A 56,464-nucleotide genomic window follows, 5' to 3' on the forward strand; every position below is an offset into this window, starting at 1 on the left:
GCCCTCGTACTGGGCGTACGAGGGCGATCCCGACAACGCGGCGAGCGCGCGTGCCAGGCGTCGCGAGCCAGACGGGACTTTCGAAACACGCCCTAAGGGGCCGCCTCCGCAGCCCACTGCTCAGGGAATCACAGCGGTCGTCCCGCGTTGAACAAAGGGTGAGCTCTGTGATCGAAGGCGCCCGATTCTCCGTGCTGGACCGCTCCCGCATCCGGGAGGGGCATTCCGCGGGCGCGGCCCTGCGGGACACCGTGGCCCTGGCCCGGGAGGCGGAAGCGCTCGGCTTCCACCGGTTCTGGGTGTCCGAGCACCACGGCGTGCCCGGCGTCGCCGGTTCCGCGCCGACCGTCCTCGCCTCAGCCGTGGCCGCCGCGACGACCACGATCCGCGTCGGCACCGGCGGGGTGATGCTGCCCAACCACCGGCCGCTGGTGGTGGCCGAGCAGTTCGGCGTGCTGGAGTCCCTGTTCCCCGGCCGGATCGACATGGGACTCGGCCGCTCCGTCGGCTTCACCGACGGCGTGCGCAGGGCATTGGGGCACGGCAAGGAGGACGCCGACGACTTCGCGGCCCAACTGCGGGAGCTGCTCGGCTGGTTCAGGGGAACGTCCCCGACGGGTGTGCACGCGCGGCCGTCCGAGGGGCTGTCCGTGCCGCCGTTCGTGCTGGCGATGGGCGAGGGCGCGCGGATCGCGGCGGAGGCGGGGTTGCCGATGGTCGTCGGCGACCTGCGCGACCGCGACCGGATGCGGCGCGCCACGGACCTGTACCGCGCCCGCTTTCGCCCCTCCCCATGGGCGACGCAGCCCTACGTCGTCGTCTCGGGCACGGTCGCCGTCGCCGGCACGCCCGAGGAGGCCCGGCGGCTGCTGGTGCCCGAGGCCTGGTCCATGGCGCACTCCCGCACCCACGGCGCCTTCCCGCCGCTGCCGCCGGCCGAGCGAGTGGAGGCGCTGACGATGACCGCCAAGGAGCGCGGTCTGTACGAGGCCGGCCTCACCGGACACATCGCGGGCACCGAGGAGCAGGTCGCCGAGGAGCTGGAGACGGTGCTGAAGGAAACGCAGGCGCAGGAGGTCCTCGTCACCACCAGCACGTACGACCGGCCCGCGCTGCTCGACTCCTACCGTCGGCTGGCCCGCGTCGTGCGCCCCTGAGGGGGAGGATTCACCCGTCCGAGTCGTCGCCCGCATCGCCGCGGGAGCTCCGGCGGCCGCCCCCGGCCATGCTCACCAGCTGTCCCAGGCCCACGGTGACGGCGGCCACCCCACGCACCCAGCGCGGCCCGCCCCGTGCCGCCCACACCACGCAGACGCACCCTCCGACGACGAGCACGAGCACACACGACAAGACGAACACGGCCACGCCGTTCCCCCCGGTTCTCTCACGATCCGCGTCATCCTCTCAGACGCCCCGCCCGGGTCTGCGTCCGGCTCCGCCGCTGCTCGCGCCACGCCCGGTGATGGTCGAGCAGCGTCTCCTCGAAGGGCCGGTACACCACGCCCAGTTCCTCGACGCTGCGCCGGTTGTCGACGCGGAAGCGGATGCCGAGGTGGGTGCGGATGTAGTCCTGGCTGAGGCCGAACGCGGGGCCCAGCACACGGACCGGCCAGTGCGGCAGGGCCGTACGGGGAAGGCGGAGGTCGCCCGGGTGGTGTGCGCGCAGGATCGACGCCATCCGGTGGAACGAGGTCATCTCCTCGGCCGCGAGGAGGTACCGGCCGTGCGCCTCGGGCCGTTCCGCCGCCGCGATGTGGGCCGCCGCCACGTCCCGCACGTCGACCGTGGTGAAGCTGAAGTCGGGGGCGCCATAGAAGAAGTAGCCCTTGAACAGCTCGTCCAGGAGGAACAGGCTGCCGGAGTCGGAGGCGGGGGTGAGGGAGGGGCCGAGGATCAGGCCGGGATTGACCGAGACCATGTCCCAGCGGTCCTGGGCCTCCGCCGCGTCCCAGGCCGCGCGCTCGGCCACCGTCTTGGCGTAGTGGTACGGGTTCCTGGTCACCGTGCTCGTGGTGTTGACGTACTTCTCCGACAGGATCCGACCGTCCATCGTCAGCACGTCGGCGTAGTCGCCGAAGACCGCGCCCACCGTGGAGGTGAACACCAGCCGCCGGACCGACTCGGTGCGCTCGACGCCCGCCAGCACGTTGCGGGTGCCGGTGAGGGCCGGTTCCACCACGTCCCGCCGGCCGTCCTTGATCTTCTCCGGCATCAGGAAGGGCGAGGCCACGTGGAAGACCACGGCGCAGCCCCGCATCGCCTCGTCGAAGGAGCCCTTCACGAGCAGGTCGGCCTCGAAGAGGTCGAGCCGGCCCGGATGGGCCTCGCCCAGCGCGCGCAGGGGGCGCGTCTTCGCCGCGTTCGCCGTGGAGCGGACGGTGGCCCGCACCCGGTACCCGCGCTCCAGCAACTGCCGTACCAGATGGGCGGCGACGAAGCCGCTGCCGCCGGTCACGAGAACGGTCTCGCCCTCGGGTGTTCCGCTCACGCGCTCTCCTCGGGAGATGGGATCGACGACCGTCATGATCCCACCGGGGAGGGTCAACTCACCTGCGGACAGCGCGATTTCCTCGGCGAGGCGATCAGGCTCGGGGTCGGGGGCGGGCTCGGGGTCGGGAGCGGGGTCGGGGTCGCCCCGTCGTGGGCGCCCGGCGTCCGTGCGTGGGCCTCGCCGTGCTCTCCGCCCGCACCGCGCACCCGCGCCGCCGCCTCGGCGGCCAGTCGCCTGCGGTCGGGGCGGGCGCCCGGCTCGACCGCCGCCAGCACGTCCACCTCGGCCACCAGCCCGCGGGCCGTCGCCACCCGCCACAGCGAGGCGAGCAGCGGGTCGTCGCCGACGAAGGCGGGCGTCGTGCTGGCCGCGCCGCCGCCTGCCCGGTAGCGGATGCGCACCGGCTGGACCGGCGCCCCGGCGTCCAGCGCGGCCTGGAAGACGGCCCGTCTGAAGCGCCCGTGGTCCCGGCCGCACCAGGTGCTGCCCTCGGGGAACACCGCGACGGCCCGACCGGCGCGCAGCTCCCCGGCGATCCGGCCGACCGTGCCGGGCAGGGCGCGCAGCCGGTCGCGGTCGATGAACAGGACGCCGCCGCGCGCGGCGATCGCCCCCGCGACCGGCCATCGCCGGATCTCGGCCTTGGCCAGCATGCGGGCCGGGCGGACGGCGGCCAGCAGCGGGACGTCCAGCCAGGAGATGTGGTTGGCGACCAGGAGCAGCCCGCCGGCGGGCGCGGCGGCGCCGCGGGTACGGACGCGGACGCCGGCCGCTCGTACGATCGCCCGGCTCCACGCCCGTACCGCGCCGGCCGGGAGCCGGGGCCCGAGCGGAGACAGCAGGACCCCGGCGAGCACGAGCAGCGCCACCCCCGTGAGCCGCACCGCCGCCCGCGGCACGGCGGCGAGCAGCGCCACGTCGTGGGCGGCCTCGACGCACGCCCCCGGGGTGCAGGGCGCGCTCGGCAGCCAGACGCTCATCAGGCCGGTACGAGGGAGAGGAAGTGCCGCAAGTAGCGCGGGTCGACCCGGCGCATCGACAGCAGCACGTAGAGGTCGGCGACGCCGAAGTCGGGGTCGTGGGCGGGCTCGCCGCACACCCGGGCGCCCAGGCGCAGATAGCCGCGCAGCAGGGCGGGCAGTTCGGTGCGGGCGGGTGGCGTGACGCCGACCGGCGGCGTCCACGGCAGCAGCGGCCGGACCCGGAACTCGCTCGGCGCGAGGTGCCTTTCCCGCACCCGGTCCCAGACGCCCGCGGCGAGGGCGCCGCCGTCGGCGAGCGGGACGGAGCAGCAGCCGGCGAGCCATTCGTGGCCGCGGTCCACCATGTACCGGGCTATCCCGGCCCAGATGAGCCCGATGACGGCGCCGTCGCGGTGGTCGGGGTGCACACAGGAGCGGCCGACCTCGACGAGGGCTGGGCGGATGCCGTCCAGGCGGGTCAGGTCGAACTCGCCCTCGGAGTAGAGCCGTCCGGCGACCGCGGCGCGCTCCGGCGGCAGCAGCCGGTAGGTGCCGACGACCTGGCCGGTGTCCGTGTCGCGCACCAGCAGGTGGTCGCAGACGGCGTCGAACGGGTCGACGTCCAGGCCGGGGCGGGGAGAGGAGAGCAGGGCGCCCATCTCCCCGGCGAACACCTCGTGCCGCAGTCGCTGCGCGGCCCGCACGTCGGCCTCGTCACGGGCGAGGGCGACGGTGTAGCGGGCGGGGGCCTCGGGTCGAGGGGGACGGGGGAGGGTGGTAACGCCGGTCATGGCACGCTCCTGGACACGGGCCACCGCGGGGGCGGTGGCGCTCCCCTCGTTTCTCCCGACCCTGGTTGGCGTGTACGTGACCGGCGCCGGGAGAACGGATGTGGGAATGCTGAATGCCAGGCGGCTCGGGAAGAGCCGGCCGGCCGCCGTGCACCCGCGCCTGCCGGCGCCTCGCGCCTCCTCGCCGCGCTACCGCCTGGTCTTCCGCACGGCCCGCAGCCACTCCCTGTTCATCCCGGTGATCGACGTCAACGGAATCCCCTTGGGGCAAGCCACCGCGCACTCACCGGCGAGAGTGCAGCCGCCGAACCCCTCCTCGTCCATCTGCGCCACCATGTCCAGCACCCGCGTCTCGCGTTCGGGAGCCCCCTGCGGCAGCACGTTGAGGTGGTTGACCTTGGCGGAGGTGAACAGCATGGCCGCACCGTTGGGGCAGGCCGCGACGCACGCCCCGCATCCGATGCACTCCGCGTGCTCGAAGGCGAAGTCGGCGTCCGGCTTGGGCACCGGTGTGGCGTGGGCCTCCGGCGCGGAGCCGGTCGGCGCGGTGACGTACCCGCCCGCCTGGACGATCCGGTCGAGGGCGGACCGGTCGACGACCAGGTCCTTGACGACGGGGAAGGCCGACGCCCGCCAGGGCTCGACGTCGATGGTGTCGCCGTCGGCGAAGGAGCGCAGGTGCAGCTGGCAGGTGGTGGTCCGCTCCGGGCCGTGTGCTTCGCCGTCGATGACGAGCGAGCAGGCCCCGCAGATGCCCTCGCGGCAGTCGTGGTCGAAGGCGACCGGGTCCTCGCCGCGCAGGATGAGGTCCTCGTTGAGCATGTCGAGCAGTTCGAGGAAGGACATGTCGGGCGAGACGCCGTCCACCTCGTACGTGGACATCGCGCCGTCGGCGTCGGCGTTCTTCTGCCGCCAGACGCGCAGGGTGAGCTTCATGCGTAGCTCCGCTGGGTGGGGTGGACGTACTCGAACACCAGGTCTTCCTTGTGCAGGACGGGGGCCTCGCCCGGGCCGGTGAACTCCCAGGCGGCCGCGTAGGCGAACTCGTCGTCCCTGCGGGCGGCTTCGCCGTCCGAGGTCTGGGACTCCTCGCGGAAGTGGCCGCCGCAGGACTCGGCGCGGTGCAGCGCGTCGAGGCACATCAGCTCGGCGAGTTCGAAGTAGTCGACGAGGCGGTTGGCCTTCTCCAGCGACTGGTTGAACTCCTCACCGGTACCGGGAATCTTGACGCGCCGCCAGAACTCGTCGCGGATCCGGGGAATGCGTTCGAGGGCCTTGCGCAGCCCGGGTGCGGAGCGGGCCATACCGCAGAACTCCCACATGAGTTCTCCGAGTTCACGGTGGAAGGAGTCGGGGGTGCGGTCGCCGTCGACGGCGAGCAGCAGGTTCAGCCGGTCCTGTGTGTCGGCCAAGGCCTCCTGTACGGCCGGGTGTTCGTCGGTCACCTCGTCCTGGGAGGGGACGCGGGCAAGGTAGTCGTTGAGGGTCGCCGGCAGCACGAAGTAACCGTCGGCCAGGCCCTGCATGAGGGCGGAGGCGCCGAGACGGTTGGCGCCGTGGTCGGAGAAGTTGGCCTCGCCGATCGCGAACAGGCCGGGGACGGTGGTCTGGAGGTCGTAGTCGACCCACAGGCCGCCCATCGTGTAGTGCACGGCGGGGTAGATCCGCATCGGCACCTCGTACGGATCCTCGTCGGTGATCCGCTGGTACATGTCGAACAGGTTGCCGTACCTGGCCTCGACCGCCGCGCGGCCCATGCGCTCGACGGCGTCGGCGAAGTCGAGGTAGACGCCCTGCCCGCCGGGGCCCACTCCCCTGCCCTCGTCGCAGACGTTCTTCGCGGCGCGGGAGGCGATGTCGCGCGGGACCAGGTTGCCGAAGGAGGGGTAGACGCGCTCCAGGTAGTAGTCGCGCTCGTCCTCGGGGATCTGCTGCGGCGGACGCGTGTCGCCCTTCGCCTTCGGCACCCAGATCCGGCCGTCGTTGCGCAGCGACTCGCTCATCAGGGTCAGCTTCGACTGGTGGTCGCCGGTGCGCGGGATGCAGGTGGGGTGGATCTGGGTGAAACAGGGGTTGGCGAAGTACGCGCCGCGCCGGTGCGCCCGCCAGATCGCGGTGGCGTTGGAGTTCATGGCGTTGGTCGACAGATGGAAGACGTTGCCGTAACCGCCGCTGGCGAGGACGACGGCGTCCGCGAAGTAGGTGTCGATCCTCCCCGTGACCAGGTCCCGGGCCACGATCCCGCGGGCGCGCCCGTCGACGACGATCAGGTCGAGCATCTCGGTGCGGGGGTGCAACTGCACGTTCCCCGCGGCGATCTGACGGGACAGCGCCTGGTACGCGCCGAGCAGCAGTTGCTGTCCCGTCTGGCCGCGGGCGTAGAAGGTCCGCGAGACCTGGACGCCGCCGAAGGAGCGGGTGTCGAGCAGACCGCCGTACTCGCGGGCGAAGGGCACGCCCTGCGCCACGCACTGGTCGATGATCTCGACCGAGATCTGCGCCAGCCGGTGCACGTTGGACTCGCGCGCCCTGAAGTCGCCGCCCTTGACGGTGTCGTAGAACAGCCGGTGCACGGAGTCGCCGTCGTTGCGGTAGTTCTTCGCCGCGTTGATGCCGCCCTGCGCGGCGATGGAGTGGGCGCGGCGCGGGGAGTCCTGGTAGCAGAACTGGACGACGTGGTAGCCCTGTTCGGCGAGGGTCGCGCCGGCGGATCCGCCGGCGAGGCCGGTGCCGACGACGATCACGGTGTGCTTGCGGCGGTTGGCGGGGTTGACCAGCCTGGCCTCGAACCGGCGCTTGTCCCAGCGTTCGGCGACGGGGCCGGAGGGGGCCTTGGCATCGACGAGGGGCTCGCCGGTGCGGTAGTCGGCGTAGTCGGTCATGTTCAGCTCACCACTTCGGTCATGACGGCCACGGGTACGGCGATGAAGCCGGCCGTGAGCAGCAGCGCGAGGACGTTCGCGGCGGTCTTCAGCGCGCGGTCTCGGCGGCGGCTGCCGACGCCGAGGGTCTGGGCCGCGCTCCAGAAGCCGTGCCGGACGTGCAGGCCGAGCGCGAGCATCGCCGTGATGTAGACGGCGTTGCCGTACCAGGTGGAGAAGGTGTCCACCACGTTCTGGTAGGGGCGGCCCTCCTGGAAGCCGCCCGAGTGCACGGTCCCGGTGGTCAGGTCCAGGATGTGCCAGACGATGAACAGGGCGAGGATGACGCCGCCCCAGCGCATGGTGCGGGTGGCGTAGCTCGTGCGCGCCTTGCGGTGCGCGTAACCGGTGGGGCGCGCCTTGATATCGCGGCGGCTGAGCTGGTACGCCGCCAGGGCGTGCGCGACGACCGCGAGCACCAGGACGATCCGGACCAGCCAGAGCGTCCACTCGTAGTGCATGAACGGTTCGCCGACCGTGCGCAGCCAGTGTGCGTAGTGGTTGAACTCGGCCGCGCCGAAGAAGATCTTCAGGTTGCCGATCATATGGACGACCAGGTACAGCAGCATGATCACGCCGCTGACGGCCATCACCGCCTTCTTGCCGACGGAGGAGTCCCACACGGTGCGTGCCATGGACGGCCGTCGGTCCGAGCGCGTTGCCAGAGCCATGGGTCAAGACGCTAGAGCGCGCTCTCCCGATCGGTCCAAGACATGGTCCGGCTCGTTTCGATAGGGCGTGCCTATCATGGCGGGGTGCAGTTCCAGCAGCTCCAGTACTTCGTGGCGGTCGCCGAGACCCGGCACTTCACCCGGGCCGCCGCGCTCGTCCATGTCGCGCAGCCGTCGCTCTCCCAGCAGATCCGGGCGCTGGAAAGGGAGTTGGGGGCTGATCTGTTCCTGCGGGCGCGTGGCGCCATCACGCTCACCGACGCCGGCGAGGCGCTGCTGCCGCTGGCCCGCCGCATCCTCGCGGACGCGGAGACGGCACGCCACGAGGTGCGGGAACTGGTGGAGCTGCGCGGCGGCCGGGTGCGCCTGGGCGCCACGCCCAGTCTGTGCACGGGTCTGCTGCCGGACGTGCTGCGCGCCTTCCACGACCGCTATCCCGGCGTCCGGCTGCTGATCGAGGAGGGCGGCTCCCACGACCTGGTGCGCCTGCTGGCCCGCGGGGCGCTCGATCTCGCGCTGGTGGTGCTGCCGCTGCCGTCGCCGTCCCCGGCGCTGACGACGGTGGAGCTGCTGCGGGAGGACCTCGTCGTGGTGTCCTCCCCCGACGCCCCCAAGCCGGGGGACGGCGGCCGGCGCCCGGTGCGCATCGCCGACCTGGAGGGGGAACGCCTGGTGATGTTCCGGCACGGCTACGACCTGCGGGAGCTCACCGTCGCCGCGTGTCGCTCCGCTGGGTTCGAGCCGGATTTCGCCGTGGAGGGCGGGGAGATGGACGCGGTGCTGGGTTTCGTGCGGGCGGGGCTGGGGGTGGCCGTCGTGCCGCGGATGGTCGCCGCGCGGTCGGGGCGGGGCCTGCGGGTCACTCCGTTGGCTCGGCCGGGGCTTCACCGCACCATCGCGCTGGCGCACCGGAGCGATGTGGCTCCGCCTCGGGCTGCTCGGGAGTTGCAGCGGATGCTGTTCGAGCGGTGAGGGCGTGCGGGGGCGCGGTGCGCCGTGCGCGGTGCGCCGCGCGCCGTCGTGGTGCTCGCGGTTCGCCGGGTGCGGGTCGTTCGTGGCTGGTCGCGCAGTTCCCCGCGCCCCTGAGGGGGTTGCCGTCCCGTCGGTCGAGTCCGGCCGCGCCCCGGGGTTGCAGTCCCGCCGGTCGGGTCCGGTCGGGTCTGCTGTTGCTCAGGGGGTGTCCGGCGGGACCGGGGTGCCCTGGTGGTAGTACATGCGCCAGCCTGATTCCTCGTCGCGTTTGCGCCAGATGGAGCTCCGGCGGGAGCGGCGGCCCTCGAAGTTCGTCTCGAACGTGAGGTGTACCAGGCCGGGGGCCAGGACGACGCCCGTGATGGCCGACGGTTCGTAGGTCGGGCCGTCCGTCGAACTCCCCGCGTGGTCGGGCAGCCAGGCCACCATCTCGTCGTAGGTGTAGCGCCGGCCGGAGGAGCCGACCTCGACGAACTCCGGGTCGAACAGCCGCTGGTAGTGGTCCCTGGAGGAGCGCACGGCCGGGTCCAACAGGCTGAGTTCGCCCCGGATCGCCTCGTTCACGTCATCGGATTCCTGGGTCATCCACACATGATCGCCTGCGACCGGGGCGCCCCTCAACCGAGTTGTGCGCTCACCCCGTCGCGTCCACCAGGGTCAGTTCGTGCAGGCGGTCCGGCGGGCCGGGGCGGGCGTAGTACCAGCCCTGCGCCGTGTCGCAGCCCAGTATGCGGAGCTGGTCGGCCTGAGCGCCGGTCTCCACGCCCTCCACCGTGACCGTGAGGTCCAGACTGTGGGCGAGGGAGACGATCCCGTCGACGATCTTCAGGTCGACGGGATCGGCCGGGAACCGCTGCATGCTCTGGGTGAAGGACCGGTCCAGCTTGAGGACGCTGACCGGCAGCCGGCGCAGGTTGGCCAGGTTGGAGTAGCCGGTGCCGAAGTCGTCCAGCGCGATGTCGACGCCCATCTCGGCGAGCCGGCGCAGCGGTTTGAGCAGGTCGTCGTCGGCGCCGATCAGGGCGGACTCGGTGACCTCCAGGCACAGCGCCTGCGGTTCGACGCCCGCGCGTTCCAGGATGTCGACGGTGTCCTGCACCAGCCCCGGATGGGTGAGCTGACAGGGCGAGAGGTTGACGTTGACGCGGAGCGGGCCCGTCCTGCCGTCGCGCTCCCGCCAGTCACGGGCCTGGCGCACCGACTGCTCCAGCACCCAGCGGCCCAGCGGGACGATCAGACCCGTGTGCTCGGCGAGCGGGATGAAACGGTCGGGGCCGAGGACGCCGTGCTGCGGGTGCAGCCAGCGCACCAGGGCCTCGGCCCCGCGTACGCTGCCGTCGCCGAGGTGGACCAGCGGCTGGTACTCGATGAAGAACTCGCCCCGCTCCAGCGCGGCCGGCAGGGCGGTGGTCAGTCCGTGCCGGGTGATGGCGCGGGCGTCGGCCTCGGGGTCGGCCAGCTCGAAGCGGTTGCCGCCCGCCGACTTGGCCCGGTACATCGTGATGTCGGCGCTGCGCAGCACCTCCGCCGGGCTGCGCTCCCCCGCGCAGCCCTCGACGATGCCGATGCTGCCGCGCACGGTCAGCTCCCGGCCCTCGATGCGCACGGGCGCGACCAGGGCGTTCTGGATGCGCGCGGCGAGGTCGTCGACCTCGCGGTGGGTCTCGGGGCCGGTGGTGAGCGCCACGAACTCGTCGCCGCCGAGCCGGGCCACCATCTCGCCCGGCGCGGTCGCGCAGCCCTGGAGACGGTCGGCGACCTCGACGAGCAGCCGGTCGCCGGCCGCGTGGCCGAGGCTGTCGTTGATGGTCTTGAAACCGTCCAGGTCCAGGTAGCACAGGCCGAAGCGCTGCTCCTCGCCGGCGGCCAGCACCTTCTCCAGGCGCTCGAAGAACAGGGTGCGGTTGGGCAGCCCGGTGAGGGCGTCGTGGGTGGCCTCGTAGCGCAGCCGCAGGTTGAGCAGGCGGCGCTCGGTGGTGTCCTCCATCAGCGCCAGCTGGTACTGCGGCTCTCCGTCCGCGTCCCGCAGCAGGGAGACCGTCAGATTGGTCCACAGCGCGGTTCCGTCGGGGCGGTAGAACGCCTTCTCCACGTGGTAGTGCTCGCGTTCGCCGCGCACCAGCTCCTCGTAGAGCCGCCACACCTGCGGGGCGTCCTCCGGGTGGGTCCATTCCCGCACGTTGCGTCCGCGCATCGACTGCTCGCCGCCGCCGAACATCCGCAGCATCGCCCCGTTGACCTGGAGGACGTTGCCTTCGAGGTCGGCGATGCCGATCCCTATCGCCGCGCCCTCGAACACGGCGCGGAAGCGGGCCTCGCTGGTGTGCAGGGCCTGCGCCACCACGCCCTGCGCCCGCAGCGCGGCCTGGGCGATGGCCTCCTGCTCGGCGAGCGTCCGCTCGCGCAGCGCCTGGGCGAAGCCCGCCGCCATGGCGTGCTGGAGCCGGGAGCAACGGCTGCGCAGGTCCTCCGGCGGGCCGTCCTCGCCGCAGTACAGCACCAGGTAGGCGTCGACGCAGTCCAGGCTGTGACTGAGGGCGTCGGGGTCGGTGCAGTGCGCGTCGACCAGCGCGGCGCCGACCGCCCGGCCGGTCCCCGCGTCGAAGGTCCTGGCGTGCAGCGCCCCGCTCAGCCGCCGGGCCAGCGGCAGGAGCCGCTCCTCGAACTCCGCCCTGGTCAGCGACGTCGAGGTCACCGGGTACACCGCCCGGCTCCAGATCGTCGCGAACCGCCTCAGTCTGTCCTCCGGCCCGTCCGGCTCGGCCGTCACGAGGCGCGCCCCACGCCGGCGAACCCGGAGTAGGCGTAGGGGTCCTCGTCCTCCGGTGCTGTCTCCGGCCGCCAGAGCGGCGGCGGCACCAGTCCCGGTTCCACCATGTCGTACCCCTCGAAGAACCGCGCGATCTCATCGCGCGAGCGCATGATCAGCGGGTTGCGGATGTCCTTGTACACGTCCACCGCACCCTCGGCCCGCTGCTGCGGCAGCGGGATCCCCTCGTAGGAGGCGTGGGTGAGGACGAGCAGGCTGCCCGGCGCGAGCGCGCCGGCCAGCTCGGCCACCGCCGTGTACGGGTCGTCCTCGTCCTGGACGAAGTGCAGTACGGCGACGAGCAGCAGCGCTACCGGCCGTTCCAGGTCGAGGAGGTGGCCCACCTGCGGGTCGGCCAGGATCTCCCGCGGCTTGCGCAGGTCGGCGGCGACGACGCCGGTGTTCTCGTCCCCGTCCAGGACCGCCTGGCTGTGCGCGACGGCGACCGGATCGTGGTCGACGTAGACGACTCGGGCGCCGGGGTCGGCGGCCCGGGCCACCTCGTGGACGTTGCCGTGGGTCGGTATGCCCGAACCGACGTCCAGGAACTGGGTGACGCCCTCGCCTATCGCGTGGCGCACCGCGCGGCGCAGGAACGCCCGGTTCGCCTGCATGATCTTCGGCAGTCCCGGCATGAACTCCATGGCCCTGCGGGCCGCTTCCCGGTCGACCTCGAAGTTGTGCGAACCGCCCAGGTAGTAGTCGTAGATCCGCGAGACACTGGGCACGGAGACGTCGATGCTCCGGGGGGCCCAGGCGGGACGGTCCATCTATCTCTCCAAGGCGTAGGCGATCCGGTGTTCGAGCAGAGGCTACTGATCGCCTGCCAAACGGGCGAGTGGAAACGGAAATTGACCGTCCGTTCCCGGTCACTGCCTGCGGCACGTGCCGGAACGACACGTGCTGCCGGAGCCCCGCGCACGCCCGTCGCAAAGTACCCCAAGCGCGGCGGGCCGGACAGCACAAGGGTCCGCCCCCTCCGTGCGGCGCGGAGGGGGCGGACCGGGGGCCGGACGTGCCGGGCGCAGTATGCGGGGATCAGCCCTGGGGAGGCGATCCCTACTGCTGGGGCGCGCCGACCAGCTTTCCGTCGGGGGCCACGGCGTACCACGTGCCGCCCACGCCCTGACCGTTGATGTCGCCGGGGGCCTTGTCACCGGAGAAGGTGTAGATCGGCGAGCAGTTGACCGTCATCTGCCGGGTGCCGTCGCCCCGGGTGAAGTTCATCAGGCCCTTCTTCTGCACGCCCTGGGTGTCGTTGGCGTCGACCGGGGCGACGACCGGCCACTTCTCCAGGCAAGCGCCGTTGCAGTTGGAGACCGGCTTGGGCCACGCCTTGTCCTTGAGGAAGCGGTAGACCGTCATGCCGTTCTTGTCGACGACGATCTCGCCGAGGTTGGGGTCCTTGCGGACGGACAGGCCCGGCAGTGCGGAGTCGGCCTTGGCCTTCTTGCCGTCGGGGGCCAGCGCGAACCACTTGCCGCCCACGCCCTGGCCGTTGGTGTCACCGGCGTTGGCGTCCTTGGCGTAGCGGTAGACCGGCCAGCCGTCGACGGTGAGCTGCTTGCTGCCGTCGGAGCGGGTGACCTCGCCGAGGAGCGACTTGTCGATGCCGTCGCCGGCGCTCGCGTCGTCGGCGGAGACGGGCGGCCACTTCTTCGCGCAGTCGCCGTCGCAGTTCGACTTCGGCGGCTCGGCGAGGTCGGCGTCGAAGCGGTAGAGCGTCATGCCGTTGCCGTCGATCAGCACCTTGCCGAGCTCGGCGTTGGCGGAGACGGCCAGCTCACCGGCCGAACCCTGCGCGTTCGCGCCGCTCCCGGCGCCGGCACCCGTTCCGGTGCCCACGCCTCCGGCGACGGCCGGGGCGCTGGCGCTCGGGTTGACGCCCGTGCCCACTCCGCCGATACCGGCGCCCACACCCGCGATACCGCCCGCCGGTGCCGTGACGCCCACGTTCTGACTCGACGCAGACGTGCCGCTTTCCTGACCGCACGCCGTCGTCAGCGCCAGGACGGTCACGGCGCTCGCCACGAGTGAGGCGCTCCGCCAGGAGGTCTTCATCGTCAACAACTCCCCGATCATCACAAGGGTGTTGCAGCGCCCTGCTGCGCCGCCGCACGGCCATGGGTACGCACGGGGGTGGTCGTTGTGTTCAAAGGCAGCGCAAATTTCTTTTCGCCGCCTGTGGCGGGCCCCCTTCAGGCCGGTGTCCGGAGCGCCGGCACGACCGCGGCTTCGTACGCGCGTGCGGTGATCCAAACGGGCGAGCGCCCCGGACGAATGCGCAGGAAGCGGAACTTCCCTCGTTCGGGGCAATCACCGTCGCACGCGCGCGTGCGCCTGTGCGGAAGGCCTCATGATCTCCGTCGTGCATGGACCCCAAACGCCCCGCTCCGCGCTCGCCGCCCGGATTCTCGCCCTGGTGACCTCGGTGTGGATCCTCGTGGGCGTGCCGGCCGGGGTCGCCGCGGCCGACGCGTGCGCGTACGCCTCGACCGGACCGGACGGCGCCGTGGCGGTGGCGGTCGCGGGAAGCCACTCGTGGCCCGCTCCGCCGGGGTGCCCGGCACCGCCCCCGCCGGAGCCCGCGCCCCCGCCGCCGGAGCCGGAACCGGAGCCGTCCTGCTCGCCGACGCCGCCTCCCGAACCGGCGCCGGAGCCCACCGCCGCGCCCGAGCCGGTCCCGCTCCCGAAGCCGCCCCCTCCCCCGAGGGCCCGTCCGGCGCCCCCGCCCGCGCCGCCGGCGCCGAGACGCCCGGCGCCACCGCCTCCCGCCCCCGCACCGCCCGCACCACGGCCCGCGCCGACTCCGCCGCCGCCGAAGCCGGCGCCCCGACCCCCCGCTCCCCCGGTGACCCCGGTGCACTACCCCGCGTACCACGCCCCGTCACACCGGCGGGCCGCCCGCGGCGGCCGGTCACCGGTCACCTATCTCCTGCTCGTCGCCCTGCCCGCGGTGATCGCCGTCGCCGCGCTGCGGCCCCGCTGACGCCCGCCCTGGAGGCTTCCCTTGCCGGAATGGCTTGTTCTCACCCTCGCGATGCTCGCCGCCTGCGCGGTGGTGGTCGTCATCACCCTCGTCCGGCACCGCAGGGCGGCCGAGGACGAGGACCCCTCGGAGACCCCGGACGTCATCGAGTACATGACGATGTGGATCGGCGTCGTCTACGCCATCGTCCTGGGTCTGGCCATCGCGGGCGTGTGGGAGGCCCGCAGCGCCGCCCAGGACCATGTCCAGGCGGAGGCGCAGGCGCTGCACGAGATCTCGGAGCGGGTACGGGTGTACCCGGCGGACGTCCGTGACCGGATTCGAGCGGATGTCAACGCCTATGTCGGACACGTCGTCACCACCGAGTGGCGGAGCATGGCCGACGAGGGCCAGGTGACCGCGCGCGGTGACGCGCTCCTGCGGCAGGTCCGCGTGGACGTCACCGACTACCGGCCCGCGTCCGACTTCGAGGCGCAGGCCTACCAGCCGCTGCTGGACCAGATGGCCGCGGCGGACCAGGCGCGCAACTCCCGCGCCGACTCCACCGGGCCGACCATGCCGGGCGTGGTGTGGTTCGGGCTGATCGCCGGCGCTGTGATCACCATCGGGATGATCTTCGCCCTCCAGATTCGGCGCACCGCCCGGGAACTGGTCCTGGCGGGGCTGTTCTCCGCCCTGATCGCCTTTCTGCTCTTCCTGATCTGGGACTTCGACGCCCCTTACAGCCGGGGCGTCACCGCCTCGGCCGAGCCCTTCCTGTACCTCTTCCCGGGCGTAGGGAACTGATCTGACGTCCGGCCGGGGCGGCGGCGGACTCCGCGCCGCCGCCCCGGCCGGCCGCGGGACGGCGCGCGGACCTCAGGCCCGGCGCTCGGCGCGACGGCGCATCCAGAACAGTCCGCCGCCCACGACGGCCGCGGTGACGAGTCCGCCACCGATGGCCACGTCGGTCGGGGTGGCGCCGTCGGAGGTGCTGCCGCCGAGGCCGCCGCGGACGCCGCCGATGACGGAGAACGCGGCCGGGTTGCTCAGGGTGCGTCCGTTGCAGTTGATGGTGATGCCGTGCGTTCCCGGGCTCGCGTTGATGTCGACGGCCACCACGCCCTTGGAGGACCCCCTGACGCCGGGGAACGGCGTCAGGTTGGCGATCCGGAACGCGCTGGAGCTCATGGTGCCGCCGGTGGGGCAGCCGTCCACCGTGATGGTCAGCTGACCGCCCCGGGCGATGACGCTGGGCAGGGCGAGGATGTTGCTGGGACTGATGGACATGCCGTCCCGCGCGACGGCCGCCGGGGCGGCCGTCGAGAGAGCGGCGGCCACGGCGGCCGAGACCGCCGAGGCCCGCAGAAGACGAGTCGTACGCATGTGCTCCTCCGCGGAAGGCGCCCCGGGACCCGTCCCCGGTCTGTCGGCGAGTGAACGCCTCCCGAATAGACCCTCAGATGCCGTGCGGGCAGCCGCATTTCGGCGATGGTCCGTCCCGGTGAGAGGACACGCCGGGCGAAAAGCACACAATCGGATATCGCCGCAGGTCACGGACCGTCAGAAATTTCCTCCCGGTCGGCCCCCGGATGGCGCACGCGAAATCCGCCCGCCACCCGTTCGCTCCCCGCCCCGTCGCCGGTTTGCCGGGGGGCGCTTAGCGTTGCCGTACACGCGCTGTCGTGTGCGCGAAGGGACGTGGCGACGGCCGCGCCGGAAGGGGATGGCGAATGTACGGGTACGGGCTGTCCACGGAGGAAGAGGAGGAGCGGCCCAGGAAGCGCGCGCCCTGGGGGGTGATAGCGCTGGTGCTGCTGACCGGCCTCGCGCTCATCCGCAACGGTTCGGGCGAGTTCGACATGGGCCCGCCGCAGCCCGCTTCGGCGGCCGCCGCCGACACCAGCGCCCAGAGCTCCCTCGGCGGCGCTCCCCGGGCGCTGCCGTACGCCGAGCCCGACCGGGTGCGGATCCCCGCCATCAGCGTCGACGCCCCCCTCATGGCGGTCGGCCTGGACCCGGACGGCTGGGTGGGCGCGCCGCCGCCCGAGGACGCGAACCTGGCCGGCTGGTTCACCGGCGCCGTCTCGCCGGGCGAGAAGGGGACCGCCGTCGTCGTCGGCCATGTCGACAACCAGCAGGGGCCGGCCGTGTTCTACGGGCTGGGCGCCCTGAAGCAGGGCAACCGGGTGGAGATCCCGCGCCGGGACGGGAAGACCGCGGTGTTCGAGATCTACGGCGTGGAGGTGTTCGCGAAGAACGACTTCCCCGGCGACCGGGTCTACGCCTCCAAGGGCGCGCCCGAACTGCGGGTGATCACCTGCGGCGGCGGTTTCTCCAAGGCGAACGGGTACGACGGCAACGTGGTCGCCTTCGCCCGCCTGGCCGAGGTCCGCTGAGCGGGTCCCCGGCCGGGCGGGCGCGCCCTGAGGGGTCCTCGCGCTACGCCCAGGTGCGGCGGGGCACGGTGAGGTGGTAACCGGAGTCGAGGAGTCGCGGGAGGTAGTCGCGCAGGGCATGGACGCTCGCGGTGCGGTCGCCCCCGGCGTCGTGCGAGAGCACCACGACGCCGGGGGCGGCGCCGTCCTCGACGCGGTCCACGATGGTGTGGGCGCCGGGACCGGCCCAGTCGAGGGTGTCGAGCGTCCAGGCGAGGGGCTCCATGCCGAGTTCGGAGCCGAGTTGGAAGGCGGCGCGGTTCCAGGCGCCGTAGGGGGCGCGGAACCAGCGGGGGCGCGCGCCGTAGGCGTCCTCGATGACGTCGCAGGTACGGGACATCTCGGAGCGGATGCGGCGGCGGCTGAGCCGGGTGAGGAGGGGGTGGGACCAGGTGTGGTTGCCGACGACGTGGCCCTCGTCGGCCATCCGGGCCAGCAGGCCCGGGTTGGCGGCGGCCATCTCCCCGCACACGAAGAACGTCGCCGGGACGCCGTACTCGGCGAGGGTGTCCAGAATGCCGGGGGTGTAGCGCGGGTCGGGGCCGTCGTCGAAGGTCAGCACCATGGTCCGGCCGCGGGCGGGGACGCTCAGCAGCGGGGCGTGCCGCACGGGCGGGCGGCGGGGCGCGACGGGCGGCGGGCCGTCTCCGGTGAGCGGCTGGAGGCGGTGGACGGAGGGCTTCGCCGGCGGTCGGCGGGCGGGGGCGCCGGCGGCGGGAGGGGCGGGGCGGCGCGGTGCGTCGCCGGAGTCCCCCGGGAACAGGCCGGCCGCGCCGGCCGCGCCGACGGCGGCGACCCCGGCGAACAGCAGCCGGCGCCGTGTGAACAACTGATCCTTCTGCATGCCCCATCAGTCGCCCGTCCGGCCCCCGACGCTCTCCAACGACACCGCGCCGCCCGCCGATTCCACCCGCCCGGCCCAGCACGGGGCGGGGTCGTGGGCGCGGGCCGCCGCCGCGGTGGGCGGCCCCGGCGGGTCCGGCGCGGGCACGGCTTGGATAGCCTCGGGGTGTGACGGAGCAGCGGGAACAGGGATTCGAACGGGGCACGGACGGGCCGAAGGTGATCGTGGCCGGCGTGGACGGCTCCGACTCCTCCCTGCGGGCCGCCGCCTACGCGGGGGTCTGGCCCGGCGTCAGCACGCGCTGCTCGCCGTGGTGTACGTGCAGCCGGTGACGGCGGCGGGCGCGGTGCTCGGGGCGCCGGTCGCGGAGGTCTCCGAGGAGATCGCCGAGGACATCGTGGCGCAGATCAGGGAGGCCGCCGAGCGGCACCGGGGGCTGTTCGAGGTGCGCTGGGAGTTCCACACGTTCCGCGGCGACCCCTACTCGGGCCTGGTGCGGGCCGCGGACGAACTGAAGGCCGACGCGGTGGTGGTGGGAGCCTCGGAGCAGGCGGGCCACCGGTTGGTGGGCTCGGTGGCGGTACGCCTGGTGAGGGCGGGGCGCTGGCCGGTGACGGTGGTGCCGTAGAGACGCTTCGTGGCGGCCGCCCCTGCGCGGCGGCCGCTCACCACGCGCTGGACAGCCCTCAGCCGGCTGTCAGGCCCTGCCCGGCCGCTCCCCGGCTGAGGACGACGGTGCGGATGTGGTCGCGGACGCTCTGGACGTCGGCGCCCCGGGCGAGGGCCTCGTCGAGGTCGACGGTGCGGCCGGCGTCGAGGTCGTAGGCGTACGGGACGAACGCGGCCTTCGTCACCTCCCAGCGGCCGCCGGGCCGGGCGGGCCGGGTGAAGGTGAAGCGGGCCACGCTGGACTGGCCGGCACGCGGGTCGGGCACGCCGTTGCGGACCGTCTGGCCGGCGATCTGGTCCCCCATGCCGTACACGACCCAGGTGCCGTTGACCTTCTCGTAGGGCTGCGGGACATGGGCGTGGGTGCCGAGGATGAGGTCGATGTCGGGGCGGCCGCCCGTGCGGGAGGCGGTGAGCGCCTTGGCGAGGGCGATCTGCTGCCGGTCCGGCGTCTCCTGCCATTCGGTGCCCCAGTGCAGGGAGACCACGACCACGTCGGCGCCCGCCCGGCGGGCGGCTCTGGCGTCGGCGACGATCCGGTTCTGGTCGACGCGGCTGACGGTCCAGGGGCGGTCCGGCGGCACGGGGTTGCCGCCGGTGTCGTGGGTGTAGGCGAGGTGGGCGACCCGCGCGGGCCCGGCGGGCAGGAGCGTGACGCCGTTCGCCTCCGCCTCGGTGCGGGCGGTCCCCGCGTGCCGTACGCCGACGCCGTCGAGGGCGTCCAGGGTGCGGCGGACGCCGTCGGGGCCGTCGTCGAGGCTGTGTTCGGAGGCGGTGGAGCAGCCGTCGTAGCCCGTGGCCGCGAGGGCTTCGGCGATCTCGGGCGGGGACCGGAAGACGGGCTGGCCGCTGTAGGCGCCGTTCGCGCCGTACACGGTCTCCATGTGGCACAGGGCCAGGTCGGCGCCGGAGACGAGGGTGCGCACGCCTTCGAACATGGGGCGGAAGTCGTGGCCGGTCCCGCCGGCGTCGGCGTGGGCCCGTTCGATGACCGAGGTGTGCGGGACGACCTCCCCGGACGCGACGAGGGTGAAGGTGCGGGCGGTGGCGGCGGGGGCGGGCCGGCCGGCGCGCGCGGCGGGCCGGCGGGCGTCTGCCTGGCAGGCGGCCGCCGCGGTGAGGACCCCGGTCAGGACCAGGGCCACCAGATGTCTGCGGCCGATCACCGGATCACCCCGTTTCCCATGAATTGTCATATGTGAGCACGTATTACTAGTAATTCATGTACGGGATGCGTAGGGCCCGGCACTCCCGGGCGTCCGGCGCGATGCGCGCGATCGGCGTAGCCCGGACCGTTCGTCGAACCGTTCGTCGACGCGATCGACCGTCCGTCGCAGACCCGTGTGCGTGGCCTGTTCCTTCCGGCCGCCCTGCGGTGCCATACGGCCATGACGGCACCGGCCACCCTCCCCGCCCGGACGACGACCGCCGAGCACGAGCTCGCCGCGCTCCAGCGCGAGCACGGCAGGCCGCTGTTCGCGCTGCTGCTGAGGCTGTGCGACGGCGACCGCCAGCGCGCCGAGGACCTCGTGCAGGAGACCCTGGTGCGCGCCTGGCAGCACCCCGAGGCACTGCGCGCCGACGCGTTCGACTCCGTCCGGCCCTGGCTCCTCACCGTGGGGCGGCGGCTCGCGATCGACGCGCGGCGGGCCCGGCAGGCCCGGCCGGCGGAGGTCGGGGACGCGGTGCTGGAGAACGCGCCGGTGTGCGCCGACCACGCCGAGCGGGCCGTCGCGACCCTCGATGTACGCGAGGCTGTGAAGACACTCACTCCGGAGCACCGTGAAGTCCTGGTGCTGGTGTATTTCCAGGGGGCCAGTGTGGCGGAGGCCGCCGAAGCCCTCGGCATTCCGCCGGGTACCGTGAAGTCCCGCGCGTACTACGCGCTGCGCGCCCTGCGCCGGGTGCTACCGGGATACGCGGCCGACCTGCGCTGAAACCCACGGACGGGTCAAGCCTCCGTAAAGCGCCTTGCCGAGGACCCCTGTTGAGTAATCGGGTGTCCTTATCCGTGTTCCCGAGGGGGCCCGTCGCCCCGGGCCCCGGCATCGGGTGACGCGCTCGCACCGGAGGAAGGCAGGAAGGGATGCAGCACAGAGGTCATCAGAGCACGGACGGCGCCGACGGCGAACTGACCGTCCCCATGGCCTGGTTGTACGCCGAGTACATCGCCGACGAACTGCTGCGGACCGGCGATCTCATGCCGCCGACGTCCTTCGAGTTCCGCGCCGGGCGCGACGCTCTGGCGCTCACCATCTTCCTGTCCGACACAGACGGCGAACTCTCCGGCATCCGGGTCGTCACCCAGCTGGAGACCTGGCTCTCACTGACCGCCTACGACCAGCCGTGGCAGGACTGGGTGGCCGAACGGATGGATCAACTCACCCTGCTGGCAGCCGAGTCGGACGCTCCCGCACCCGATCTGGAACTGGCGGCGGCTGCCTGGCGCTGGCTGGAGGAGACCGAGCTGCTCGCTCCCGACCTGAACGCCGTGCCGGGCGGCTCGCCGGGGGGCGGCGAGGACGAGGGACCCAAGGTGTGGACCCCGGCCTGGCAGCTCGGGCTGCCCCTCGGTCATCTCGCCATCCATCTTTTTTAGATTCCGACCAATCCGCGGGCCCGGCCGCTCCGAACGCCTGGGTCACGATTTGGTACGGGCCTTGAGTGATTCGGCTGCCGGGTGCGTACCGGTGGGAGCAAGGAGTAACCCCACTGGCACCCAACGGCACGAGGTTTCGGCATGAGGTCCCTGGAGAGGCATCGCGACGTCGCCGCGTACGCGCTCGGCGTGCTGGACGAGGCGGAGGCCTTCCGTTTCGAGGACCACCTCATGGAGTGTCCTCAATGCGCGGCACAGGTCACTGAGTTCGGTCCCACCACCCGGCAGATGATGCTGTACCGGCGGGCGACGCCCCGCACGGTGCACCCCTTCGCCGGGCCCGGCCCCCGGATGCTCGACAAGCTCCTGGCCGAGGTGGCCACCCGGCACCGGGCCGTCCGCCGCCGGCTGCTGTACGCCGTCGCCGCCTCGGTGGTGATCGCGCTCGCCGCACCCACGCTGGCCATGACGGCGGGCGACGGCGGGGACGACGCGGTCCGGGTCACCGCGACCGACGAGAAGACCGGCGTGTGGGCCGAGGTCACCATCGAGGACGAGGTCTACGGCAGCCACGTCGAGCTGAAGGTCAAGGACGCGGCCGGCCCGCGCGCCTGCCATCTGGTCGCCATCGGCCACGACGGCACCGAGGAGACCATCACCAGCTGGACCGTCCCCCGGCAGGACGCCCGCCCCAACACGATGCAGGGCGGCGGCGCCCGCCACCCCGACGAGGTCGCCTGGTACGAGGTCCGCACCATGTCCGGCGAGCCCCTGGTCCGCCTGAACGCCAAGTAGCCCCCGAACAGGGCGAGTCAAAGCCCCGGACGCAATTTGCGACCGTCCGGGTGACGGCGGAGACTGGTGTGAGGGGCGCGGAGCCGTCGTCACGCCGCACCGCCACCGATCCGGCCCTGCGCCGCCGCCCGCGAGCACCTCGTCGAGAAGGGGCTGTCCGGTGGAGAACACCCTGCGGATCCTCCTGACCGAGGAAGGCGCCGAGGCCGAGGACGTCGACTACCTGACCGGCTGTCTGCGCGAGGAACTCCTGCGGCTCGACGTGGACGACGTGCGAGCCGTCCCCGGCGGCGAGCCCCCGCCCGGCACACGCGCCATGGGCATCGAGACCATCGGGGCGCTCCTGGTGAGCCTGGGCAGCAGCGCCGGCGCGCTGACGCAGGTGCTGAGCGCCGTCCGCGCATGGCGCGCCCGCTGCGGCGAGTCCCGCCCCTCCCTGAGGCTGACCATGGACGACGACGTCCTGGAGATCTCCGAGGCGACGGCGGACCAGGTGACGGAGGCCTTCGACCTGTTCGTCCGCCGCCATTCCACCGTCGGGACGTGAACACCCCATGGACCGGCCCCGGCATGCGCTGATCATCGCCAACGACCGCTACGAGGACGGGGGGCTGCGACAGCTGAAGGCGCCGGCGCAGGACGCCGTCGCGCTCGCGGAGGTCCTCGGCGATCCCCAGATCGGCGACTTCGACGTGGACGTGCTGAGGAACGAGCCCGCGCACGCCATCCGGCGGACGGTCGAACGCTTCTTCTCCGACGGCCGGCGCGACGACACGCTGATGCTGCACTTCTCCTGCCACGGCCTGAAGAGCGAGTCCGGCCACCTGTACTTCGCCGCCCGCGACACCGAACCGCGGCTGCTGGAGGCCACGGCGGTCTCGGCCACGTTCGTCCGCCACTGCATGACCCGAACGAGGGCCCGCCGCACCGTGCTCTTCCTGGACTGCTGCTACGGCGGCGCGTTCTCGCGGGGCTCCTCCGGCGTGCGGGCCGGGGGCGACCTGAACGTCCTGGACTCCTTCGCCGGCGAGAAGCTGGGCGGCGGCCGGGGCTGGGCGGTGATCACCGCCTCGGACGCCATGGAGTACGCCTTCGAGGGCTCCGAACTGGCCGAGGGCGCCGCGCCGCGCCCCTCGCTGTTCACCCACGCGGTCGTCGAGGGCCTCACCAGCGGTGAGGCCGACCTCGACGCGGACGGCGAGATCTCCCTCGACGAGCTGTACGAGTACGTCTTCGACCACGTGCGACAGCGCAACCCCCACCAGACCCCGGGCCGCACCGTCGACATGCAGGGCGACATGTACCTGGCGCACAGCCGGCGGCGGCGCGTCGTGCCCCGCAAGATCCCGCCGGCCCTGCGCGCCGCGATGGAGGACCAGAACTTCTACGCCCGTCTGGGGGCCGTCGCCGAGCTGCACACATGCGTGGAGAGCCCCGACCTCTCCCTGGCGCTGGGGGCGCGCCTGGCCCTGGAGGAGATCGAGCACAACGACATCCGGGTGGTCGCGGACGAGGCGCGGCGGGCCCTGGCCAGGACCGAGCTGCGGCCCGATCCGGTACGGCTGGACTTCGGCCGGTTGCGGCAGGGCTCGGCGGCGCCGCACCGCGGCGTCCGTCTGCTCGGCCCACCGCTGGCCCGCAGCTGCACCGCGCATCCCGCGGGTGACTGGATGCGGACCGAAGAGACCCGCGAGGGGCTGGACGTGAGCATCGACACGTCCACGCCGGGTCGTCTCGTCGGCGACCTCTTGCTGAAGGGGGCCGCCGGCGAGGCGGTACTGCGCGTCGAGGCGGAGGTCCAGCCGACGCAGGCGCCGCCGCCCGCACCTCCCCCGCCTCCCCCGCCTCCGCGGTGGCCGCCGTCGTCGTCATCACCGCCGGAGCAGACTTCGCCGGCGACGCCCCACTCGTCGCCGCCGACCGTGTCGATCTCACCGGCCTCGACGGCGTCACCGGCCTCGGCCGCGACGCCCGGACGGCCGCCCCCGCCCGCGACGCCCACCCCGTCGGCGCCGCGCCCCTCCGCGCGCGCCCCGCTGCTCGCGGGCGCGGCGCTGGCGCTGGCCCTGGTCTGCGTGGGCGCGGTGGTGCGGGCCGGAGTGAAGGCCAAGGCCGCCGCCGATCTCAGACGCCACAGCGGCGACCTCGGAGAGCACCTCGGCGCGTTCGGCGTCGCGACGACGCTCGCCGTCGCCCTGGCCACGGCGACGGGCGCCCTGATCCTCGGCGCGCTCGCCCGGCACGACCTGACCGCGCGCCCCACCCGGCGCCGGCCGTCGGCGCCGGGCACGACGAGGTCGCTGGCGTGGGCAGCCAGACTGCTGGCGATCCCGGCGCTGGTCCTGGCGCTGCTGGCGGCGATCGCGTATCCCATCGCGAACAAATGGGTGTGAGCCGGGCGGCTACTTGAGCAGACGGGACATCCTGCGGTCCGCCAGGGGCTTTCCGCCTGTCTGGCAGGTGGGGCAGTACTGCAGCGAGGAGTCGCTGAAAGAGACCTCGCGGATCGTGTCGCCGCAGACCGGGCACGGCTCGCCGGTGCGGCCGTGGACGCGCAGACCGCTCTTCTTCTCCGACTTGAGCCGCCCGGCCGCCACGCCCCGTGAGCGTTCGACCGCCTCGGTGAGCGTGGTGCGCAGCGCCTCGTAGAGGACGTGGACCTCCTGCGGGGTGAGGGAGGCGGCCAGTTTGAAGGGGGACATCCGCGCGGCGTGCAGGATCTCGTCGCTGTAGGCGTTGCCGACGCCGGCGATCAGGCTCTGGTCGCGCAGGGCGCCCTTGAGCTGCCGGCGTTCGCCCGCGAGGAGGGCGGCGAAGCGCTGTTCGTCGAAGCCGGCGGCGAGCGGGTCGGGGCCCAGGCGGGCCACGCCGGGCACCTCGCGCGGGTCCCGGACGAGGTGGACGGCGAGGCGCTTCTGAGTTCCGGCCTCGGTGAGGTCGAAGCCCTCGCCGGTCTCCAGGGCGACCCTGAGGGCGAGCGGGCCCTTGCCCGGCCGGGGCGGGCCGTCGGGGAGGCGGTCCCTCCAGTGCAGCCAGCCGGCGCGGGCCAGGTGGGTGACGAGGTGCAGGCCGTCGTCGGTCTGGAGGTCGAGGAACTTGCCGTGCCGGCGCACAGCGGTGACCCGGTGGCCCTCGACGGCCGTCAGCGGCGGGTCGTAGGTCTTCAGGACGCTGATCGCGACGGGCAGGACGCGTACGATCTCGTGGCCGACCAGGTGCTCGGTGAGGAAGTCCCTGAGCGCCTCGACCTCGGGCAGTTCCGGCATAGGTCCAGAGTGCCACCGGAAAGCCGGGTCCTCAGGTCCGCTCCGGGCCCGGCAGGACCTCGAACTCGCACCACACGCACTTGCCGCCGCCGCGCGCCTCCACGCCCCAGGCGTCCGCGAGCAGGTCGACCAGGAGCAGGCCGCGCCCGGAGACGCCCGACACGCCCGCCTCGCGGCGGCGCGGCAGGGCGCTGGAGGAGTCCTCGACCTCGACCCGCAGCCGGCGGCCCTCGCCGACGAGGACCCGCAGGGTGACGATCGCGGCGCCCTCGGTGTGCATGAGGGCGTTGGTGACGAGTTCATCGGCGACCAGCTCGATCTCGTCGGAGCGCTCGCGGCCGCCCCAGGCGCGCACGGCGGCGCGGATCATGTGCCGGGCCCCGGCGAGGGCCTCGGGATCGCCGGGCGCGACGTGCTGCTGGAGCCGGCCGCCGCCGGGCGGGGTGTCCGCGCCCCGCCTGCGCAGCAGCAGGAGGGCCACGTCGTCGTCCCCGCCGCGCTCCTCGGCGACCTCGATGAGCCGGTCGGCGAGTCCGCGTACGTCGTCGGGGCCCTCGACGATCAGCTCGATGAGCGCCCGCATGCCGTCGTCGAGGTCGGCGCCGGGCTGTTCGATCAGCCCGTCGGTGCACAGCAGCAGGGTGTGCCCGGGGTCGAGTTCGAGGGTGGCGACCGGGTACTCCAGGCTGCGGAACTCGGCGGACAGGCCGAGCGGCATCCCGCCGGGCACGGAGATCCGCCGGCAGACGCCGTCGGCGCCGCGGACCAGCGGGTCGATGTGGCCGGCCCGCACCACCTGGACCACGCCGGTGGACAGGTCGGCCTCGGCGTAGAGGCAGGTGGCGAAGCGGTCGGTGTCGAGTTCGTGCAGGAAGACGGAGGCGCGGGCCATCACGGTGGCCGGGGTGTGGCCCTCGGCGGCGTAGGCGCGCAGCACGATGCGCAGCTGGCCCATGACGGCGGCGGCGTGGGTGTCGTGGCCCTGGACGTCACCGATGACGGCGCCGACCCGGCCGCCCCGGGAGGAGTCGCCCCCGGGCAGCGGGATCAGGTCGTACCAGTCGCCGCCGATGTCGCGGCCGAGGGAGCCGCCGATGGTGGCGGCGCGGTAGCGAACGGCGACGTCCGCGCCGGGCACGCTCGGGATGGTGCGCGGCAGCATGGCCTGCTGGAGGCCCTGGGCGATGTCCTTCTCCTGCTCGTAGAACATGGCCCGTTGCAGGGACTGGGCGATGCTGCTGCCGAGGGCGACGAGGATGTTGCGTTCCTCGGGGGTGAAGCCCTCTCTGTCGTTGTAGAGGAGGCCCACCGCGCCGATCGGCCGGGCCTGGACGATGAGCGGCAGATAGGCGGCCGAGGTGATCTCCAGGTCGGCGAGATGCGGCCACAGCATGGGGTAGCCGAGGGCGAACTCGTCCGGCGACTCGATGAAGCGGGGGGTGAGGGTGCGCACGACCTCGCTCATCGGGTACGGCTCGTCGATGCCGGTGACGAGGGTGCCGGGCACGAAGCTGCCCTCGGGGCCCTCGGCGATCAGCCGGATGCGGCCGGCCTCGACCAGGCCCATGACCAGGCTGGTCGCGCCCAGGTGGGTGAGGCCGTGGGTGTCCTTGAGGACGTCGATGACGTCCTGCACGGTCCGGGCGTGCGCCAGGGCGGCCGTGGTGAGCTGGACGACGTTGGTCTGCTCGCGCCGCGCGTCGTCCAGGGCGGCCTCGTCGCGGCGGGCGGCGAGGTCGCGCAGTTCGTCGGTGGCGTCGCGGACGATGCCGATGATGCGGCGCGGGCGTCCGGTGTCGTCGCGCCGGATGTAGCCCTGGGTGTGGGTCCAGCGCAGCCGGCCGTCGCGCAGCCGCATCCGGAAGTAGACGCCGTAGTTCTCGCTGCCGTCCTTGATGGCCTGGGCGACCAGGGCGTCCAGGCGGATGGCCTCGGCCGCCGGGATGCGCGGGGCCAGGCTCTCCGGGCGGCCGTCGTATTCGTCGGGGCGTACGTCGAAGATGGCGTGGGCGCGGGCGTCCATGTGGAACAGCCCGGCGTCCAGGTCCCAGTCGAAGCCGCCCATGCGGTTGAGGGCCAGGATCGGATCCGGGTGGGTGGGCCAGTCGTCCGGGAGGGACAGCTCGCTCGCTCCCCGATCAACCATGGGCCCACCTTGCCAGGATTTGTCCGAATCTTCGAGTGGGGCCGGGCCGGCGTCCCGGCTTGCGCGGGCCCGGGCCCCGGGTTACCCAGGCCCTGGCGAGGAACACGCGCCGTGAGCGGGGCGGGCGGGGAGAAGGGAGCCTTACGGCCGTGGACTGGTTCACCTCACCCGAGTACTGGACGAGCCGGCTGGTCTTCCAGCGGGCCCTGGCCGGTGTGTACCTCGTCGCGTTCCTGACGGCGGCCCGGCAGTTCAGGGCGCTGATGGGCGAGCGGGGGATGCTGCCGGTGCCGAGCTTCACCGCGCGGGTTCCGTTCCGGCGGGCGCCGAGCCTGTTCCACCGGCACTACTCCGACCGGTTCTTCGCGGTGTGCGCCTGGACGGGCTGCGCGCTGTCGGCGGCGCTGCTCGCGGGGCTGGACGGCTTGCTGCCGTTGTGGGGCGCGATGCTGCTGTGGCTGGCTCCGTGGGCGCTGTACCTGTCGATCGTCAACGTCGGCCAGACCTGGTACGGCTTCGGCTGGGAGTCGCTGCTGCTGGAGACCGGGTTCCTCGCGGTGTTCCTCGGCAACGACGAGGTGGCGCCGCCGGTGGTGGTGCTGTTCGGGCTGCGCTGGATCCTGTTCCGGGTGGAGTTCGGCGCCGGCCTGATCAAGATGCGGGGCGATCCCTGCTGGCGGAAGCTGACCTGTCTGGACCACCACCACGAGACGCAGCCCATGCCCGGCCCGCTGAGCTGGTTCTTCCACCATCTGCCCAAGCCGCTGCACCGGGTGGAGGTCGCCGCCAACCACGTCACGCAACTGTTCGTGCCCTTCCTGCTGTTCACGCCCCAGCCGGTGGCGACGGCGGCCGCCGCGCTGATGATCCTCACCCAGCTGTGGCTGGTGCTGTCGGGCAACTTCTCCTGGCTGAACTGGATCACCGTGGTGCTGGCCGTGCCCGCGCTCGCCCTGCCCGCCGATCCGCCGCCCGTTCCCGCCGCCCCGCTGTGGTACGTCGTGGTGGTGCTGGCCGTCGCCGCGTTCCTGCTGTTCCTCAGCCACCGCCCGGTGCTCAACATGCTCTCCCGCGGGCAGGTCATGAACCGTTCGTTCGACCCTCTGCACCTGGTCAACACCTACGGCGCGTTCGGCAGCGTCAGCCGGGTCCGCTACGAGGTGATCGTCGAAGGCACGCTCGACGAGACGCCCCGGGAGGACTCCGACTGGCGGGAGTACGAGTTCCGGGGCAAGCCGGGCGATCCCCGGCGCTGGCCGCGCCAGTTCGCCCCCTACCATCTGCGGCTGGACTGGATGATGTGGTTCGCCGCGCTCTCCCCCGCCTACGCCGGCGCCTGGTTCGGCGCGCTGGTGGAACGGCTCCTGGAGGACGACCGCGACACCCTCGCGCTGCTGCGCCGCTCCCCCTTCCCGCCCGGCACGCCTCCGCGTCACGTCCGCGCCCGTCTCTTCCGCTACCGGTACACGACCTGGCGCGAGCTGCGGGAGAGCGGGGCCTGCTGGGAGCGCACGTTCGTGCGCGAGTACCTGCCCCCGACCCGGCTGTCGACGACGGCTCACCGGCCGTAGACGCCGCCGTCCGGCAGCAGTCCCGTCTCCCGCAGTTCCCGCCACAGCGCGCCGGGCACCGGGGTGGCGAACTGGTCGGCGCAGTCGTGGACCTCGGCCGACGAGCGGGCGCCCACGAGGACGCTCGCGACGGCGGGGTGCGCCGCGCAGTAGGCGAGGGCGGCGGCGCGCAGCGTGACGCCGTGCCGCTCGGCCGCCTCCTTCATGGCCAGCGCCCGCGCGAGCGTCCCGGCGTCCGCACGGGCGTAGTCGTACGTCGCTCCCGGCCTCGGGTCGGCCAGCAGGCCGGAGTTGAAGGCGCCGCCGACGACGACCGACACGCCCCGTTCGACGGCGGCCGGCAGCAGTTCGGCCGAGGCGCGCTGGTCGAGGAGGGTGTGCCGGCCGGCGCACAGGACCACGTCGACGTCCGTCTCGCGGACGAACCGGGTGAGCATCCCGGCCTGGTTCATGCCGGCGCCGATCGCGCCGATCACGCCTTCGCCGCGCAGCCGCTCCAGCGCCGGATATCCCTCGCGGAAGGCCTGTTCGGCATGGTCGTCGGGGTCGTGGAGGTACACGACGTCGACGCGGTCGAGGCCGAGGCGTTCGAGGCTGGACTCCAGGGTGCGGCGGACGCCGTCGGCGCTGAAGTCCCAGACGCGGCGGTGGTCGGCGGGGACCGCGAAGCCGTCGGCGAGGTCGTCGCCGTGCTCGTGGGCGGGCCCCGCCGGTTCCAGTCGGCGGCCCACCTTCGTCGAGACGGTGTACTCCTCCCGCGGGAACTGCCGCAGGGCTTCGCCGAGCCGGCGTTCCGACAGGCCGAGACCGTAGTGCGGCGCGGTGTCGAAGTAGCGGATGCCGCGCAGCCAGGCGGCTGAGACGGTGTCGTACGCCTGCCGATCGCTCATCGCCGTGTACAGGTTGCCGATTCCGGCGGCGCCGAGACCCAGCGGGCCGACCTGGACGGTGCTTCGGCCGAGGGCGGTCACCGGTCGGCCGGCGGGCGCAGCCGCAGGCCCTGTACGCCGCCGTCGACGGCGAGGGCGGTACCGGTGGTGGCGCCGGACAGGGGGCTGGCCAGGTAGGCGATGGCGCCGGCCACCTCGGCGGCGCTGACCAGGCGGCCGAGGGGCTGGCGGGCCTCCAGTGCGGCGCGTTCGGCGACGGGGTCGTCGGCGGCGTCGAGCAGCCGGGTGACCCAGAGGGTGTCGGCGGTGCCCGGGGTGACGCAGTTGACGCGGACGCCCTCGCGGACGTGGTCGGCGGCCATGGCGAGGGTGAGGGAGTACACGGCGCCCTTCGCGGCGCTGTAGAGCGCCCGTTGGGGCAGTCCGGCGGTGGCGGCGATGGAGCAGGTGTTGACGATCGCCGCGTGGGCGGAGCGGCGCAGGTGCGGGAGGGCCGCCCGGGTCACCCGCACCATGCCGACGACGTTGACGTCCAGGACGCGGTGCCACTCGGCGTCGTCGTTGTCCTCGACGGTGCCCAGGGCGCCGACGCCCGCGTTGTTGACCAGCACGTCGAGCCCGCCCAGCTCTGCGACGGCGGCCGTGACGGCCGCGCGCACGGCGGCGTCGTCGGCGAGGTCGGCACGGTGGCCGGACAGCGGCGGCTCCACGCCCGTCGGATCGAGGTCGAGGACGGCGACCCGGGCGCCGCGCTCGGCCAGCAGTTCGGCGGTGGCCCGGCCGATACCGGAGGCGCCGCCGGTCACCAGGGCGGCGATCCCCTCGAAGTCGCTCATGCGTGCCATGCCGCATGGATACCAGACCGGCGGCAGGTCGCGACACCCCGCGCGCCACGACGCGTCGCCGCGTCGGCGCAGGTGGCGGAGGCGGAGGAACGGCCCGTGCCGGGCGGCCCCTCGACGGGAGGGAGGACAGCGGGCACAGTTCTCCCACACGTACTCGCCAGTAGTACCGGATGCCGCGCGAGGGCACCGCACAGCACCGCACATCGAGGGAGCGCCTGTGACCGAGTGGGCCGGACGGACCGCCGTGGAGATCGCCGCCGCCGTACGGGAGAAGCGGGTCACGCCGCGTGAGGCGGTGGCGGCGCATCTCGCCCGGATCGAGCGGCTGGACGGCCGGATCGGGGCGTTCCGCGTGGTGCGGTCGAAAGCCGCGCTCGCCGAGGCCGACGAGGTGGCCGCCCGCACCGACCTCGCCGAACTGCCCCTGGCCGGGGTGCCGGTGGCGGTCAAGGACAACCTCGCCGTACGCGGTGAGTCCACCCGGGTCGGCTCCGCCGCGACACCGGACGCGCCCGCCGGGGAGGACCATGTCACGGTGGCCCGGCTGCGCGCGGCCGGCGCGGTGGTCGTGGGGCTGACGAACGTGCCGGAGCTGTGCGTCTTCGGCACCACCGAGGGCGTCCACGGCGTCTCCCGCAATCCCTGGGACACCTCGCGCACGGCGGGCGGCTCGTCCGGCGGCAGCGCGGCGGCGGTGGCCGCCGGGATGGTCCCCGTCGCGCTCGGCAACGACGGCATGGGCTCCCTGCGCATTCCGGCCGCCAACTGCGGCCTGGTCACGGTGAAGCCGGGCCACGGGGTGGTGCCGGCGGGCATCGGTGAGGGCGACTGGTTCGGGATGTCGGAGAACGGTCCGCTGGCGACGACGGTGGCGGACGCCCGGCTGATGCTGTCGGTCCTGGCCGACGCCGGGGCCGGCATCGCCGAATCCGGGGAGCGGGAGCCGCGCCGGATCGCCGTGTCCGTGCGCAGTCCCCTGCTCGGCGTCTCGGTGAGCGGTCCGTACGTGCGGGCGGCGCGCGAGGCGGCCGGGGCGCTGACGGGGGCCGGGCATCGGGTGCGACGGGCTGATCCGCCGTACCCGCTGTCGCTGGGTGTCACCTCGCTCGCGCACTGGACGGCGGGCACGGCCGTGGACGCCCAGGGGCTTGACTCCCGGCTGCTGGCCCGGCGCACCCGGGTGCACGCGGCCGTCGGCCGGCGCTTCCTGGGCTCGGTGCGCGGCGGGACCGCGCGGGAGCAACTGCGCAGCCGCCTGGAGCCGTTCTTCGCGGAGTACGACGTGCTGCTCACGCCGGCGCTCGCGCGACGCTCGCCGAAGGCGGGCCCGTGGCATGAGCGGGGGTGGCTGAGCAATCTGCTGGTGAACACCAACTACTCGCCGCTGACGCCGCCTTGGAACCTGGCGGGCTGGCCCGCGGCGGTGGTGCCGTTCGGGACGCTGCCCTCGGGGGCGCCCACCGCGGTGCAGTTGGTGGGGCGGCCGGGCACGGAGGGCGAACTGCTGTCGTTGGCGGAGCAGTTGGAGGAGCTGCGGCCCTGGCGGCGAACTGCGCCGCTCAGCTGAGGCAACGCGGGCCGCAGGGGTGTGGCGCACGCACACCCCTGCGGCAGGCGATCGCGAGATCCCGTCCGGTCAGTCGACGCTGGGCAGGATGTGGGGCTCGGCGAGGTCCTCCTCGTAGCCGGCGAGACGGATGGGGGCGGAACGCGCCCACACGTCGAGGCTTCCGAGTTCTCCTGGCCGGCGGCCCGCGCGCTCCGTGCGGTCCTTGGGGCGCTGCTCGCGATTCGTCGTATCCGGTGTCACCGCGCACTCCTTATGTGTCGGGTCACCCTCGGGGCGCGCCGGCCGCTTCGCCGTCCGTCGCCCGGTCGCGTCCCGGGGGCTGTCTGAAGGCAGTCAAAGGACGCGGTGGCGCCGGTCTACTCGAAGGGGTGCAGGCCGTGATGAGCCGGCTGTCCCATGACGGACCGTGGGTGTGGGTGGCACTCCGTGTTGCTGTCCGTCCGCTACAGACTAGCCAAATGAGCGGGGGGCCGCTCGATAGGGCTCGAAGTTTTGGGGCAACCATGGCCGTCACGCCCTGCCGCCCACAGGAGAACGCCCTCTGAGGGCTGTCCCGTGATCCCGCTTCCGCGCCCGCCGGGCCTCACCCGAACGGTCTACGCGGGCGAGGTCCGGCGGGTCACGATCACCACTTGCCGGGCGCGTAGTCCTTGAGGAAGACGCCGTACACGTCCTCGCCCTCCTCGCCGCGTACGACCGGGTCGTAGACGCGGGCCGCGCCGTCGATCAGGTCGAGCGGGGCGTGGAAGCCCTCCTCGGCGAGGCGCAGCTTGTCGAAGTGGGGGCGCTCGTCGGTGATCCAGCCGGTGTCGACGGAGGTCATGAGGATGCCGTCGCTCTGGAACATCTCCTGGGCGCTGGTGCGCGTGACCATGTTCATCGCGGCCTTGGCGGCGTTCGTGTTCGGGTGGCCGGCCCCCTTGTAGCCGCGTCCGAAGACGCCCTCCATCGCGGAGACGTTCACCACGTAGGCGCGCCCGCTCGCCGCCTTGCGCGCCGCGTCGGCCATGGCCGGGCGGAGCCGGCTGATCAGGATGAACGGCGCGGTGTAGTTGCACAGCTGGGTCTCCAGCAGCTCCACCGGGGAGATCTGCTCGATGGTCTGCACCCAGGTGTTGGTGTCCACGACGTCGGGGACCAGGCCGCCCGCGTCGATGGCGGTGCCGTCGAGGTGCCGGGCGACGCTGGCGTTGCCGGCGACGAGAGCGAGGTCGGCGACCTGCTGCGCGTCCAGGCCGCTCGTGCCGAGCGGCAGCGCGGCGATGCCGTCGACCGCGCCGGAGTTGAAGGCGCCGATCACGTGGTGGGCGGGCAGCTCGCCGGCGGGCAGCGGGGCGCTCTCGCCGTCGACCAGGGCGGCGTAGGCGGTGGGCAGACGCCGTACGGTCTGCGTCGCGTTGTTGATGAGGATGTCGAGCGGGCCCGCCACGGCTACCTGCTCGGCGAGGGCGACGGCCTGCGCCGGGTCGCGCAGGTCGATGCCGACGACCTCCAGGCGGTGCATCCAGTCCGCCGAGTCCTCCATCGCCTTGAAGCGGCGGATGGCGTCCTTGGGGAAGCGCGTGGTGATCGTGGTGTGGGCGCCGTCGCGCAGCAGCCTCAGCGCGATGTACATGCCGATCTTGGCGCGGCCGCCGGTGAGCAGAGCCCGCTTGCCGGTGAGGTCGGCGCGGGCGTCGCGCTTGGCGCGGTTGAGGCGGGCGCAGTCCGCACAGAGCTGGTGGTAGAAGTAGTCGACCTCGACGTAGCGGGTCTTGCAGGTGTAGCAGGAACGCGGGCGCTGGAGTATCCCCGCGACCCTGCCCTCCTCGGTGACCGACGAGGGCAGCAGGCCCTCGGTCTCGTCGTCGATGCGCTGGGCGGAGCCGGTCGCCGTGGCCTCGGTTACCGCCTTGTCGTGAGCGGTCTTGGCGGCCCGGCGCTCCTGGCGGCGGCGCTGCTTGACGGTGCGGTAGACGCCGGCGGTGGCCCGGCGCACGGCGATCGCGTCGGGGTGGTCGACCTCCAGCGTGTCGAGCTCCTCCAGCACGGCGAGGCAGACGGCGAGCCGCTCCGGGTCGATGCCGGGGCCGTACACGACCTCGCCCACGGCCGCGTCCGTGATCGCCGAGCCGTGGCCGTCCTCTGTCACCGTCATCGCGCTGCGTTCCCTGCTCACCCGCGCGGCGCTCCGACCGAGGCCGCTGTCGAATGCGGAAGTGTACGGAGCGCCGGGCCGCACCTCCAAATGAGCGAAGGCGCCCGCAGGGGGCTCTCAGGGGTCGCAGGCCGTGATGAGCGTCCGCAGTTCCTCCGACAGGGCCCGGGCGAGGCGGTCGAGGTCGGGGACGGCCTCGGCGTCGGCGACGAGGCCGTAGTGGACCCGGCCGCGGTAGGTGGAGATCGCGACGGCGAGGGACTGGCCGCGGGCGAGCGGGGCGTAGGGGTAGACCTCGGTGACCGGGTTGCCGCCGAGCTTCAGGCCGAAGCCGGGCAGGGGCACGCTGGTGACCAGGATGTCGAACCAGAGCCGGGCCGCCTGGCCGACCAGGGGGCCGCCGAGCCGGTGGCCGAGAGCGGGCACGTGGTCGGCGAGCAGGGCGACGGCGCCCGCGCCCCGATTGGGTCCGGCGTCCTTGTTGCGGTCCATCGCGGCGCGCACCACGCCGAGCCGGTCCAACGGGTCGCTCTCGTCGACGGGGAGCCGCATCAGATAGCCGGAGAGCCGGTTGCCCTGCGGGTGGGCGCTGCGCGGGCGGCGCCGGGAGACGGGGATGAGCGCGCGCGGCGCGACGCCCTCGCTGCCGTCGCCGCGCTCGTCGAGCCAGCGCCGCAGGGCGCCCGCGACGACCGCGATCAGCACGTCGTTGACGGTGCCGCCGACGACCTTGCGGATGCGGTGCACGTCGTCGAGGTCGAGGACCACGCCGGCGGTGCGGCGGGTGCCGGTGGGCGCGGCGGTCAGCGCGGCGGTGGAGCGCATGCCGAGGGTGTGGACGGCGACGGAGGCGCCGATGTCGAGGGCGCGGCCCACGTCGGACAGCGCGTCGCGCAGCAGGTCGGGCAGCCGGCGCACGTCGGGCAGCAGGCCCCGGGGCGGCTCGGCGGGGCGGGGCCGGCGCTCGGGCAGGTCCATGGGGTCCAGGACGGCGGCGGCGAGCGTCAGCGCGCGCAGGCCGTCGGCGAGGGCGTGGTGGAACTTGAACAGGACGGCGAAGCCGCCGCCCTCCTCCCCGGGCAGCACATGGGCCTCCCAGGGCGGCCGCTCGCGCTCCAGCGGGCGTTCCATGAGCCGGCCGGCCGCTGTCTGGAAGTCGGCGGCGGGCGGGTGCAGCACGACGTGGTCGCCGGGGTCGAACCCGAGGGCGGGCTCGCGGACCGCGCCCCCGAAGGCGGGCGGCTGCCACACGTCCCGGATGCGCATGCGCAGTCCGGGCACGGCGGCCGCCCGGGCGGCGAGCAGATCGGCGGCGTGGGCGGCCGCGGTCGGCGAGGACGCCGCGAAGACGCCCAGCGCGCCGAGGTGCATGGGGTGTGCGGGGGACTCGAGGTTCCAGAACGCCAGGTCGAGAGGTGTGAGCGGATCGGCGGTCAAGGTCTTGCCTCTCCTCGAGGACGGATGGGCAAGCAGTCAACAACCCTCGGACGATCACGGTCAAGCATGATCGCACTACCCTCGGTAAACACCGGATTAAGTTCACGACACCTGACGGCCCTTGCCCAGGGCGATCACGCCTCCCTGCGAGACGGTGTACAGCTCGGCGTCACGTTCCGGGTTCACCCCGATGGTCGCGCCGGGCGGGACCTCGACGTTCTTGTCCAGCACCGCGCCGCGCACCACCGCGCCCCGGCCGATGTGGACGTTGTCGTGCAGCACCGAGCCCTGCACCACCGCCCCCGGATCGACGAGGACGCCCGGCGAAAGCACCGAGCGGGTGACCTGGCCGCGGATCAGGCAGCCGGAGCTGATGATCGACTCGCTGGCGATGCCGCCGGCGTTGAAGCGGGCCGGGGACAGCTGGCCCGAGTGGGTGTAGATCGGCCAGCTGCGGTTGTACAGGTTGAACGCCGGGCGCTCGGCGATCAGGTCCATGTGGGCGTCGTAGTACGCGTCGAGCGTGCCGACGTCCCGCCAGTAGCCCTGGTCGCGGGTGGTCTCCCCGGGCACGTGGTTGTCGCTGAAGTCGTAGAGCTGGGCCTCGCCCCGGTCGGTGAGCTGGGGCAGGATCGAGCCGCCCATGTCGTGCACGGACCGCTCGTCCTCGGCGTCCCGCTGGAGGGCCTCGATGAGGGCCTTGGTGGTGAAGATGTAGTTGCCCATGGAGGCGAACACGCACTCCGGGTCGTCCGCGAGACCGGGCGGGTCGGCGGGCTTCTCCAGGAACCGATCCACCGTCTGCCCGTCCGAGCCCGGGGTGATCACTCCGAAGGCGGAGGACTCCGCGCGCGGGACGCGGATGCCGGCCACGGTCACGCCCGCCCCGCTGTCGATGTGCTGGGCGAGCATCTGGCGCGGGTCCATGCGGTACACGTGGTCGGCGCCGAACACGGCGACGTACTCGGGCCGTTCGTCGTAGATCAGGTTCAGCGACTGGAGGATGGCGTCGGCGCTGCCGAGGTACCACCGCGGGCCCAGCCGCTGCTGGGCCGGGACGGGGGTGATGTAGTTGCCGAGCAGGCTGGACATCCGCCAGGTGGTGGTGATGTGCCGGTCCAGCGAGTGCGACTTGTACTGCGTGAGGACGCAGATGCGCAGGATGTCGGCGTTGACGAGGTTGGACAGCACGAAGTCCACGAGCCGGTAGGTGCCGCCGAAGGTGACCGCTGGTTTGGCGCGGTCGGCGGTCAGGGGCATCAGGCGTTTGCCCTCTCCGCCCGCCAGCACGATCCCGAGCACCGAAGGCCCACCACGACGCATGGCCGCTCCCCTCACCCTGCTTTGATCGACGGCTGCCCCCGGGCGGGGGAGCTAGGACTGCTTGAGGATCTCCTCGTACAACCGGACGGTGCGCCGGGCCACGGCGTCCCAGCCGAACTGTTCCACCGCGCGGACCCGTCCGGCCTCACCCATACGGCGGGCTGCCCCCGGGTCGCCGAGGACCGCGTCCAGTGCCGCGGCGAGGCCCGCCTCGAAGGAGGCGCCCCCGTCGTCCGCGCCGTGCACGCCGTCGACTCCGTCCGGGGGGACGAGCACTCCGGTCACGCCGTGTTCGACGACCTCCGGGATGCCGCCGACCCGGGAGGCCACGACGGGCGTCCCGCACGCCATCGCCTCCAGGTTGACGATGCCGAGCGGCTCGTACACCGACGGGCACACGAAGACGGCCGCGTGCGTCAGCAACTGGATCACATCGGGGCGCGGCAGCATCCGCGGAATCCAGTGCACGCCGTCCCGGGACCGGCTCAGCTCCTCGAACAGCTCACGGAACTCACGATCGATCTCCGGCGTGTCGGGGGCGCCCGCGCACAGCACGACCTGGGCCGCCGGGTCGATGCGCCGGGCGGCGCGCAGCAGGTGGGGCACGCCCTTCTGCCGGGTGATGCGGCCGACGAACAGGACGAACGGCCGGTCCGGGTCGAGGCCGATCCGGATGAGCGCCTCGGTGCCGTGGTCCGGCCGGTACAGAGCGGTGTCGATGCCGTTGTGCACGACGTGCACCCGTTCCGGGTCGAGTGCCGGGTAGCAGCCGAGGATGTCCTCGCGCATCGCGCCGGACACGGCGATCACGGCGTCGGCGGCCTCCACGGCGGTCCGCTCCGCCCAGCCGGACAGGGCGTAGCCGCCACCGAGCTGCTCGGCCTTCCAGGGGCGCAAGGGCTCCAGCGAGTGCGCCGTCACCACGTGCGGGACGCCGTGGAGCTGCTGGGCGAGGTGTCCGGCGAGGTTGGCGTACCACGTGTGGGAGTGGACCAGCTCGCGGCCTTCGAGGGCGGCGGCCATGGCGAGGTCCACGGAGAAGGTGCGCAACGCGTCGTTGGCGCCGTCGAGCGCGGACCAGGGGCGGTGGCGGCGCACCCCGGCCGCCTTGTCCTTGGCGGTGCCCTCGCCCCAGCAGTGCACGTCGAGGTCGACGAGTTCCCGCAGTTCGCGGGCGAGGAACTCGACGTGGACGCCCGCGCCGCCGTACACATCCGGGGGATACTCCCGGGTCAGCAGTCCTACACGCACCCGGAACCCCTGTCTCTGAAGCGGCCGGTCCCTTTCATGGTCACTCAGACAGGCCGCGCACGGAAGAGCGCGGGGGTCGTGTGAAGCAACAGTCGCCGCACACGCCTCCCTGGGGCACCCGGTAGTACAGGCAGCAGCTGCGACGCCGGAAGGCCGCGCCGGTGAGGTCTGCGGCGTCGGCGAGCAGGGGGTGGGCGAGGAGTTCGGCGGTGAGGGCACGGCCGCGGACGGCGACGTCGTCACGGCCGTGAGCCCGCGCCCAGCCGTCGAGTTGGCGGGCCGCGCCGGCCAGCGCGGAGGCGGCGTTGCCGCGCAGGAGACCGGGGGCGACGGGGCAGCGGGCGCGCAGGGCGGCCGACAGGGGTTCGAGGTGACCGTCCAGGACGGCGGCGGCGAGGCTCACGGCGTCGCCCGGCCGGGCGTGGACCTCCGTGAGGAACAGGTCGCCGGGGGCGCTGCCGTCCGGGTCCCAGCGCAGCAGGCGCGCGTCGATGTCCGGCAGCTCGCCGTACAGGGCGGCGCAGCCGAGGGCGACCGACCAGAGCCGGGCGGCGAGCCCCTGGTGGGCCACGGAGGCGGCGATCCGCGTCTCGGGGGCGCGCAGGGCGTGGGCCACTGTGCGGAGGCGGAGGGTGAGGGGGTCCTGATCGGCGCCGGCGGCGAGAGGCGGGGGTGTGCGGTAGGCCTGTGCGAGGGTGGGGGGCGGTGCCGTCGACGTCGCGGGAGTCGCCGGTGCTGCGGGGGGCACAGGGGCTGCGGGCGTGGCCGGGACTGCGGACGTCGCCGGGGCTGTGGCCGTCCTGGCGGTCCGGGCCGGCGCCGTCGCGGCTGTGCGCAGGGCGAAGAAGGGGCCGAGCGGGTGCAGGGCGGCGAGGGCGGGGTCGAGGTCCACGACGTGCAGTACTACCAGCAGCGGGCGCCGGTGGCACCAAGGGGCGTAGGGGGTGATGATGAGGGGTGTCCCTGAGTCCTCCCCCACCCTGGGGAGGACCATGGTCCCGTAGTACTCCATCGGCAGTATGACCCATTGAGTGCTCAGGGACGACGACGGGAACAGATCGGCCCGGCAGTGTGTTCTTCATGAGAGCCGACCCTTCGCCGCGCCGGGCCCCGAGCCCCCGCCTCACGCAGAGGAGCCTCTGATGAGCGCCCTCGCGTTGTCCGTGCTCCTGTCCCTCGTGTCCGCGGTCGCCTACGCGGCCGGGGCCATCGTGCAGGAACGCGTCGCGGAGTCCTCGCCCGCCGAGCAGTACGCGCCGCTGCGGCGGCCCGGCTGGTGGGCGGCGGTGGCGCTGAACGGCAGCGGCGGGCTGCTCCACGTGGTGGCGCTCGCGTACGGTCCGCTGAGCCTCGTCCAGCCGCTGGGCGCGCTGACGATCGTGGTCGCGCTGCCGATGGCGGCGCTGTTCGTGGGCCGCAAGGCCGGGGCCACCGCCTGGCGCGGCGCGATCATGGCGACGGTCGGTCTCGCGGGTCTGCTGTCCCTGGTCGGCGCGGCGGACGCGCAGTCGTTGAACACCGCGCAGCGGGTCGGCGCGGCCGTCGTCACCGGCGGCGCGGTGGCGGCCCTGACGGCCGCCGGGCGGGCCGCTCACCGTCACCCCGCGGTACGCAGCATGCTGCTGGCGACCGGCGCGGGTGTCGCGTTCGGCATGTCGTCGGTGTTCACCAAGACCGTCGCGGTCGACTGGTCCGACGGCGTCTCGGCGGGCGACGTGCCCTCCCTGGCGGTGATCGGCGCGCTGGCCACGGCCGGGATGCTGCTGTCGCAGGCCTCCTACCGGGGCGCGGGCCTCGCGGCCCCGCTGGCGACGCTGACCGTGGTGAACCCGGTGGTGGCGGCGGCGGTCGGCATCACGATGTTCGGGGAGACGTTCCGCTACGGCTCCATGGGCACCGTGCTCGCCCTGGGCTGCGGGGTGGTGGCGGCGGGCGGCCTGATCCTGCTGACGACGGAACGCCTGGCGGCGGAGCAGCAGGAGGCCGCGCCGGTGGGGGTTCCGGGGGCTGTGGACGGTGCGCGGTCGGTGGGGACGGCGGTGCCGGGCCCGAGGGCCGTGGAGGCGGCGGTTCCGGGTCCGAGGGCCGTGGAGGCGGCGGTACCGCGGTCACAGGGTTCCCGGGGCGTGTCCGCGGTCCCGCCGCCGGGGACGCGGCGGCCGATCCCGGTGGCCGCGCCGGGGACGCGGGAGCCGGTCGCGGTGGCCGCGTTCGTGCCGGCTCAGGCCTCCCTGGCGGAGCCGGTGGCCGGGCTCGTTCCGGCGCAGGCCGTGCGGGAGCCGGTTGCGGCGTTCGTGCCGGTGCAGGCCGAAGTGCCGGAGCCGATCCCGGTGGCCGCGTTCGTGTCGGCTCAGGCCTCCCTGGCGGAGCCGGTTGCGGCGTTCGTGCCGGGACCGGCCGTACCGGAGCCGGTGGCCGTCGGCGCTTCCGACGGCTCCGGCCCCGCCGGGCTTCCGCCCCTGTACGGACCGTTCTACGGCGATACGTACGTCAGCACGTCCCTCGGCACACTCGTGCTCGACCGGCACCGCGTCCGGGTCAAAAACTGACGCCCCGGGCCCGGAGATAGGCCACGGGGTCGACGTCCGACCCGAAGCCGGGCCCCGTCCGCACCTCGAAGTGCAGATGCGGGCCCGTGCTGTTGCCCGTGGAGCCTGACCGGCCGATGCGCTGGCCGGCGCCCACCGACTGCCCGTCCCGTACGGAGATCGCCGAGAGGTGCGCGTACTGCGAGAAGTGGCCGTCGGTGTGCCGGACGACCACCTGGTAACCGAAGGAGCCGCCCCAGCCGGCGCTGACCACCGTGCCCGAGGCGACGGCCTTGACCGAGGTCCCGGTGGGCACCGGGAAGTCGACCCCGGTGTGGTAGCCCTTCGACCAGGAGGAGCCGCTCGCGTGGTACGGCGTTCCGAGGCCCGCGCTGACGGGGGCGACGGCGGAGTGCCCGGCCGACGTCGGCGTCCTGCGCTCGGGGGCCTTCCTCGACGGAGCCGAAGGGGCCCTGTCCTTACGGGACTTGCCGGCGGCCGGAGCCTTGCCCTTGCCCTTCCCGCCGGCGGATTCCCTGGCCTCGGGAGCCTTGCTCCGGTGGGCCGGGGCCTGACCGTCGAGTCTCAGCCGCTGGCCGGGGACGATCAGGTCGGGATCGGCTCCGACGACGGACCGGTTGACGGCGTAGAGACGCCGCCAGCCGCCCCGTACGTCTCGTTCGTCGGCGATGCCGGAGAGGGTGTCGCCGCGCACCACCGTGTACATCTCGGCGGTGCCGGCCCGCGACTGGGGCGTGGACTGCGGCTGGACGTCCTTCAGCGAACTCCTGGCCGCCTTCTTCGACGCCTTGGCGGTCGCGGACGCCTCGGCGGTCCTGGCTTCCTTGGCCGTCCTGGCCGTCTTGGCCGTCTTGGACTCAGCCGGGGCGCCGGCCGGCCGGATGTCGGGGGCGCCGCCGCCCCGCTTCAGCCCGGCCCGCACGGAGCAGGCCGGCCAGGCGCCCGGCCCCTGGACCTCGAGCACCCTCTCCGCGACCGCGATCTGCTGGTCCCTGGTCGCGAGGTCGGCGCGCGGCGCGTACCGCGTGCCGCCGAAGGCCTCCCAGGTGGACTGGGTGAACTGCAGCCCTCCGTAGTAGCCGTTGCCGGTGTTGATGTCCCAGTCGTTGCTCGACTCGCACGCGGCGACCTTGTCCCAGGTGTCCACGTCCGCCGCCTCCGCGACACCCGTGCCCAGGAGCGGGATGGCCATGCCGGCGCCGCCCGCCGTGACGGTGAGCGAGGCCCGGTTGATCCTGTTCGGCTGATACCGGCGGTGCCGACCGCGTACGGCCATGGAGGTCCCCCTCGACATTGCGTCAGGAGCGGCAAAAGTAAAGGCGGCCAACAGGCCATGACAAGACGAGTATCGGCCGCCCTGTCTCAACTCCACCGGGAGGGACCGCTGTTGTGGGAACCAAGGGGCGGACGGGGCGGCGGGGCGCGATGCGGGACTGGCCCGGGGAAGGCATGTCGGTCCGTCCCGCGACCCGGCGGTGCGCGTCGCAGACGTGCGCGGGGCCGCCCGGGGCGTCAGGATGGGCGGCGGGACCGGGGGGACCGGCGGGCGGGACGACGACCCGGGCAGCCGGCGCCTGCCGGACCCGCCAGCACATGATCCTTATCGTTGAGGAGCCAACCGTATGAGCACGTCAGCCCAGATCGGCGTCACGGGACTCGCGGTGATGGGCCGCAACCTCGCCCGCAACTTCGCGCGCAACGGATACACGGTCGCCGTGCACAACCGGACGGCGGCGCGGACCCACGCGCTGGTGAAGGAGTTCGGCCACGAGGGCGAGTTCGTGGCGGCCGAGACCGCCGAGGAGTTCGTGGCGGCGCTGGAGCGGCCCCGCCGCCTGGTGGTCATGGTGAAGGCCGGGGAGCCGACCGACGCGGTGATCGAGGAGTTCGCGCCGCTCCTGGAACCCGGTGACATGATCATCGACGGCGGCAACGCGCACTTCGCGGACACCCGCCGCCGGGAGCGCGAACTGCGCGAGCGGGGCGTCCACTTCGTGGGCGCCGGCATCTCCGGCGGCGAGGAGGGCGCGCTGCACGGGCCGAGCATCATGCCGGGCGGCTCGCGTGAGTCGTACGCCTCGCTCGGTCCGATGCTGGAGAAGATCTCGGCGAAGGCGGCCGACGGGGCGCCGTGTGTCACGCACGTCGGTCCGGACGGCGCGGGACACTTCGTGAAGATGGTCCACAACGGCATCGAGTACGCCGACATGCAGTTGATCGGCGAGGCGTACCAGCTGCTGCGGGACGTGGCCGGATACTCCCCCGCGCAGATCGCGGAGGTCTTCCGGACCTGGAACACCGGGCGGCTGGACTCCTATCTGATCGAGATCACCGCCGAGGTGCTGTCGCACGTGGACGCGGCGACCGGGAAGCCGTTCGTGGACGTGGTGGTGGACCAGGCCGAGCAGAAGGGCACCGGCCGCTGGACCGTGCAGATCGCGCTGGACCTCGGCGTGCCGGTGTCCGGTATCGCGGAGGCCGTCTTCGCTCGGTCGCTGTCCGGTCACGCGGCGCTGCGCGAGGCCTCGCGCGGCCTGGCCGGGCCGAAGGCGGCCACGCTGGACGAGGCGGAGGCGGCGGCCTTCGCCGACCGGGTGGAACAGGCGCTGTACGCCTCGAAGATCGTGTCGTACACGCAGGGCTTCCACGAGATCGCGGCGGGCAGCGAGGAGTACGGCTGGGACGTGGACCTCGGCGCGGTCTCCGCGATCTGGCGGGGCGGGTGCATCATCCGGGCGGCGTTCCTGGACCGGATCCGCGCGGCGTACGACGCGCGGGCGGACCTGCCGAGCCTGCTGTCCGACGGGACGTTCGCCTCGGAGATCGCCGAGGCGCAGGACGACTGGCGTGAGGTGCTCGTCGCCGCGACCCGGCAGGGCGTGCCCACGCCGGGGTTCGCGGCGGCGCTGGCGTACTACGACGCGCTGCGCGCGGAGCGGCTGCCCGCGGCGCTGACGCAGGGCCAGCGGGACTTTTTCGGGGCGCACACGTACCGCCGGGTGGACCGGGAGGGCGCGTTCCACACGCTGTGGGGCGCGGACCGGTCCGAGGTCGAGGCGTAGGGCGCGCTGCCGGGTCCGCCCCCCTTACGTCAGCGGCGGGCCCGGCTCCGGAGTGGGGGCCGGGTCCGGGCCCGGGGGGACCGGCGACGGGTCCGGGACCGGAGGGATCGGTGACGGGTCCGGGGGCGGAGGCGGCCCCGGGTGGGGCGGGGCCGGGGGCGGCGTCGGGTCCGGGCCGGGAGGCGGCTCGGGCGGCGGCACCGGGGTGGGGTACGGCTCCGGTCCCGGCGTGGGTCCGGGCGGGACGGGGTCGGGTTGCGGGTTCGTCATGGTGTCCTCCGGCCGTGGAGTGAGCGTGGCTCTGGACTTCTCCCCCGCGTACCCGGGGGCCGCGCGGACAGTCACCCGGTGGTGGCAGCGGGTGCGCCCGGGCGGGCGTCCGCCAGGGCCTGACCGGCGGATCACGCCGCCGGCGTGGGGCTCGGCAGGCACATGTCGTGGTCGCCGACTCCCCCACTCCCGTCTTCGCTCGAGCGCGGAGGGCCCCCCGCGTCGGACTCCCTCCTCCGCCTTGCAGCCGCACGGACCGAGCCCCGCGTCCGCGGCACCGGCAGGCGCCGCAGCCGGGGGCAGGTCAGAAGCGGCCGGGGTGGGCGCGCAGCCAGTCCTTCGCGGCGTCGACGAGGGCCGGATCGGCGGCCGGGGCCTCCTCGGGGTGCCGCTCGGCCCACTTCACGACGTACGGGCACAGGGGCGCGACGACGGCGCCCTCACGGGCGGCGACGGCGTACAGCTCGCGCGCCAGGGAGCCGGCGATGCCCTGGCCCTCGTGGGCCGGCTCGACGATCGTGTGCACCGGGACCAAGGCGCGCCCGGGCGACTCCAGCACGAAGTACTCGATGCGGCCGACGACTTCGTCGCCGTCGCCGAGGGCTTCGAGGCGGCCGGCCGCACGGTCGTCGCGGATCCGGATGTCGCTCATGGGCACGCTCCTGGTGCGGGGGTCAGACGGACACGGCCTGCGGACTGCGCTCCTGGTCGGAGCCCGGCACCGGCTCCGAGGGGTCGGCGCCCCGGGCGACGATCCGGTTGTCGCGGTCCACGTGCACGACCCGGGGCCGCAGGGCGCGCGCCTCGGCGTCGGTCACCTGAGCGTAACTGATGATGATCACCAGATCCCCGGGGTGCACGAGATGCGCGGCGGCCCCGTTGATCCCGACGACACCGGAGCCCCGCTCCCCCTCGATGACGTACGTCTCCAGCCGCGCCCCGTTGGTCACGTCGACGATGTGGACGAGCTCACCCGGCAACAGATCGGCGGCGTCCAGCAGATCGGCGTCGATGGTCACGGATCCCACGTAGTGCAGGTCGGCCTGGGTGACGGTGGCTCTGTGGATCTTGGACTTGAACATGGTGCGCAGCATGTCGAACTCCCGGAAGACGGCTCCCTGCCTGCTTTGTGCAGGTCAAGGGCGTCCCACACTGTACATCTCCATGCCTTCGAGTCGAAGGCCTCCAGGGACATCGTGCGCTGCTGTGACCATGGCACTCCGCCTGCGTATCGCTGCGCCGGCCAGGCTGCCGCGGGGCTTCCCGAAATCCAGCACGGCGTCCAGGCGTTCAGCGCCGTCGGTCACAGGGCGGTGGCGGCGCGGACCAGCCCCGCGACCGCTGTCGAGCGGCTGTGTGAGGGCCAGGCGATGACCGTGGTGACGTGGGGGGCGTCCGGGACCGGTACGGCGGTGAGGTCCTCGCGCAGGCCGGTGCGGCCCGACTCCGGCACGACGGCGCAGGCGCGGCCGAGGGCGATGAGCTGGGTGAGCTGCGTGTGGTCGCGCACCTGCGGTCCGGGGCCGTCCGCGAAGGTGCCGTCAGGGCGAGGCCAGCGGGGCAGGGGCAGATCGGGAAGGTCGGTGACCTCGGCGAGCCGCACATGGGGGCGGGCGCTGAGAGGGTGGCTCACCGGGAGGATCACGACTTGACCCTCGGAGTGCAGTTCCTCGGTGTCGAAGCCGGCCGTGTCGTCGAACGGCCGATGCAGCAGGGCTACATCGGCCCGGCCGTCGTGCAGCAACCGTGCCTGCTCACCCGGCCCGCACAGCACGACGTCCACGGCGACGGCGCCGGGCTCGACGGCGTAGGCGTCGAGGAGTTTCGCCAGGAGTTCACCGGAGGCGCCCGCCTTCGCGGCCAGGACCACGGCGGGGCGGCCGGTCGCCGCGAGGGCGGCCCGGCGGGTGCGCCGTTCGGCGGCCTCGACGGCGTCCAGCGCGGCCCGCGCCTCCCGCAGCAGCACCGCCCCTGGCCCGGTCAGGGCGACACCCCGGCTGCCGCGCTCCAACAGGAGGGTGCCCAGGCGCCGTTCGAGCCCGCCGATCGCCCGCGACAGCGGAGGTTGGGCGATCCCGAGCCGCTGCGCGGCCCTGCCGAAGTGCAGCTCTTCGGCGACCGCGACGAAGTACCGCAGCTCACGTGTCTCCACCCCGCCAGCCTAGCCGGGACGACCAGGAGCGATACCCGGGCGGTATCGCCCTGCACTCAGTCGGTCTTGGACGCCCTGCCCGACGGTGGAGAAACATCGATGTCATGAGTGAGACGAACATGAACCACCACAAGGTCGCGCTGGTGACCGGGGCCAACAAGGGCATCGGGTACGAGATCGCCGCCGGGCTCGGCGCCCTCGGCTGGTCCGTCGGAGTCGGCGCGCGGAACGAGGAGCGGCGGGAGGCCGCTGTGGACAAGCTGCGCGCGGCCGGAGTCGACGCGTTCGGCGTGCCGCTGGACGTGACCGACGACGCCGGCGTGACAGCGGCGGCTCAACTGATGGAGGAGCGGACCGGACGGCTGGACGCGCTCGTGAACAATGCGGGGATCACCGGCGGCGGACCGCAGGAGCCCACCACGGTCGACGTGAACCGGGTACGGGCGGCCGTGGAGACCAATGTGATCGGCGTCATCCGCGTCACCAACGCCCTGCTGCCTCTGCTGCGCCGCTCTCCGTCGCCGCGGATCGTGAACGTCTCCAGCAGCGTCGGCTCCCTCACGCTCCAGACCACGCCCGGTGCCGAGACGGGTCCCATCGCCGTCGCCTACTCCCCGTCGAAGACGTTCCTCAACGCCGTCACCGTGCAGTACGCCAAGGAACTGGCCGACACCAACATCCTGATCAACGCCGTCTGCCCTGGCTACACGGCGACCGACCTCAACGGTTTCCGGGGCGTGCGCACCCCCCAGCAGGGCGCAGCCGCCGCGATCCGGCTGGCCACCGTAGCGGCCGACGGGCCGACGGGCCGCTTCTTCGACGACGAGGGAGAGGTGCCCTGGTGACGCGCTTCCGGTTCGCACGTTCGGGATCGAACGGCGCGGCGAGAGACGCTACTTGACGGCGCCGGCGGTCAGGCCCTCGCGCCAGACTCGCCGGTGATCGGCGGCAGCGACGGCCTCGACCACCTCGGCCGGGATCGGCAGCAGCGCGGAGAAGGGTGAACTCGGGCGGGCGCGACACGAAGCCGAACCACCGGCTCCCGGCCCGCCGGTCACTGGATCAGCTCGATGTGGGGGTGGGACGGGTCGACCGGGCAGGCGTGGAGCTGGAGGTTGCTGCCGCCGACGATGTCGATCAGGGTGAAGTTCGCGGGCGGGGTGCCGGGGAGGAGTGGAGTCGGGTTCGTCCGTTCCTCCTCGGGCGCCCAGCTGTCGCTGCCGGCGTCCCATTCGAGGGTGGCGATGGTGAGGAACGGGAGCGCCTCTGCGCCGCACTCCGGGCAGCAGCGGGGCATGGGGTCGGACACGCCCCAACGGGACCAGCCGCCGATCTTCCAGCCGGGAGAAGTGGAGAGCGTGTTCTCGTAGAACTCGTGCGGGGCGGTGGGGCAGGAGCCGTCCCACCGACTCGGGTCGCCCACCTCCTGCCGAAGCTCCGTGTCCAGCTCCATGAAGGCGGGGTACTCCGTAACCTGCTCCGGGGCCAGCAGGGACGGCTGCGGGAGGTAGCCCTGGGATTTGATCGCGGGCGGTTCGGGCGGCGTGTCGAGGATGTCGGTGACCGAAGCGGCGGAACGCCAGAACACCGCGGTGCGAGGGTGTGCCGGGTGGTCGAAGGGGCACCACAGGACCTGGAGGAGATCGGCCCCGGGCGGGCTGCACGGGAGAGGGACGTCGCGGGCGTACAGCTGGGCGACGGGGAGCAGGGGTACCGGGCCCTCGGGCCAGGGACGGCCCTGGAGGATCCGCCTCTCGGTGTCCAGTTCCTCGGGGGCGGGCCGGGACAGCGGACCGCCGAGGTGCCGTCGGCTTGCTATCGCCGCTTGGTTGTCGCGCAGAAGCCGGATGTCTTCCGGTGACAGAACCCTGCTCGTCGCACCCCGCTCGTGCGGTCCTTCGCAGTGCGGCCACGGCTCATCGTCGGGCCAAAGCAGCGGCCCGCCGACGGAACTGTCGTGCACCGTCGGCGAGCCCGGCCGCGGGTGCAGCCGGGTCGCCGTCCGCGCCAGCGGGGCCAGTCGAGGGAACAGCGCGGTCACGTCGAGCGGCCGCGGCGGACTGGTGAAACTCATGCTGGCTCCCGAAGGCACGAACACGGTGGGAAGAGTGGTCAGTTGCCGAGGTTGTGCGCCCCGCCCGTCTGGGTGTTGGGGATGTCGACGCCTTGGAACATCGGCACGATCGAACCGTCCGCCCGCTCGATCTTGGCGCTCATCTTAACGCTCACCGGAATCGTGCTGTCGGCGCTCGAATAGACGGGAGTCACCTCGTAGAGGATCGCGTCGTCCTCACTGAACGAGCCCAGGCGCACCTCGTCCCGGACCCGCTCTTCGCGCTCCCACATGCTGCCTGCACCGGTGTTCATCCCGACCTGCCAGCAGGGCACCAGATTCTTCGAGATCCGACCGCCGAGAATGTTGGCGATCAGATGGCACCGGGCGCGCTGCTCGGTGAGGCCGTGCGCCGAGGCGTAGTCCGCCGCGTCCAGCCAGCCGGTGATCTCGCCTCCGGCCTCACTACCAGGACCGGGATGCTTGCCCAGGCAGGCGGTGGCCTTGGTCGCCCGGTAACCGGCCGCGCTCGTCTTGTCGTTCTTCCTGACGTGCGGTACCGGTTCGCTGGTGTTCAGGATCCAGCCGTTGCCGGCCGGTCGCGCGCCCTCCGGCGAGATCGCCAGGCACTCCGCGTGCGAGCCGTCGAGCGATGCCGAGAACCTCAGCTTGAACTGCTCGGCGTCGATGACCCGTTGGCTCGCGAAGCCGTCGGCGAGCTGGCTGTCCGCGAATTGCTTGTCGGACGAGGCGACATGGGCGCGTACGCATCGCTGGGAGGTATCGAGGCTCGAACCGCCGTTGAGCTCGTGGATGACCCATCCGCCGCTGCCGTAGAACGGAATGAGCTCGGCGCACTCGGCACCGTCCCTTCCGCCCTGCTTCGTCTCCGCGAAGGGGAACTGGGCACAGCTGTCGGTCGGAATGAGGTCGCTCGCGTCCGCGAACGGCTTCGACGATCCGCTTCCACAGGTGCTGCTCGTCCGGTCGCCCACGCCACTCGTGGACCGGGTCAGTGCGGTGCTGAGTCCCCAGCGGTCGGTGAGGTTCTTCTGGGCCCACAGATAGGCCGCCACCGCGCCGCCCTGAGCCGAGCCCTGCGTGCTCATCGACAGCTCGGGCGTGATCGACGGAACAGCACAGCCCGCCGCCGAAGTGCCGCCGACCGCGTCGTCGCACCTGATCTGACGCGCGTTCTTCCACGACGCGTTCGGGTCGGTCGGTGTCGCTCCCGAGGCCGTCACGTACATCTTGTAGGACGTGAAGAAGGAGGCGGAGGAGCCGGCGCTCTGGGGCGACGAGAAGGTGACGTCTCCGGTCAAGGGCTTGCCGGGGGTGACAGCCAGCGCCCACCAAGGCGCGTCCTTGGTCGCGGTGCAGCCGGCGTCGCAGGAGGCACGGAACTTGGCGCTCAGGGAGGTGACATCACCGGAGGCGCTGGTCATGGCGACGGTGACATGCTCGTTCCACGTCGTGGCGGTCGGGGAGAGGTCGGCGCTGGTGGAGACCGCCAGGGTGCCGCGTCCGATCTCCAGACCCCTGCTGTCGCGCATGATGTAGGTGACGACGATGCCGGTCACGCAGTACGAGAAGCGCTCGTAGCTGTAGTTGCCGGGGTTGGTGATGCTGCAGCTGTCGGCGGTCGCAGCGGCGGCGGTGCGGGTCTTCGCCGTCACCGGGGCGGGGGTGACCGTCACACAGGACTCGACGGCGCCCGCGCGGCGCTCCTTGGAGCCCGGAGCGGTGGGGGTGCATTCTTCACCGGAGCCGGCCGCGAACCTGCTGGTCTCGGTGGTTCCCGCGCTGGGCGCCGCGGACTTGGTGGAGGAGGATGCCTTCGCCCTCGCGGGCGGCTCGGCCGCCGGGCTCGTCGCGGCCGTCGTGAGGACGAGGGTCAGGGCGGTGAGGACGGTGAGGACCGTGGAGCGGACGCGTCTTCCTGTGGCGCGCCCGCCGGGTATTCCATGCATGGAGGCAGGGACTTTCCGTGAGGACAGGGGGGAGGGGGCGCCGCCTGACTGCGGCGCCCCCGGGGAGAGGGAGAACGGGCGGGGATCAGGCTGCGAGGCCCCAGATGTCGCTGAGGCCCTTCGTGATGCCGGAGACCAGGTCCTCGCCGGTGTCTGTGATCTTGCTGACCACCGGCTTGACGAGGCCGCCGCCGAGCGCCTTGTCCGCGGCGCCGACCCACTTGTAGGCGCCGAAGGAGACCAGGCTCAGGCCGGTGCCGGCGGCGGACTCCCAGAAGGCGCCGCTGGTGAAGCCGTGCTCGATGCCCGTGAAGAGGCTGCCGAGGGCGCCCGCGCCCGCGGAGACGCCGGCGAAGAAGCCGGCCGCGGCGAGAGCCGGCGGGAAGACGATGGCGGCGAGGCCGCAGCCGGCCGCCAGGAACCCGGCGCCGATGCTGACCACGTTGGCGGCGTCCGCGTAGAACTGGGCGTCGTTCCACCACTCGTCGGCGTCGCCGGCCGCGGTGCCGTTCGGGTTGACCTGGTTGTTCTTGTCGTTGTCGGCCGGATTTTGCCCGTTCTCGCGGGCCCGCGCTGCCGCGAGCGCGAGCTCCTTGGCCTTGGCGATGTCCTCGGCCCGCTTCTTGTCGGCGGCGATCTTCTTGGCCTGGGCGTACGCCGTGGCGGCGGCCTTCGCATCGGCTGAGGCGGCGAGCTCGGCGGCTCGGGCGGCGGCGGCCGAGCGCTGGGCCTGGGCGGAGGAGGCGAGGGCCGCGCGCGCCGAGTCGACGGCCTTGTTCGCCGAGTAGTTGGCGGAGCGGGCGGCGCCGCGGGCGGTGGCGGCGGCCTTCTGCGCCTTGGCGGCGGAGGCCTGGGCGTCCGCCGCGGACTTGTCGGCGGCGTCGGCGTTGTCCCGCGCCTGCTTGGCGTAGTCCTCGGCCTTGGCAGCGGAGTCGAGCGCCTTCTGCTGCCACTTCTTGGCCTCGTCGGCGGCCTTGCGGGCGTCGGCGGCGGCCTTCGAAGCGAGGGCCGCGTCCTGCTGCGCCTTCTGTGCGACCTTGGCGGCAGCGGCGATGGCCCCGCGGACGGCAGCGACGTGGGTTGCCGTGTCGAAGTCGAGCTGGGCCGTGCGGAACTGGATCACGGTGATGAAGTTGCGCAGCATCCACGCCGGTCCTTCGAGAGCGACCTCGGCGTAGGCCTTGGTGAAGGCACCGGCGTTGCTGATCAGCTGAACGGCCCGGACCCGGTCGTCCTCCTGGATGGCCAGCGGGTAGTCGTAATCGAAGAAGTAGTTGAGGGATTCGGTGGTGTTCTCGTCCAGGGCCTTGTCGCCGGCCTTGATGACGGCCTTGCCCGGGTTCTCGCCCATGATCTTGCTGATGGCCACGCGCAGGTCCTCGTTCGAGGCGCGCTTCATGCCGCCGGTGAGGAAGTCGCCGACGGCCTTGGTGTCGGAGCTCGCCAGCGCGGCAGCGGCGGCCGCCGCGACGTTCGGACTGGCGATCGTCGCCACATGGAGGGTGGTCTCCCGGTCGTCCTGCTCCTGGGCGAGGGCCCGGTCGAGGTCGATCCAGGAGTAGACGTCGTAGTCGGAGCCGGCGAGGGCGTGCTGGGCGGCCTGCCGGGTGTGGGCGCCACGGGCGTCGATCAGCGCGACCGCGGCCTGCCTGCCCACGGTCGCGGCGATCGACATGTCGCCGGAGTAGAGGGCCGTTTCCGCCTTGGACAGGAGGTCCTTGGTCGCCTGGGTGAGGCGCTCCTGCATCTGCCGCTTCTCGCGGACGTCGGCGAGTTCGGCCTTCTCGATGGCGGCGAGCTGCTGGGCCTCCTCGATGGCCTGCTGCTTGTCCTGCGCCAGGGTCTGCGCCTCGGCGGCGCGGGCGTTCTTCTCCACCTCGATGGCGTCGCTGACGGCCTGGGTGGCGAGGTTGGCGGCCTTCACGGCCTCCGCGGCGTGGGCGGTCGACTTGTTGGCGTAGTCGATGGCCTGGCCCGCGTACTTCACGGCCTCCTCGGCTGCGTCCGCGGCCTTGTCGGCGTGGGCGGCGGCGGAGTTGGCGGCGTCGCGGGCGGCGCGGGCCGCCTTGGCGGACGCGGTCGCCAGCGCCTGGGCGGCCGAGGCGGCGTTGGTGGCGCGGTTGGCGGCGCTGGAGGCGATGGCTGCCTGGCGCTTGGCCTCGTTGGCTTCCGCCTGGGCGACGCCGGCGGAGACGGCGGCCTGGGCGGCGGCGACCGCGGCGGCGGCCGAGTTGCGGGCGGCGGAGGCGGCGGCCAGACCGGCGGCCGCGGAGGCGTCGCCGGCGAGGGCAGCCTTGGCGGCGGCCGCGGCGGCGCTGCGTGCCTTGGCGGCGGCGTTGCGGGCGGCCACCGCGGCGTTCTTGGCTTCGTTCGTCTTGCCTGCGTCCTTGGACGCGGCGATCGCGGCGTTGTAGGCGCGGGCGGCGGCATTGCCGGCCTTCGCGGCGGCCTGGGCGGCGCCTGCGGCGGCCCAGGAGGCACGGCGGGAGGCGTTCACGGCGGCGTTGGAGGCGTTGACGGCGTTGCGGGAGGCGTCGGCCGCGCCCTTTGCCGCGCTCGCCGCCTTGCGGGCCGCGGCCCCTGACTTCTGCACGTCGCTCTGGGCCGCGGCGGCTTCTGCGGCGGCCTTCTCGGCGGCCTCCTTGGCCTTGGCCGCGGCGGTCTCGGCGCGGGCCCCGGCCTCGACGGCGAGGTTCGTCTCGCGCTCGGCGCGCTTGCCCTCGCGCTCGACGACGGCCACCAACTCCTCGATGGTCGCCGACTCCTGGTCACGGGCGCGCGCGATGTGCTGGCCGGTCTCCATGAACCATTCGGCGTCGTTCGCGGTGCCGCCGAGCGCACGGTCCGCGTACTTGCGCACCTCCGGGCCGCCGGTCGCCATCATGGCGCTGATCTGGACCCGGGTGTCCTCCAGCCGCGCGTCGTACTGCTTGTCGGCGAGGAAGCCGACCAGGGCCTGCTCGGTGCCGGCCTCGAGGGCGGCGTTGGCCTCGCGCACGACGGCCTTGCCGCCGGTGGCCGAGACGATGCTGGTGGCGACCTTGAGGTCCTCCCGAATGGCGGGGGCGAAGCCTGTCGAGAGGAAGGTGGCTATCGCCGCGTCGCCGTTGTCCAGGGCGGCGACGGCGTCGCGGCGCAGGCCCTTGCCCGCGCGGTCCAGGCTGCGGACGATCGCGACCCGGTTGTCCTGAACGATCTGCTGGGGCAGCGTCACGGCGAGGAAGTTCCGGATCTCGGCGTCGGTCCCGTAGAGAGCCGTGGCGGCGGCGGCCTTGACGCCCCTGCCGCCGCTCAGCCAAGCGCGGACTGCCTTGGCGCGCTCGGTCTCCGGCAGCGGCACCGGGCCGGCGCCTGCCGTCTCGGCGGCCGCGGCGGTGGCCGGCCGGAGAACCGAGGGGGTGGCGGCGACGGCGGTCGCGGCCGCGAGCGCGCCGAGAACGCGGCGTCTGCTCCATAAAGCTGTGTGCATTCGGGACTTGCCCTTCTCTGAAGTAACGCGGCGAGCTGTCGGATTTCGCGTCGTGACGGACGACGGACCCATGGATCGATGGCCGCCACAGCTTGTGGACAGTATCAACTTCCTAGACATTTCGCGGTAGTTGAATTCACTGGGGCGCGAACAGTGCCTACGGGCATGGAAATTCGACGGACCGGCACATACTCCGCGAAATCCCGACACCGACCCTCGAAGCCTTGCGGAGGAGTGACGCAGGTCACTGCGAGATTGCTTCCTATGTCCATGTATGAGCAGTTCAGGGCGCTGGACGTGGATGCGTCGCCATGTTCAGATGCCAGGGCCTATGGCGATCACCGGGGTTCACCATGATGTCGCCGGCGCGCGTCACCGACGCACAGGGGGGCTTCACATGCCGCATGCGCGGCTCTCCCTGTCCGCGACCGGCCTTTCATACCCGGCGGTTCTCAAGTCCGGCCGATGGAAACGAAGTTAGGGGCACCATGAAGGACGACGACACCAATGTCGGAAAGCCGCGAAGAATGCGGTTCGCGATACAGGTACTCGGCGTCGCCGTCGGCGGCGCGTTAGCCTGGATCGCTGTCACCGACGGTGCACACGGCCCGGACGCAGGCGCCGCGCAGGCCGCCGACGCCGCCGTGCTGGTGGCGGGGACCGCCCCCGGCTATGCCGTGGAAGACTTCAACTATCCCCAGGCTGACAAGATCCTGGCGGAGCAGAAGATCGTCCTGAAGCGAGGCGACGGCCACATCACGCTCGCCAACTGCGTTCCCAATACGGGACAGTTGCGGCTCCTGGTTCGTAACAGGCCCGAAGAGGTCTGCTTCAACACCACCGGAAACCAGGGCTGGCTGGCCCTGGAGCTCCCCGGCGTCTACTCGATCAGGGGCAACGACTACTCCACCACGGTCGACATGACCGTCGGCACCGAGGAGAAGTCCTACGAGATCACCAAGAACACGTACACGCCGGTGGGCGAGAGCGTGGACCCGGAGAACCGCACGCACACGCTGGTCGAGATCCGAACCTCCAAGTAATCAGGATCTCGTGAGCCACCCGGTCACTCCGGGCTCACTTCCAGCGCAGGACTCCTGAACCCCACCTCTGGCGGGAACAGCCCCACCCGATGCCCGGCCGGGACGCGGACACGCTCCCGGCCGCCATCGGCTCCCGTCGCCTCGCGCGCGGTCGACTGCTCTACCGTCGACCGGCCCGATCGGCCCCCTCGGCGCCCTCCGTCGACGGCAGGATCTCCACGTACCCGTCGGTGCCGTGCACGCGGATCCGCTGGCCGTCCCGGATTCGCCGGGTGGCCTGTTCCACGCCGACGACGGCCGGCAGGCCGTACTCGCGGGCGATCACCGCGCCGTGGGTCATCAGGCCGCCCACCTCCGTCACCAGGCCCGCGATGCCGACGAACAGCGGCGACCAGCTGGGGTCCGTGAAAGGCGTGACCAGGATGTCGCCCGCTTCGAGGTAGGCGTCCGCCATGTCGAGGACGACGCGCGCCCGTCCCTCGACGGTCCCGGCGGAGACCGCGATGCCGGTCAAGGCGCCCTCCGGCACGTCGTCGCGCCGGTACGACCCGGTGACGGCCTCGCCGTCCGAGGTGAGCACCCGGGGCGGAGTGAGCGCGTGGTACGAACGGAACGCGTCCTTGCGCTGCTGGATGAGCCGGCCGTCCACCTCGTGCGTGCGCACGACGTCGCGGAGTTCCTGGAACGTCAAGTAGAAGACGTCCTCCTTCTCGGGCAGCACGTCGGCCCGCACAAGGCGCTCGGCCTCCGCCAGGAGGGCCTGTTTGTAGACGAAGTAGCGGCTGACGACGCCGTACTTCGGGTACTCCCGGTACCCGATGAAGGTCCGTACCCGGTCGATCATCCGCTTGGCCTCGTCGGCTTTGCGGTCCCCGTCCGGGAGGGCCCTCAGACGTGTCAGCACGTCCTGTTCCTTCTGCAGCGCCTTCAGCCGCCCTTGCTCGAAGCGCCGCTCGGCGGCTCCGGGCTCGAAGTTCCTGACGTTGTCGAGGAGCACGGGCACGAGCGTGGTGGGGCGCTCGCGCCAACGCGGCCTCGTGATGTCGATCTCGCCGACGCAGCGCATGCCGTACCGGTCGAGGTAGGACTCGATGGCTCGGCGCGCTTCGGCGCCGCCCGCGAGCTTCGCCAACTCGTCCAGGAAGGCGTCGTCCTCGACGTCCTCGACGCCGCGCAGGAACGCCACCACCTCCGGATGCGGGCGGATCACATCCGCGACGTCGAGCAGAGCCAGTCCCATCTCGGACGTGATGTTGCCGGGGGCGGACAAGGTGAGGGTGTCGGCCGCGTTCTTCTCGCCCAGCCATTCCTGCAGGCGATCGTTGAGCCACCAGGTGGCTTCCATCCCCGCCATGATCGCCTGGAGGCTCAGCGGATCGCTGAGGACTCGTTTGTGCTCCTCGAAGGCGTCCAGCAGGAAGTCGAACAGCGCCGGTCCGGTCTTCGTCCGGATGTCGCGTTCGAGGGTGGCGAGGAACGCCTCGCTGCGCTCGACCAGTTCGGTGACGATGGCCGGATCGGTCTCGATCG

General features: G+C 72.9%; 48 protein-coding genes and 1 pseudogene (1 of these 49 cut by a window edge). 17 read left to right on the forward strand and 32 right to left on the reverse strand.

Annotated features, from left to right (window positions below; all coding sequences use genetic code 11):
- Nucleotides 1-158 precede the first annotated feature (158 nt).
- Complete coding sequence (locus tag ACIRS4_RS28645) at nt 159-1,157, forward strand: LLM class flavin-dependent oxidoreductase (RefSeq protein WP_404201479.1); 999 nt, start codon at nt 159-161, stop codon at nt 1,155-1,157.
- Nucleotides 1,158-1,167: 10 nt separating this feature from the next.
- Here ACIRS4_RS28645 and ACIRS4_RS28650 read toward each other — a convergent pair whose 3' ends face one another.
- The 7 genes from ACIRS4_RS28650 to ACIRS4_RS28680 all read right to left on the reverse strand — a co-directional run bounded on the left by ACIRS4_RS28650 (nt 1,168) and on the right by ACIRS4_RS28680 (nt 7,800).
- Nucleotides 1,168-1,365, reverse strand: coding sequence for a hypothetical protein (locus ACIRS4_RS28650; protein WP_404201481.1), 198 nt, complete (start codon nt 1,363-1,365; stop codon nt 1,168-1,170).
- Nucleotides 1,366-1,396: 31 nt separating this feature from the next.
- Complete coding sequence (locus ACIRS4_RS28655) at nt 1,397-2,488, reverse strand: NAD-dependent epimerase/dehydratase family protein (RefSeq protein ID WP_404201483.1); 1,092 nt, start codon at nt 2,486-2,488, stop codon at nt 1,397-1,399.
- 53 nt (nt 2,489-2,541) lie between these two features.
- Nucleotides 2,542-3,471 (reverse strand): lysophospholipid acyltransferase family protein, encoded by a 930-nt coding sequence (locus ACIRS4_RS28660; RefSeq protein ID WP_404201485.1) that lies wholly within the window; start codon nt 3,469-3,471, stop codon nt 2,542-2,544.
- Nucleotides 3,471-4,244: a GNAT family N-acetyltransferase gene (locus tag ACIRS4_RS28665; RefSeq protein WP_404201487.1), complete on the reverse strand. Its 774-nt coding sequence runs from the start codon at nt 4,242-4,244 to the stop codon at nt 3,471-3,473. The genes ACIRS4_RS28660 and ACIRS4_RS28665 overlap by 1 nt, the downstream gene beginning before the upstream one ends.
- Nucleotides 4,245-4,433: 189 nt before the next feature.
- The gene (locus ACIRS4_RS28670; RefSeq protein WP_404201489.1) at nt 4,434-5,180 is read right to left on the reverse strand and encodes a succinate dehydrogenase/fumarate reductase iron-sulfur subunit; all 747 of its coding nucleotides are present in this window, start codon (nt 5,178-5,180) and stop codon (nt 4,434-4,436) included.
- Nucleotides 5,177-7,126 carry a fumarate reductase/succinate dehydrogenase flavoprotein subunit gene (locus ACIRS4_RS28675; protein ID WP_404201491.1) on the reverse strand — a complete coding sequence of 650 codons (1,950 nt, stop codon included), beginning with the start codon at nt 7,124-7,126 and terminating at the stop codon, nt 5,177-5,179. The genes ACIRS4_RS28670 and ACIRS4_RS28675 overlap by 4 nt, the downstream gene beginning before the upstream one ends.
- Before the next feature lie 2 nt (nt 7,127-7,128).
- Nucleotides 7,129-7,800, reverse strand: a complete 672-nt coding sequence (locus ACIRS4_RS28680; RefSeq protein ID WP_404201671.1) for a succinate dehydrogenase — start codon at nt 7,798-7,800, stop codon at nt 7,129-7,131.
- Nucleotides 7,801-7,920: 120 nt separating this feature from the next.
- On the opposite strand from ACIRS4_RS28680, the gene ACIRS4_RS28685 reads away from it, so the two are divergent.
- Nucleotides 7,921-8,808, forward strand: coding sequence for a LysR family transcriptional regulator (locus ACIRS4_RS28685; RefSeq protein WP_404201493.1), 888 nt, complete (start codon nt 7,921-7,923; stop codon nt 8,806-8,808).
- Between the two features lie 198 nt (nt 8,809-9,006).
- Here the strand turns inward: ACIRS4_RS28685 and ACIRS4_RS28690 are convergent, their stop codons facing one another.
- The 4 genes from ACIRS4_RS28690 to ACIRS4_RS28705 all read right to left on the reverse strand — a co-directional run bounded on the left by ACIRS4_RS28690 (nt 9,007) and on the right by ACIRS4_RS28705 (nt 13,678).
- Nucleotides 9,007-9,393 (reverse strand): DUF4440 domain-containing protein, encoded by a 387-nt coding sequence (locus tag ACIRS4_RS28690; protein WP_404201495.1) that lies wholly within the window; start codon nt 9,391-9,393, stop codon nt 9,007-9,009.
- 49 nt (nt 9,394-9,442) lie between these two features.
- Nucleotides 9,443-11,578, reverse strand: coding sequence for a putative bifunctional diguanylate cyclase/phosphodiesterase (locus tag ACIRS4_RS28695; RefSeq protein WP_404201497.1), 2,136 nt, complete (start codon nt 11,576-11,578; stop codon nt 9,443-9,445).
- The gene (locus ACIRS4_RS28700) at nt 11,575-12,387 is read right to left on the reverse strand and encodes an SAM-dependent methyltransferase (protein WP_404201499.1); all 813 of its coding nucleotides are present in this window, start codon (nt 12,385-12,387) and stop codon (nt 11,575-11,577) included. Before ACIRS4_RS28700 ends, ACIRS4_RS28695 begins: the two co-directional genes overlap by 4 nt.
- A 289-nt stretch (nt 12,388-12,676) precedes the next feature.
- Entirely contained in the window at nt 12,677-13,678 is a 1,002-nt protein-coding gene (locus tag ACIRS4_RS28705) for an SCO0930 family lipoprotein (RefSeq protein WP_404201501.1), read from the reverse strand.
- Nucleotides 13,679-14,468: 790 nt separating this feature from the next.
- Between ACIRS4_RS28705 and ACIRS4_RS28710 the strand changes: the two genes are divergently transcribed.
- Together ACIRS4_RS28710 and ACIRS4_RS28715 are read left to right on the forward strand one after the other, a co-directional pair.
- On the forward strand, nt 14,469-14,606 hold the full coding sequence (locus ACIRS4_RS28710) for a hypothetical protein (protein ID WP_404201503.1): 138 nt from the start codon (nt 14,469-14,471) through the stop codon (nt 14,604-14,606).
- Nucleotides 14,607-14,627: 21 nt separating this feature from the next.
- On the forward strand, nt 14,628-15,392 hold the full coding sequence (locus tag ACIRS4_RS28715) for a hypothetical protein (RefSeq protein WP_404201505.1): 765 nt from the start codon (nt 14,628-14,630) through the stop codon (nt 15,390-15,392).
- Nucleotides 15,393-15,464: 72 nt separating this feature from the next.
- Here ACIRS4_RS28715 and ACIRS4_RS28720 read toward each other — a convergent pair whose 3' ends face one another.
- Nucleotides 15,465-15,971 carry a hypothetical protein gene (locus ACIRS4_RS28720; protein ID WP_404201507.1) on the reverse strand — a complete coding sequence of 169 codons (507 nt, stop codon included), beginning with the start codon at nt 15,969-15,971 and terminating at the stop codon, nt 15,465-15,467.
- Nucleotides 15,972-16,318: 347 nt separating this feature from the next.
- On the opposite strand from ACIRS4_RS28720, the gene ACIRS4_RS28725 reads away from it, so the two are divergent.
- Nucleotides 16,319-16,984 carry a class F sortase gene (locus ACIRS4_RS28725; protein WP_404201509.1) on the forward strand — a complete coding sequence of 222 codons (666 nt, stop codon included), beginning with the start codon at nt 16,319-16,321 and terminating at the stop codon, nt 16,982-16,984.
- Between the two features lie 43 nt (nt 16,985-17,027).
- Here the strand turns inward: ACIRS4_RS28725 and ACIRS4_RS28730 are convergent, their stop codons facing one another.
- Nucleotides 17,028-17,867 (reverse strand): polysaccharide deacetylase family protein, encoded by an 840-nt coding sequence (locus ACIRS4_RS28730; protein WP_404201511.1) that lies wholly within the window; start codon nt 17,865-17,867, stop codon nt 17,028-17,030.
- Between the two features lie 167 nt (nt 17,868-18,034).
- Between ACIRS4_RS28730 and ACIRS4_RS28735 the strand changes: the two are divergent.
- Nucleotides 18,035-18,495 (forward strand): annotated as a pseudogene (locus ACIRS4_RS28735) (universal stress protein).
- Nucleotides 18,496-18,553: 58 nt separating this feature from the next.
- Here ACIRS4_RS28735 and ACIRS4_RS28740 read toward each other — a convergent pair.
- On the reverse strand, nt 18,554-19,702 hold the full coding sequence (locus ACIRS4_RS28740; RefSeq protein ID WP_404201513.1) for a CapA family protein: 1,149 nt from the start codon (nt 19,700-19,702) through the stop codon (nt 18,554-18,556).
- 222 nt (nt 19,703-19,924) lie between these two features.
- Here ACIRS4_RS28740 and ACIRS4_RS28745 point away from each other — a divergent pair, with 222 nt between their 5' ends.
- The 5 genes from ACIRS4_RS28745 (at nt 19,925) to ACIRS4_RS28765 (ending at nt 24,323) form a co-directional block, all read left to right on the forward strand.
- Nucleotides 19,925-20,473: a sigma-70 family RNA polymerase sigma factor gene (locus ACIRS4_RS28745; RefSeq protein WP_404201515.1), complete on the forward strand. Its 549-nt coding sequence runs from the start codon at nt 19,925-19,927 to the stop codon at nt 20,471-20,473.
- Nucleotides 20,474-20,622: 149 nt separating this feature from the next.
- Nucleotides 20,623-21,135: a hypothetical protein gene (locus tag ACIRS4_RS28750; protein ID WP_404201517.1), complete on the forward strand. Its 513-nt coding sequence runs from the start codon at nt 20,623-20,625 to the stop codon at nt 21,133-21,135.
- A gap of 141 nt (nt 21,136-21,276) precedes the next feature.
- Nucleotides 21,277-21,930: a zf-HC2 domain-containing protein gene (locus tag ACIRS4_RS28755; protein WP_404201519.1), complete on the forward strand. Its 654-nt coding sequence runs from the start codon at nt 21,277-21,279 to the stop codon at nt 21,928-21,930.
- A 160-nt stretch (nt 21,931-22,090) separates the two neighbouring features.
- Entirely contained in the window at nt 22,091-22,477 is a 387-nt protein-coding gene (locus ACIRS4_RS28760) for a hypothetical protein (RefSeq protein ID WP_404201521.1), read from the forward strand.
- 7 nt (nt 22,478-22,484) lie between these two features.
- On the forward strand, nt 22,485-24,323 hold the full coding sequence (locus ACIRS4_RS28765) for a caspase domain-containing protein (RefSeq protein ID WP_404201523.1): 1,839 nt from the start codon (nt 22,485-22,487) through the stop codon (nt 24,321-24,323).
- 9 nt (nt 24,324-24,332) lie between these two features.
- On the opposite strand, the gene ACIRS4_RS28770 is transcribed toward ACIRS4_RS28765, so the two are convergent.
- Entirely contained in the window at nt 24,333-25,196 is an 864-nt protein-coding gene (locus ACIRS4_RS28770; protein WP_404201525.1) for an Fpg/Nei family DNA glycosylase, read from the reverse strand.
- A 31-nt stretch (nt 25,197-25,227) separates the two neighbouring features.
- On the reverse strand, nt 25,228-27,342 hold the full coding sequence (locus tag ACIRS4_RS28775) for a SpoIIE family protein phosphatase (protein WP_404201527.1): 2,115 nt from the start codon (nt 27,340-27,342) through the stop codon (nt 25,228-25,230).
- Nucleotides 27,343-27,491: 149 nt separating this feature from the next.
- Here ACIRS4_RS28775 and ACIRS4_RS28780 point away from each other — a divergent pair, with 149 nt between their 5' ends.
- The gene (locus ACIRS4_RS28780; RefSeq protein ID WP_404201529.1) at nt 27,492-28,913 is read left to right on the forward strand and encodes a lipase maturation factor family protein; all 1,422 of its coding nucleotides are present in this window, start codon (nt 27,492-27,494) and stop codon (nt 28,911-28,913) included.
- Here the strand turns inward: ACIRS4_RS28780 and ACIRS4_RS28785 are convergent.
- Together ACIRS4_RS28785 and ACIRS4_RS28790 are read right to left on the reverse strand one after the other, a co-directional pair.
- Nucleotides 28,901-29,884, reverse strand: coding sequence for an aldo/keto reductase (locus ACIRS4_RS28785; RefSeq protein WP_404201531.1), 984 nt, complete (start codon nt 29,882-29,884; stop codon nt 28,901-28,903). The genes ACIRS4_RS28780 and ACIRS4_RS28785 overlap by 13 nt on opposite strands.
- Nucleotides 29,881-30,639: an SDR family NAD(P)-dependent oxidoreductase gene (locus ACIRS4_RS28790; protein WP_404201673.1), complete on the reverse strand. Its 759-nt coding sequence runs from the start codon at nt 30,637-30,639 to the stop codon at nt 29,881-29,883. Before ACIRS4_RS28790 ends, ACIRS4_RS28785 begins: the two co-directional genes overlap by 4 nt.
- A 226-nt stretch (nt 30,640-30,865) precedes the next feature.
- Here ACIRS4_RS28790 and ACIRS4_RS28795 point away from each other — a divergent pair, with 226 nt between their 5' ends.
- On the forward strand, nt 30,866-32,215 hold the full coding sequence (locus ACIRS4_RS28795) for an amidase (protein WP_404201533.1): 1,350 nt from the start codon (nt 30,866-30,868) through the stop codon (nt 32,213-32,215).
- Nucleotides 32,216-32,284: 69 nt separating this feature from the next.
- Here the strand turns inward: ACIRS4_RS28795 and ACIRS4_RS28800 are convergent, their stop codons facing one another.
- The 6 genes from ACIRS4_RS28800 to ACIRS4_RS28825 form a co-directional block, all read right to left on the reverse strand.
- Complete coding sequence (locus tag ACIRS4_RS28800) at nt 32,285-32,458, reverse strand: hypothetical protein (RefSeq protein ID WP_351096346.1); 174 nt, start codon at nt 32,456-32,458, stop codon at nt 32,285-32,287.
- Between the two features lie 385 nt (nt 32,459-32,843).
- Nucleotides 32,844-34,355 (reverse strand): SDR family NAD(P)-dependent oxidoreductase, encoded by a 1,512-nt coding sequence (locus ACIRS4_RS28805; RefSeq protein WP_404201535.1) that lies wholly within the window; start codon nt 34,353-34,355, stop codon nt 32,844-32,846.
- A 117-nt stretch (nt 34,356-34,472) separates the two neighbouring features.
- A complete protein-coding gene (locus ACIRS4_RS28810) occupies nt 34,473-35,792 on the reverse strand; it encodes a wax ester/triacylglycerol synthase family O-acyltransferase (RefSeq protein WP_404201537.1) in 1,320 nt (439 codons plus the stop codon).
- 102 nt (nt 35,793-35,894) lie between these two features.
- Nucleotides 35,895-37,115 carry a glucose-1-phosphate adenylyltransferase gene (gene glgC / locus ACIRS4_RS28815; protein WP_404201539.1) on the reverse strand — a complete coding sequence of 407 codons (1,221 nt, stop codon included), beginning with the start codon at nt 37,113-37,115 and terminating at the stop codon, nt 35,895-35,897.
- Between the two features lie 51 nt (nt 37,116-37,166).
- A complete protein-coding gene (gene glgA / locus ACIRS4_RS28820) occupies nt 37,167-38,366 on the reverse strand; it encodes a glycogen synthase (protein ID WP_404201541.1) in 1,200 nt (399 codons plus the stop codon).
- Between the two features lie 40 nt (nt 38,367-38,406).
- The gene (locus ACIRS4_RS28825; RefSeq protein WP_404201675.1) at nt 38,407-39,258 is read right to left on the reverse strand and encodes a (2Fe-2S)-binding protein; all 852 of its coding nucleotides are present in this window, start codon (nt 39,256-39,258) and stop codon (nt 38,407-38,409) included.
- A gap of 250 nt (nt 39,259-39,508) precedes the next feature.
- Here ACIRS4_RS28825 and ACIRS4_RS28830 point away from each other — a divergent pair, with 250 nt between their 5' ends.
- A complete protein-coding gene (locus ACIRS4_RS28830; RefSeq protein WP_404201543.1) occupies nt 39,509-40,915 on the forward strand; it encodes a DMT family transporter in 1,407 nt (468 codons plus the stop codon).
- On the opposite strand, the gene ACIRS4_RS28835 is transcribed toward ACIRS4_RS28830, so the two are convergent.
- Entirely contained in the window at nt 40,905-42,191 is a 1,287-nt protein-coding gene (locus ACIRS4_RS28835) for a transglycosylase family protein (RefSeq protein ID WP_404201545.1), read from the reverse strand. The two genes, ACIRS4_RS28830 and ACIRS4_RS28835, sit on opposite strands and share 11 nt — an antisense overlap.
- Nucleotides 42,192-42,537: 346 nt before the next feature.
- Here ACIRS4_RS28835 and gndA point away from each other — a divergent pair, with 346 nt between their 5' ends.
- Nucleotides 42,538-43,977 carry an NADP-dependent phosphogluconate dehydrogenase gene (gene gndA / locus ACIRS4_RS28840; RefSeq protein WP_404201547.1) on the forward strand — a complete coding sequence of 480 codons (1,440 nt, stop codon included), beginning with the start codon at nt 42,538-42,540 and terminating at the stop codon, nt 43,975-43,977.
- Between the two features lie 574 nt (nt 43,978-44,551).
- On the opposite strand, the gene ACIRS4_RS28845 is transcribed toward gndA, so the two are convergent.
- The 3 genes from ACIRS4_RS28845 to ACIRS4_RS28855 form a co-directional block, all read right to left on the reverse strand.
- Nucleotides 44,552-44,899: a GNAT family N-acetyltransferase gene (locus ACIRS4_RS28845; protein WP_404201549.1), complete on the reverse strand. Its 348-nt coding sequence runs from the start codon at nt 44,897-44,899 to the stop codon at nt 44,552-44,554.
- Between the two features lie 22 nt (nt 44,900-44,921).
- Nucleotides 44,922-45,341 (reverse strand): aspartate 1-decarboxylase, encoded by a 420-nt coding sequence (gene panD / locus ACIRS4_RS28850; protein ID WP_404201551.1) that lies wholly within the window; start codon nt 45,339-45,341, stop codon nt 44,922-44,924.
- 209 nt (nt 45,342-45,550) lie between these two features.
- Nucleotides 45,551-46,399, reverse strand: coding sequence for a LysR family transcriptional regulator (locus ACIRS4_RS28855; RefSeq protein WP_404201553.1), 849 nt, complete (start codon nt 46,397-46,399; stop codon nt 45,551-45,553).
- 104 nt (nt 46,400-46,503) lie between these two features.
- Here ACIRS4_RS28855 and ACIRS4_RS28860 point away from each other — a divergent pair, with 104 nt between their 5' ends.
- Complete coding sequence (locus ACIRS4_RS28860) at nt 46,504-47,244, forward strand: SDR family oxidoreductase (RefSeq protein ID WP_404201555.1); 741 nt, start codon at nt 46,504-46,506, stop codon at nt 47,242-47,244.
- Between the two features lie 209 nt (nt 47,245-47,453).
- Here ACIRS4_RS28860 and ACIRS4_RS28865 read toward each other — a convergent pair whose 3' ends face one another.
- The 3 genes from ACIRS4_RS28865 to ACIRS4_RS28875 form a co-directional block, all read right to left on the reverse strand.
- A complete protein-coding gene (locus ACIRS4_RS28865) occupies nt 47,454-48,473 on the reverse strand; it encodes a hypothetical protein (protein WP_404201557.1) in 1,020 nt (339 codons plus the stop codon).
- 38 nt (nt 48,474-48,511) lie between these two features.
- On the reverse strand, nt 48,512-50,422 hold the full coding sequence (locus tag ACIRS4_RS28870; protein WP_404201559.1) for a DNA/RNA non-specific endonuclease: 1,911 nt from the start codon (nt 50,420-50,422) through the stop codon (nt 48,512-48,514).
- A gap of 85 nt (nt 50,423-50,507) precedes the next feature.
- Nucleotides 50,508-53,891 carry an ALF repeat-containing protein gene (locus tag ACIRS4_RS28875; protein ID WP_404201560.1) on the reverse strand — a complete coding sequence of 1,128 codons (3,384 nt, stop codon included), beginning with the start codon at nt 53,889-53,891 and terminating at the stop codon, nt 50,508-50,510.
- A 488-nt stretch (nt 53,892-54,379) separates the two neighbouring features.
- Here ACIRS4_RS28875 and ACIRS4_RS28880 point away from each other — a divergent pair, with 488 nt between their 5' ends.
- Nucleotides 54,380-54,934 (forward strand): hypothetical protein, encoded by a 555-nt coding sequence (locus ACIRS4_RS28880; RefSeq protein ID WP_404201562.1) that lies wholly within the window; start codon nt 54,380-54,382, stop codon nt 54,932-54,934.
- 160 nt (nt 54,935-55,094) lie between these two features.
- Here ACIRS4_RS28880 and rph read toward each other — a convergent pair whose 3' ends face one another.
- Nucleotides 55,095-56,464, reverse strand: the 3' portion of a protein-coding gene (gene rph, locus ACIRS4_RS28885) for a rifamycin-inactivating phosphotransferase (protein WP_404201564.1). The gene runs 1,279 nt beyond the window's last position; the window shows 1,370 of its 2,649 coding nt (coding positions 1,280-2,649); its start codon lies beyond the right edge, outside the window; its stop codon occupies nt 55,095-55,097.

The organism is Streptomyces sp. NPDC101166 (assembly GCF_044768125.1).
GTDB lineage: Bacteria > Actinomycetota > Actinomycetes > Streptomycetales > Streptomycetaceae > Streptomyces.

Bases quoted from the DNA above. Each gene is read 5' to 3' on its own strand.
- ACIRS4_RS28660 (WP_404201485.1), bottom strand. From the start codon at position 3,471: ATGAGCGTCTGGCTGCCGAGCGCGCCCTGCACCCCGGGGGCGTGCGTC.
- ACIRS4_RS28665 (WP_404201487.1), bottom strand. From the start codon at position 4,244: ATGACCGGCGTTACCACCCTCCCCCGTCCCCCTCGACCCGAGGCCCCC.
- ACIRS4_RS28670 (WP_404201489.1), bottom strand. From the start codon at position 5,180: ATGAAGCTCACCCTGCGCGTCTGGCGGCAGAAGAACGCCGACGCCGAC.
- ACIRS4_RS28675 (WP_404201491.1), bottom strand. From the start codon at position 7,126: ATGACCGACTACGCCGACTACCGCACCGGCGAGCCCCTCGTCGATGCC.
- ACIRS4_RS28680 (WP_404201671.1), bottom strand. From the start codon at position 7,800: ATGGCACGCACCGTGTGGGACTCCTCCGTCGGCAAGAAGGCGGTGATG.
- ACIRS4_RS28690 (WP_404201495.1), bottom strand. From the start codon at position 9,393: ATGACCCAGGAATCCGATGACGTGAACGAGGCGATCCGGGGCGAACTC.
- ACIRS4_RS28700 (WP_404201499.1), bottom strand. From the start codon at position 12,387: ATGGACCGTCCCGCCTGGGCCCCCCGGAGCATCGACGTCTCCGTGCCC.
- ACIRS4_RS28705 (WP_404201501.1), bottom strand. From the start codon at position 13,678: ATGAAGACCTCCTGGCGGAGCGCCTCACTCGTGGCGAGCGCCGTGACC.
- ACIRS4_RS28720 (WP_404201507.1), bottom strand. From the start codon at position 15,971: ATGCGTACGACTCGTCTTCTGCGGGCCTCGGCGGTCTCGGCCGCCGTG.
- ACIRS4_RS28725 (WP_404201509.1), top strand. From the start codon at position 16,319: ATGTACGGGTACGGGCTGTCCACGGAGGAAGAGGAGGAGCGGCCCAGG.
- ACIRS4_RS28730 (WP_404201511.1), bottom strand. From the start codon at position 17,867: ATGCAGAAGGATCAGTTGTTCACACGGCGCCGGCTGCTGTTCGCCGGG.
- ACIRS4_RS28745 (WP_404201515.1), top strand. From the start codon at position 19,925: ATGACGGCACCGGCCACCCTCCCCGCCCGGACGACGACCGCCGAGCAC.
- ACIRS4_RS28750 (WP_404201517.1), top strand. From the start codon at position 20,623: ATGCAGCACAGAGGTCATCAGAGCACGGACGGCGCCGACGGCGAACTG.
- ACIRS4_RS28755 (WP_404201519.1), top strand. From the start codon at position 21,277: ATGAGGTCCCTGGAGAGGCATCGCGACGTCGCCGCGTACGCGCTCGGC.
- ACIRS4_RS28765 (WP_404201523.1), top strand. From the start codon at position 22,485: ATGGACCGGCCCCGGCATGCGCTGATCATCGCCAACGACCGCTACGAG.
- ACIRS4_RS28770 (WP_404201525.1), bottom strand. From the start codon at position 25,196: ATGCCGGAACTGCCCGAGGTCGAGGCGCTCAGGGACTTCCTCACCGAG.
- ACIRS4_RS28775 (WP_404201527.1), bottom strand. From the start codon at position 27,342: ATGGTTGATCGGGGAGCGAGCGAGCTGTCCCTCCCGGACGACTGGCCC.
- ACIRS4_RS28790 (WP_404201673.1), bottom strand. From the start codon at position 30,639: ATGAGCGACTTCGAGGGGATCGCCGCCCTGGTGACCGGCGGCGCCTCC.
- ACIRS4_RS28805 (WP_404201535.1), bottom strand. From the start codon at position 34,355: ATGACGGTGACAGAGGACGGCCACGGCTCGGCGATCACGGACGCGGCC.
- glgC (WP_404201539.1), bottom strand. From the start codon at position 37,115: ATGCGTCGTGGTGGGCCTTCGGTGCTCGGGATCGTGCTGGCGGGCGGA.
- ACIRS4_RS28830 (WP_404201543.1), top strand. From the start codon at position 39,509: ATGAGCGCCCTCGCGTTGTCCGTGCTCCTGTCCCTCGTGTCCGCGGTC.
- ACIRS4_RS28835 (WP_404201545.1), bottom strand. From the start codon at position 42,191: ATGGCCGTACGCGGTCGGCACCGCCGGTATCAGCCGAACAGGATCAAC.
- gndA (WP_404201547.1), top strand. From the start codon at position 42,538: ATGAGCACGTCAGCCCAGATCGGCGTCACGGGACTCGCGGTGATGGGC.
- ACIRS4_RS28845 (WP_404201549.1), bottom strand. From the start codon at position 44,899: ATGAGCGACATCCGGATCCGCGACGACCGTGCGGCCGGCCGCCTCGAA.
- panD (WP_404201551.1), bottom strand. From the start codon at position 45,341: ATGCTGCGCACCATGTTCAAGTCCAAGATCCACAGAGCCACCGTCACC.
- ACIRS4_RS28860 (WP_404201555.1), top strand. From the start codon at position 46,504: ATGAGTGAGACGAACATGAACCACCACAAGGTCGCGCTGGTGACCGGG.
- ACIRS4_RS28865 (WP_404201557.1), bottom strand. From the start codon at position 48,473: ATGAGTTTCACCAGTCCGCCGCGGCCGCTCGACGTGACCGCGCTGTTC.
- ACIRS4_RS28870 (WP_404201559.1), bottom strand. From the start codon at position 50,422: ATGCATGGAATACCCGGCGGGCGCGCCACAGGAAGACGCGTCCGCTCC.
- ACIRS4_RS28875 (WP_404201560.1), bottom strand. From the start codon at position 53,891: ATGCACACAGCTTTATGGAGCAGACGCCGCGTTCTCGGCGCGCTCGCG.
- ACIRS4_RS28880 (WP_404201562.1), top strand. From the start codon at position 54,380: ATGAAGGACGACGACACCAATGTCGGAAAGCCGCGAAGAATGCGGTTC.